38 protein-coding genes and 3 tRNA genes (2 of these 41 cut by a window edge) are annotated in these 57,671 nt (G+C 66.3%); 27 read left to right on the top strand and 14 right to left on the bottom strand.

Features of this window, described 5'->3' with window-relative positions:
• Positions 1 to 765: the 3' portion of an NAD-dependent succinate-semialdehyde dehydrogenase gene (locus tag HHL15_RS01515; protein WP_235943164.1), read on the top strand. It extends 675 nt beyond the left edge of the window; 765 of the gene's 1,440 nt are visible here — the last part of the coding sequence; its start codon lies beyond the left edge, outside the window; its stop codon occupies positions 763 to 765.
• Positions 766 to 790: 25 nt separating this feature from the next.
• Here HHL15_RS01515 and HHL15_RS01510 read toward each other — a convergent pair whose 3' ends face one another.
• The 6 genes from HHL15_RS01510 to HHL15_RS01485 all read right to left on the bottom strand — a co-directional run bounded on the left by HHL15_RS01510 (position 791) and on the right by HHL15_RS01485 (position 7,766).
• Entirely contained in the window at positions 791 to 1,012 is a 222-nt protein-coding gene (locus tag HHL15_RS01510; protein WP_169144041.1) for a formate dehydrogenase subunit delta, read from the bottom strand.
• A 10-nt stretch (positions 1,013 to 1,022) separates the two neighbouring features.
• Entirely contained in the window at positions 1,023 to 3,887 is a 2,865-nt protein-coding gene (gene fdhF, locus HHL15_RS01505; RefSeq protein WP_169144040.1) for a formate dehydrogenase subunit alpha, read from the bottom strand.
• 10 nt (positions 3,888 to 3,897) lie between these two features.
• Entirely contained in the window at positions 3,898 to 5,466 is a 1,569-nt protein-coding gene (locus tag HHL15_RS01500) for a formate dehydrogenase beta subunit (RefSeq protein ID WP_169144039.1), read from the bottom strand.
• Positions 5,463 to 5,963, bottom strand: coding sequence for a formate dehydrogenase subunit gamma (locus tag HHL15_RS01495; RefSeq protein ID WP_169144038.1), 501 nt, complete (start codon positions 5,961 to 5,963; stop codon positions 5,463 to 5,465). Before HHL15_RS01495 ends, HHL15_RS01500 begins: the two co-directional genes overlap by 4 nt.
• Before the next feature lie 122 nt (positions 5,964 to 6,085).
• Positions 6,086 to 6,970, bottom strand: a complete 885-nt coding sequence (locus HHL15_RS01490; RefSeq protein ID WP_169144037.1) for a LysR family transcriptional regulator — start codon at positions 6,968 to 6,970, stop codon at positions 6,086 to 6,088.
• 7 nt (positions 6,971 to 6,977) lie between these two features.
• A complete protein-coding gene (locus HHL15_RS01485; protein WP_169144036.1) occupies positions 6,978 to 7,766 on the bottom strand; it encodes an alpha/beta fold hydrolase in 789 nt (262 codons plus the stop codon).
• Between the two features lie 130 nt (positions 7,767 to 7,896).
• On the opposite strand from HHL15_RS01485, the gene HHL15_RS01480 reads away from it, so the two are divergent.
• From HHL15_RS01480 to HHL15_RS01425, 12 genes are all read left to right on the top strand, one after another.
• Positions 7,897 to 7,973 (top strand) — tRNA-Arg (locus HHL15_RS01480).
• A 114-nt stretch (positions 7,974 to 8,087) separates the two neighbouring features.
• Positions 8,088 to 8,164, top strand: a tRNA-Arg gene (locus HHL15_RS01475).
• A gap of 110 nt (positions 8,165 to 8,274) precedes the next feature.
• Positions 8,275 to 8,351: transfer RNA gene (locus tag HHL15_RS01470), tRNA-Arg, on the top strand.
• 411 nt (positions 8,352 to 8,762) lie between these two features.
• Complete coding sequence (locus HHL15_RS01465; RefSeq protein ID WP_169144035.1) at positions 8,763 to 10,115, top strand: efflux RND transporter periplasmic adaptor subunit; 1,353 nt, start codon at positions 8,763 to 8,765, stop codon at positions 10,113 to 10,115.
• Position 10,116: 1 nt separating this feature from the next.
• Positions 10,117 to 12,267, top strand: a complete 2,151-nt coding sequence (locus HHL15_RS01460; RefSeq protein ID WP_169144034.1) for a PqqD family peptide modification chaperone — start codon at positions 10,117 to 10,119, stop codon at positions 12,265 to 12,267.
• A gap of 8 nt (positions 12,268 to 12,275) precedes the next feature.
• Positions 12,276 to 14,225, top strand: a complete 1,950-nt coding sequence (locus tag HHL15_RS01455; protein ID WP_169144033.1) for a preprotein translocase subunit SecA — start codon at positions 12,276 to 12,278, stop codon at positions 14,223 to 14,225.
• Between the two features lie 4 nt (positions 14,226 to 14,229).
• A complete protein-coding gene (locus tag HHL15_RS01450; RefSeq protein WP_169144032.1) occupies positions 14,230 to 15,171 on the top strand; it encodes an efflux RND transporter periplasmic adaptor subunit in 942 nt (313 codons plus the stop codon).
• 9 nt (positions 15,172 to 15,180) lie between these two features.
• Positions 15,181 to 24,414, top strand: a complete 9,234-nt coding sequence (locus HHL15_RS01445) for a cadherin domain-containing protein (RefSeq protein ID WP_169144031.1) — start codon at positions 15,181 to 15,183, stop codon at positions 24,412 to 24,414.
• A complete protein-coding gene (locus HHL15_RS01440) occupies positions 24,411 to 25,952 on the top strand; it encodes a sensor domain-containing diguanylate cyclase (RefSeq protein WP_169144030.1) in 1,542 nt (513 codons plus the stop codon). Before HHL15_RS01445 ends, HHL15_RS01440 begins: the two co-directional genes overlap by 4 nt.
• 141 nt (positions 25,953 to 26,093) lie before the next feature.
• A complete protein-coding gene (locus tag HHL15_RS01435) occupies positions 26,094 to 27,638 on the top strand; it encodes a DUF3369 domain-containing protein (protein WP_169144029.1) in 1,545 nt (514 codons plus the stop codon).
• 35 nt (positions 27,639 to 27,673) lie between these two features.
• On the top strand, positions 27,674 to 29,302 hold the full coding sequence (locus HHL15_RS26850; protein WP_169144028.1) for an ATP-binding protein: 1,629 nt from the start codon (positions 27,674 to 27,676) through the stop codon (positions 29,300 to 29,302).
• Entirely contained in the window at positions 29,299 to 30,066 is a 768-nt protein-coding gene (locus HHL15_RS01425; protein ID WP_169144027.1) for a substrate-binding periplasmic protein, read from the top strand. The genes HHL15_RS26850 and HHL15_RS01425 overlap by 4 nt, the downstream gene beginning before the upstream one ends.
• Positions 30,067 to 30,167: 101 nt before the next feature.
• Here the strand turns inward: HHL15_RS01425 and HHL15_RS01420 are convergent, their stop codons facing one another.
• From HHL15_RS01420 to HHL15_RS01410, 3 genes are read right to left on the bottom strand one after another with little or no spacing between them, the layout of a single operon-like run.
• On the bottom strand, positions 30,168 to 30,590 hold the full coding sequence (locus HHL15_RS01420) for an ExbD/TolR family protein (RefSeq protein WP_169144026.1): 423 nt from the start codon (positions 30,588 to 30,590) through the stop codon (positions 30,168 to 30,170).
• On the bottom strand, positions 30,587 to 31,315 hold the full coding sequence (locus tag HHL15_RS01415) for a MotA/TolQ/ExbB proton channel family protein (protein WP_169144025.1): 729 nt from the start codon (positions 31,313 to 31,315) through the stop codon (positions 30,587 to 30,589). Before HHL15_RS01415 ends, HHL15_RS01420 begins: the two co-directional genes overlap by 4 nt.
• Positions 31,316 to 31,351: 36 nt before the next feature.
• Complete coding sequence (locus HHL15_RS01410; RefSeq protein ID WP_235943163.1) at positions 31,352 to 32,107, bottom strand: energy transducer TonB; 756 nt, start codon at positions 32,105 to 32,107, stop codon at positions 31,352 to 31,354.
• A gap of 305 nt (positions 32,108 to 32,412) precedes the next feature.
• Between HHL15_RS01410 and HHL15_RS01405 the strand changes: the two genes are divergently transcribed.
• The 3 genes from HHL15_RS01405 to HHL15_RS01395 are packed head-to-tail and all read left to right on the top strand — an operon-like array spanning position 32,413 to position 36,935.
• Positions 32,413 to 34,917, top strand: a complete 2,505-nt coding sequence (locus HHL15_RS01405) for a TonB-dependent receptor (RefSeq protein WP_169144024.1) — start codon at positions 32,413 to 32,415, stop codon at positions 34,915 to 34,917.
• A 54-nt stretch (positions 34,918 to 34,971) separates the two neighbouring features.
• Positions 34,972 to 36,303 carry a sensor histidine kinase gene (locus HHL15_RS01400; RefSeq protein WP_169144023.1) on the top strand — a complete coding sequence of 444 codons (1,332 nt, stop codon included), beginning with the start codon at positions 34,972 to 34,974 and terminating at the stop codon, positions 36,301 to 36,303.
• A complete protein-coding gene (locus HHL15_RS01395; protein ID WP_169144022.1) occupies positions 36,300 to 36,935 on the top strand; it encodes a response regulator transcription factor in 636 nt (211 codons plus the stop codon). Before HHL15_RS01400 ends, HHL15_RS01395 begins: the two co-directional genes overlap by 4 nt.
• 28 nt (positions 36,936 to 36,963) lie before the next feature.
• Here the strand turns inward: HHL15_RS01395 and lplT are convergent, their stop codons facing one another.
• The gene (gene lplT, locus HHL15_RS01390) at positions 36,964 to 38,226 is read right to left on the bottom strand and encodes a lysophospholipid transporter LplT (RefSeq protein WP_169144021.1); all 1,263 of its coding nucleotides are present in this window, start codon (positions 38,224 to 38,226) and stop codon (positions 36,964 to 36,966) included.
• A 126-nt stretch (positions 38,227 to 38,352) separates the two neighbouring features.
• Between lplT and HHL15_RS01385 the strand changes: the two genes are divergently transcribed.
• From HHL15_RS01385 to HHL15_RS01365, 5 genes are all read left to right on the top strand, one after another.
• Positions 38,353 to 39,267 (top strand): LysR family transcriptional regulator, encoded by a 915-nt coding sequence (locus HHL15_RS01385; RefSeq protein WP_169144020.1) that lies wholly within the window; start codon positions 38,353 to 38,355, stop codon positions 39,265 to 39,267.
• Positions 39,268 to 39,271: 4 nt separating this feature from the next.
• Positions 39,272 to 40,351: an alanine racemase gene (alr, locus tag HHL15_RS01380; RefSeq protein WP_169144019.1), complete on the top strand. Its 1,080-nt coding sequence runs from the start codon at positions 39,272 to 39,274 to the stop codon at positions 40,349 to 40,351.
• Between the two features lie 4 nt (positions 40,352 to 40,355).
• Positions 40,356 to 41,732 carry a DNA repair protein RadA gene (radA, locus tag HHL15_RS01375; RefSeq protein ID WP_169144018.1) on the top strand — a complete coding sequence of 459 codons (1,377 nt, stop codon included), beginning with the start codon at positions 40,356 to 40,358 and terminating at the stop codon, positions 41,730 to 41,732.
• A gap of 182 nt (positions 41,733 to 41,914) precedes the next feature.
• Complete coding sequence (locus tag HHL15_RS01370; RefSeq protein ID WP_169144017.1) at positions 41,915 to 42,190, top strand: HU family DNA-binding protein; 276 nt, start codon at positions 41,915 to 41,917, stop codon at positions 42,188 to 42,190.
• Between the two features lie 260 nt (positions 42,191 to 42,450).
• Positions 42,451 to 42,873 (top strand): ribonuclease HepT family protein, encoded by a 423-nt coding sequence (locus HHL15_RS01365; protein WP_169144016.1) that lies wholly within the window; start codon positions 42,451 to 42,453, stop codon positions 42,871 to 42,873.
• Here HHL15_RS01365 and HHL15_RS01360 read toward each other — a convergent pair.
• Complete coding sequence (locus tag HHL15_RS01360) at positions 42,870 to 45,020, bottom strand: carboxy terminal-processing peptidase (RefSeq protein WP_328824972.1); 2,151 nt, start codon at positions 45,018 to 45,020, stop codon at positions 42,870 to 42,872. The genes HHL15_RS01365 and HHL15_RS01360 overlap by 4 nt on opposite strands.
• A 323-nt stretch (positions 45,021 to 45,343) precedes the next feature.
• Here HHL15_RS01360 and HHL15_RS01355 point away from each other — a divergent pair, with 323 nt between their 5' ends.
• From HHL15_RS01355 to HHL15_RS01330, 6 genes are all read left to right on the top strand, one after another.
• Entirely contained in the window at positions 45,344 to 45,967 is a 624-nt protein-coding gene (locus tag HHL15_RS01355) for a c-type cytochrome (protein ID WP_169144014.1), read from the top strand.
• A gap of 95 nt (positions 45,968 to 46,062) precedes the next feature.
• Complete coding sequence (locus tag HHL15_RS01350) at positions 46,063 to 46,494, top strand: DUF411 domain-containing protein (protein ID WP_169144013.1); 432 nt, start codon at positions 46,063 to 46,065, stop codon at positions 46,492 to 46,494.
• Positions 46,495 to 46,526: 32 nt separating this feature from the next.
• On the top strand, positions 46,527 to 46,862 hold the full coding sequence (locus tag HHL15_RS01345) for a copper-binding protein (RefSeq protein WP_169144012.1): 336 nt from the start codon (positions 46,527 to 46,529) through the stop codon (positions 46,860 to 46,862).
• A 40-nt stretch (positions 46,863 to 46,902) separates the two neighbouring features.
• Complete coding sequence (locus HHL15_RS01340; RefSeq protein WP_169144011.1) at positions 46,903 to 48,180, top strand: TolC family protein; 1,278 nt, start codon at positions 46,903 to 46,905, stop codon at positions 48,178 to 48,180.
• Complete coding sequence (locus tag HHL15_RS01335) at positions 48,177 to 49,727, top strand: efflux RND transporter periplasmic adaptor subunit (RefSeq protein ID WP_169144010.1); 1,551 nt, start codon at positions 48,177 to 48,179, stop codon at positions 49,725 to 49,727. The genes HHL15_RS01340 and HHL15_RS01335 overlap by 4 nt, the downstream gene beginning before the upstream one ends.
• Before the next feature lie 12 nt (positions 49,728 to 49,739).
• The gene (locus tag HHL15_RS01330) at positions 49,740 to 52,886 is read left to right on the top strand and encodes an efflux RND transporter permease subunit (RefSeq protein WP_169144009.1); all 3,147 of its coding nucleotides are present in this window, start codon (positions 49,740 to 49,742) and stop codon (positions 52,884 to 52,886) included.
• Positions 52,887 to 52,908: 22 nt separating this feature from the next.
• On the opposite strand, the gene HHL15_RS01325 is transcribed toward HHL15_RS01330, so the two are convergent.
• The 3 genes in view from HHL15_RS01325 to HHL15_RS01315 are tightly spaced (at most 47 nt apart) and all read right to left on the bottom strand, a layout consistent with a single transcriptional unit that may run on beyond the window.
• Positions 52,909 to 53,610, bottom strand: a complete 702-nt coding sequence (locus tag HHL15_RS01325; RefSeq protein WP_169144008.1) for a VIT1/CCC1 transporter family protein — start codon at positions 53,608 to 53,610, stop codon at positions 52,909 to 52,911.
• A gap of 47 nt (positions 53,611 to 53,657) precedes the next feature.
• On the bottom strand, positions 53,658 to 54,845 hold the full coding sequence (locus HHL15_RS01320) for a response regulator (protein WP_169144007.1): 1,188 nt from the start codon (positions 54,843 to 54,845) through the stop codon (positions 53,658 to 53,660).
• Position 54,846: 1 nt separating this feature from the next.
• On the bottom strand, positions 54,847 to 57,671 hold the 3' portion of the coding sequence (locus HHL15_RS01315) for a response regulator (protein WP_169144006.1). 523 nt of this gene lie beyond the right edge of the window; the window shows 2,825 of its 3,348 coding nt (coding positions 524-3,348); the start codon falls outside the window, past its right edge; it ends in the stop codon at positions 54,847 to 54,849.

Below are 57,671 nucleotides of genomic sequence, written 5' to 3'. Positions count from 1 at the left end.
ACCTTCACCGGCTCCACGCCGGTGGGCAAGCAGTTGGCCGCCCTGGCCGGCCAGCACATGAAGCGGGTCACCATGGAGCTCGGCGGCCACGCTCCGGTGATCGTCGCCGAGGACGCCGACGTGGAGCTGGCGGTACGCGCCGCCGGCGCTGCCAAGTTCCGCAATGCCGGGCAGGTGTGCATCTCGCCGACCCGCTTCCTGGTGCATGAGAGCCTGCAGCAGGAGTTCGCCGGCGCGCTGGCCCGCCACGCCCAGTCCCTGAAGGTCGGGGATGGCCTGGCCGAGGGGACCCAGATGGGGCCGCTGGCCAACCCGCGGCGGGTCGTGGCGATGGACGCCATGATGGCGGACGCGGTGGAGCAGGGCGCGAGCGTGCTGACCGGTGGCACCCGCCTGGGCGAAGCCGGCAACTTCTTTGCGCCGACCGTGCTGACCGACGTGCCGCTGACGGCCCGCATCTTCAACGACGAGCCTTTCGGCCCGGTGGCGGCGATCCGTTCCTTCCAGACCATCGAGGAGGCGATCACCGAGGCCAACCGGCTCTCCTATGGCCTGGCCGGCTATGCCTTCACCCGCTCCCTGAAGACCGCCCATCTGCTGTCCCAGCGGGTCGAGGTGGGAATGCTGTGGGTCAATCAGCCGGCCCTGCCGTCGGCCGAGCTGCCCTTCGGCGGGATCAAGGATTCGGGCTATGGCACCGAGGGCGGCCCCGAAGCCCTCGAGGCTTACCTCAACACCCGGGCGGTGGCGATCGCCAACGTCTGAGTGTCACGGATGCGCCGGCCACCGTTCAGGTCGGCCGGCGCATCCGGGCGGTGGCATCCAGCACGAGGGGCGATAGCTGGCGCCCCGCGCTGCCGTCCAGGGCCTCAAACAAGGCCTTGCGCATGCGGGGCTCCCAGAAGCGGGTGAGGTGGTCGGCCAGGTCGTGGACCGCCTGCTCCCGGTCCGGGTTGATGCCCAGGGCGTCGCCGATCTGGTTGGCCATGCGGACGATGTAGTCGTGGTTCATGGCGTCCTCCTCAGTTGGCAGGCGTTTTGGCCGGCGTGGTGGCGGGCCTCAGGAAGGCCTGCTGCTCCTCCCGTCGCCGGGCGAAGCGCTGCTGCCATTCCGACGGTTGGGCGCACAGGGTGACCTGTACTGCGGTGACCTTGTACTCCGGGCAATTGGTGGCCCAGTCCGAGTTGTCGGTGGTGATCACGTTGGCGCCGGATTCCGGGAAGTGGAAAGTGGTGTAGACCACCCCCGGCTGGACTCGCTCCGTCACCGTCGCCCGCAGCACCGTTTCGCCGGCCCGGCTGGCGATGCCGACCCAGTCGCCCTCGCGGATGCCGCGGTCTTCGGCGTCCACCGGGTGGATCTCCAGGCGGTCCTCGTCGTGCCAGGCCACGTTGGCGGTGCGCCGCGTCTGGGCCCCCACGTTGTACTGGCTGAGGATGCGGCCGGTGGTCAGGATCAGCGGGAAGCGGCGGGTCACCTTCTCGGTGGTCGGCACGTAGGGGGTCAGCATGAAACGGCCCTTGCCGCGGATGAAGGCGCCCACGTGCATGGTCGGCGTGCCTTCCGGCGCGGCCTCATTGCACGGCCACTGGATGCTGCCCTTCCTTTCCAGCAAGTCGTAATTCACCCCGTGGAAGCTCGGCGTGAGGCGGGCGATCTCGTCCATGATCTCGGACGGATGGCTGTAGTGCATCGGGTAACCGAGAGCCTCGGCCAGGGCCAGGGTGGTCTCCCAGTCGGCCTTCCCGGCCAGCGGCGGCATCACTTTGCGGACCCGCGAGATGCGGCGCTCGGCATTGGTGAAGGTGCCGTCTTTTTCGAGGAAGCTGGAGCCGGGCAGGAAGACGTGGGCCCACTTGGCGGTTTCGTTGAGGAACAGGTCCTGCACCACCACGCATTCCATCTGCGCCATGGCGGCTTCGACGTGCTGGGTGTTGGGGTCGGACTGGACGATGTCCTCGCCCTGGATGTAGATGCCCTTGAAGCTGCCGTCCAGCGCCGCCTCGAACATGTTGGGGATGCGCAGGCCGGGTTCCGGGTCGATGCGCACCTTCCAGGCGTCCTCGAAGAGCGCCCGGGTGGTGGCGTCGGACACGTGGCGGTAGCCGGGCAGCTCGTGCGGGAAGGAGCCCATGTCGCAGCTGCCCTGCACGTTGTTCTGGCCGCGCAGGGGATTGACGCCCACGCCGGGGCGGCCGACGTTGCCGGTCGCCATGGCGAGGTTGGCGATGCCCATCACGGTGGTGGAACCCTGGCTGTGCTCGGTCACCCCCAGACCGTAGTAGATGGCACCGTTGCCGGCCGTGGCGTACAGGCGGGCGGCGGCGCGGATGTCGGCAGCGGCCACGCCGGTGATGGCCTCGGCGGCCTCAGGCGAGTTCTCCGGGCGGGACACGAACTCACGCCAGGCCTCGAAGGCCGGGCCCTCGCAGCGTTCCGCCACGTAGGGCTCATCCACCAGCCCCTCGGTGACGATCACGTGGGCGAGGGCATTCACCATCGCCACGTTGGTGCCTGGCAGCAGCTTGAGATGGTGGGCGGCGGCCACGTGGGGCGAACGCACCAGGTCGATGGAGCGCGGGTCGACAACGATCAGCCGGGCGCCCTCGCGGATGCGCCGCTTGAGCAGGGAGCCGAACACCGGGTGGCCGTCGGTGGGGTTGGCGCCGATCACCATCACCACGTCGGCCTTCAGCACCGAGGCGAAGTCCTGGGTGCCGGCCGACTCACCGAGGGTCTGCTTGAGGCCGTAGCCGGTGGGCGAGTGGCAGACCCGCGCGCAGGTGTCCACGTTGTTGTTGCCGAAGGCAGTGCGGATCAGCTTCTGCACCAGGTAGGTTTCTTCATTGGTGCAGCGGCTGGAGGTGATGCCGCCCACCGCGCTGCGGCCGTACTTGGCCTGGATGCGCCTGAATTCGCCGGCCGCGTAGGCCAGGGCCTCTTCCCAGCTCACCTTCTGCCACGGCGCGTCCACGCTGGGGCGGATCATCGGGGTGGTGATGCGGTCGGCGTGGGTGGCATAGCCCCAGGCGAAACGGCCCTTGACGCAGGCGTGGCCGGCATTCGCCCCACCGTCCCTGGCGGGGACCATGCGCACCACCTGGTTGCCCTTGACCTCGGCCTTGAAGGAGCAGCCGACGCCGCAGTAGGCGCAGGTGGTGGTGACGCTGCGCTCGGCCTGGCCGAGCTGGATCACCGACTTCTCGGTCAGGGTGGCGGTGGGGCAGGCATTCACGCAGGCGCCGCAGGACACGCACTCGGAGTCCATGAAGGGCTGGTCCTGGCCCGGCGAGACGCGGGATTCGAAGCCCCGGCCCGAGATGGTCAGGGCGAAGGTGCCCTGGGTTTCCTCGCAGGCCCGCACGCAGCGGTTGCAGACGATGCACTTGGCCGGGTCGTAGCTGAAGTAGGGGTTGGACTCGTCCTTCTGGCTGCATTCGAAGTGGTTCTCGCCCTTGAAGCCGTAGCGCACCTCGCGCAGGCCCACCACACCGGCCATGTCCTGCAGCTCGCAGTTGCCGTTGGTCGGGCAGGTGAGGCAGTCCAGCGGGTGATCGGAGATGTACAGCTCCATCACGTTGCGGCGCAGTTCGGCGAGCTTCGGCGTCTGGGTGCGGACCACCATGCCGGCCTCGACCGGGGTGGTGCAGGAGGCGGGATAGCCTTTGCGGCCCTCCACCTCGACCAGGCACAGGCGGCAGGAGCCGAAGGGCTCCAGGCTGTCGGTGGCGCACAGTTTGGGGATGGCGCAGCCGCTCTGGCCGGCGGCGCGCATGATGCTGGTGCCGGCGGGCACACAGACGGATTCTCCGTCGATGAGCAGGCTGACGACCTGCTCGGACTCCCGGGCCGGGGTGCCGTAGTCTGTTTCGCGGGGCAGGGACATGGGCGTTTCCTTATTCGGCGGTGGCCGCGGCGGCGATGCCGAAGTCTTGAGGGAAGTGGGCGAGGGCCGACTTGACGGGGTAGGGGGCCATGCCACCGAGGGCGCACAGGGAGCCGTTGAGCATGGTGTCGCAGAGGGAATCGAGCAGGGCCAGGTTGGCCTCACGGTCCTCGTCGGCGATGATCCGGTCGATCACCTCCACGCCGCGGGTCGAGCCGATCCGGCACGGGGTGCACTTGCCGCAGGACTCGATCGCGCAGAACTCCATCGCGTAGCGGGCCAGCCGGGCCATGTCGGCGCTGTCGTCGAAGACCACCAGGCCGCCGTGGCCGATCATGGCGCCCATGGCCGCGTAGGCTTCGTAATCGAGGGGTACGTCGAACTGACTCTCCGGCACGAAGGCGCCCAGCGGGCCGCCCACCTGTACGGCGCGGATCGGCTGGCCGCTGGCCGTGCCGCCGCCGTAGTCGAGGAGCAGCTCGCGCAGGGTGATGCCGAAGGCCTTTTCCACCAGCCCGGGATGGCGCAGGTTGCCGGCCAGCTGGAAGGGCAGGGTGCCGTGGGAGCGGCCCATGCCGTAATCCCGGTAGAAGGCGGCGCCCCGGGCCAGGATCAGCGGCACGGCGGCCAGGCTCATCACGTTGTTGATCACCGTGGGCTTGCCGAAGAGGCCCTGGACGGCCGGCAGCGGCGGCTTGAAGCGCACGATGCCGCGCTTGCCCTCCAGGCTCTCGAGCATTGCCGTTTCCTCGCCACACACGTAGGCACCGGCCCCCAGGCGCACCTCGAGCTCGAAGGCGCGGCCCGAGCCGGCCACGTCGCTGCCCAGCCAACCCGCATCCCGGGCGCGGCGGATGGCTTCCTGCAGGGTCTGGAAGGCGTGGGGATATTCGGAGCGCAGGTAGATGTAGCCCTGGGTGGCCCCCACCGCCAGGCCGGCGATGGTCATGCCCTCGATCAGGCAGTAGGGATCACCCTCCATCAGCATGCGGTCGGAGAAGGTGCCGGAGTCGCCCTCGTCGGCGTTGCACACCACGTACTTGGTGGGGCCGGCGGCGTGCAGCACGGTGTTCCACTTGATACCGGTGGGGAAGGCCGCGCCACCCCGGCCGCGCAGGCCCGAGTCGGTGACGGCCTTGACGATGGCTGCGCTCTCCATTCCGACCGCCTGGCGCAGGCCGGCGAAGCCGTCGTGGGCGATGTAGTCGTCCAGGGACAGCGGATCGGTGATGCCGATCCGGCGGAAGGTGAGCCGCTCCTGGCCGGCCAGGAAGGGAATGTGCTCGGTCAGGCCATGGCCGAGGCGGTGCATGCCGCCGCTGAGGAAGCCCGCCTCGAACAGGGAGGGGAGATCCTCGGGTGTCACCGGGCCGTAGGCCATGCGGCCGGCGGGCGTGTCGACTTCGACCAGCGGCTCCAGCCAGTACAGGCCGCGGGAGCCATTGCGCACCAGCTGGATGTCGATGCCACGCGCGGCGGCTTCGGCGGTGATGTGGAGGGCCACGTCACCGGCGCCGACGGACAAGGCACCGGAGTCGATGGGAACGTAGATGCGGATGGGCGCGGTGGCAGCGTTCATGCCGTCTCCTCCTGGCGAAGGCCGGCGATGATGCCGTCGAAGCGGGCAGGGCTGATCCGGCCGAGGATCTCGTTGCCGACCCGGATGGCCGGGGAGCAGGCACAGTTGCCGAGGCAATACACCGGCTCCAGGGTGACCGCTCCGTCGGCGGTGGTTTCGTGCCAATCAACGCCCAGGCTGCGCCTGGCGTGCAGCTCGAGGGCGACCCCGCCGCGGGCCTGGCAGGACTCGGCCCGGCACACCTGCACCACCACGCTGCCCGGCGGCACCGTGCGGAAGTGGTGATAGAAGCTGATCACTCCATGGATCTCCGCGCGGCTCTGGTTGAGGGCTTCGGCGATGAGGGCCACCGCCTCGGCGGGTACCCAGCCAAGACAGTCCTGGATGGCGTGGAGGATGGGCAGCAGCGCGCCGGGCAGGCTGCGGCGTTCTTCGATGGCGAGCCGTACGGCGGACAGCTCGCTGTCGGTCAGCGGGGGTGGGGAGGCCTTGGGCATGGTTTTCCTCGATCAGCGGCGCGGGGCGCGACGCTTGGGCGTGACCCGGATCTTAGACCCCACATCGGGAAGGGGAAATCTGGAAATTCCGAAGAGCCGTTCGGCGCAGCCGAAGAGCGCCTTCAGGTTTCCGTCAGCAGGGCCGCTTCGGCCAGCAGGGCGCCGACCATCGGGGGCCGGGTCGGCCGGTTCAGCACCAGCAGGCCGGTGGCCCATTCGACCAGCGGCTCGCGCAGCTCCAGCAGCCGGACCCCGGGAGGGATGCCGATCCGTTCCAGCACGGCGCGGGGCACGATGCTGGACCAGTGGCCGGCTTCCACGTGGGCCAGGATGCTGATCACCGAGTCGGTCTCGAGGCTTGGGCGGGGGCGCTGGCCGATGCTGGCGAAGACGCTGTCGATGGTCTGCCGGTTGTGCATGTTGGCGGTGAGCAGGCACAGGGGAATGTGCGCTGCCTCCTGCCAGGTCACCCAGTCACGCCCTTCAAGCGGGCCATCAACGGGGGTGATGAGCACGTGGTTCTCCCGCCACAGGGGGAGGGCGCTGTGGTTGGGGGTGGCGGATTCAAGATAGGCGACGCCGCCGTCGAGCTCAAAGCTGTCGAGCCCGGCCAGGATCTGCTGGGTGCTCATGGAGCGCACCTCGATGTCCACCAGCGGATGGCGGCGGGCGAAGGCAGCGGTGAGCGTGGCCACCGCGGTCAGCCCGGTGGGGATCACCCCCAGGCGGAGGCGGCCGCACAGGCTGTCCTGCAGCTGGGCCAGTTCCTGGCGCAGCCCTTCGGCCTGGGCTGCGATGTGGCGGGCGCAGGCGAGGATCCGCTCGCCCTCGGGGGTGAGCCCCGAGAACTGCTGGCCCCGTTCCACAATGGTGACGCCCAGCTCCGCCTCGATGTCGCGGATCGCGGCCGACAGGGTTGAGGCCGACACATGGCAGGCTTCGGCGGCGCGGCCGAAGTGCTTCTCGCGGGCCAGGGCGATCAGGTAGAGGTATTTGCGGGCGATCACGGCGGAGTCAGTCGCGGGCGTCGAGGATGCGGGCGACGAAGCTGGCGGTCGCTTCGATCACCGCGCCGGGCTGGTCTTTGTGGGGGGAGTGGCGGCAGTCGGCGAGCTTGACCAGGTCCACGTCCGGCGCGCCGGCGGCGATGCGCTCGAGCTGCTCCATGGTGGCGTACTCGTCGTCCTCGCCCTGGATCGCCAGCACGGGGCCCTGGATGGTGGGCAGGTAGTTCTCGATGTTCCAGCTGCGGAAGGCCGGGCTCAGCCAGGTGCGATGCCAGCCCTGGAACGCGCCATCCACGTCCTTGTGGTGGCGGCCAAGGCGCTCGCGCAGGCGGGTTTCAGGGTTCTCGAAGGCGGCACCGGCGATCGCGATGTTCTCGAGGGCCACGTCCTCAACGAATACATGCGGCGCCAGCACGATGGTGCCGGCCACCGGGCGTCCGGCACCGCCGGCGTGGATCAGGCTGATCGAGCCGCCGTCGCTGTGGCCGAACAGGAAGGGCTCGCTCACCTGCAGCGCATCGAGGATCAGGGGCAGGTCGCGCAGGGCTTCATCATGCATGTAGCGCACGTCACGCGGGACGCTGCGCAGGGCGGTGGAGCGGCCGTAGCCGTAGCGGGAGTAAACAATGGCTTCACAGCCGGTGGCATCGGCGACCTGCTGGGGGAAGTCACGCCACATCGAGATGGAGCCGAGGCCTTCGTGCAGGAAGACCATGGGTGGTGCGTCCGGGCGCGGATGGGCTGAAACCAGGCGAACGTATTCGAGGGTGTTGCCGGAGATGTCGAGCTGCTTCAAGTGAGCCCCCGGGAGCGATGTGAGAAGGACGGATTATTGCCTAGCGTGGGGCGGGCACGCTTCAGCATAGAAAAAAACGATCGGGGGCTTCCAATTTCTTCGGCGCTATGTATAATCTCGACCTCTCAGCGCGCCCGTAGCTCAGTTGGATAGAGTACTTGGCTACGAACCAAGGGGTCGTGGGTTCGAATCCTGCCGGGCGCGCCAACAATTTGGGAAGTATGTGCAGTAGTAATAAGCAGCAATGCAGCTTAGTGCCGCGCATCCTTCCAGACCTGAAAAATGGCTGTTTTACATTGATCAGGTCGCGTGTGGTCATGCGCGCCCGTAGCTCAGTTGGATAGAGTACTTGGCTACGAACCAAGGGGTCGTGGGTTCGAATCCTGCCGGGCGCGCCACAAGATGACAGTAGTTGCAGCAAGCAATATGTAATGCGTAGTAATAAGCGCTGCCTTCCTCAGGGAATACAGCCATCAGTCCGGTCAAGGCTGGCACTGATACAAATTTAGCGCCCGTAGCTCAGTTGGATAGAGTACTTGGCTACGAACCAAGGGGTCGTGGGTTCGAATCCTGCCGGGCGCGCCAAATCAGTAAAAAGGGGGTTGCAGAAATGCAACCCCCTTTTTGCGTCTTGCTGCATCCCCCTTCGCGTCCTCCCCGCATCTCCCTCTCGCCGACGGCACGGCTGAATCCGCCCTGCTGATTGCGCTCGAAGAAACAAAAAGCACGAATTCCGGAGTGGAAATACCTAGGCGCAAGGCCTGCCTCCCGGATTGTCACCGATACCCCGGGGCGCAGAATAGCGGCCGTCCGCCAGCCGATCACGCCAGACCTGTACAGGCCCACCGGCTGTCTGCGGATCCGGAGGTTCCATTTTTTGTTTCTCGTCAAGTTTCTCGATCCGTCGTCGTCAATGGTTAATCACGCCACTCTCCAAGGGGCACGATCCTGAACGCTGTTCTCCAGCCCCCTCCATCTGAATTCAGCGCCGCGGATGTGCTCGCGTTGCTGGCGGCGATCCTGACCCATCGCCGGGTCGAGCCGGCGGCGGCGGCCTTCGCCTCCGAGCTGGCCACCCGGGTAGGCTGCGAGCGGGTGGCGGTCGGCTTTGTCGAGGACCGGTTCACCCAGGTCATCGCGGTATCCCACGGCGCACTGGGCGAGGGGCGGACCGAACTGCTGCGTGCCATCGGTGCCGCCATGGACGAAGCCATCGATCAGGGGGCGAGCGTCAGCCTGCCGCTTCAACCCGATGATCTTCCCCGCATCATCCTGGCCCACGACGAATTGCTGCGCCACCAGGGCGGTTCGGTATGCACGATCCCCATCGTGGCCGGGCAGCAGCTGGTCGGAGCGGTCTCGCTGATGTTCCGGCAGCCGGGCGGGGGCTTCGGGCAGGAGCGGATCCAGGCCTGGGAGCACGCGGTGGCACTGGTCGGCCCTGTGCTGGAGCTGATGCGCCACGGTGAGCGTCCATGGCGCAAGCGGGTGGCGGGGCGGGTGGCGCGGGGCTGGCAGCATGTGTGGTCTCCGGCCGGCCTGCGTCTGCGTGCCGGTATGGCGGCAGCGCTGGCCGGGCTTGCCGTGTTGCTGTTGGTGCCTTTCGATTACCGCATCGGTGGCAACGCACACCTGGAGGGAGCCGTGCAGCGCGTGCTGGTGGCGCCGACGGACGGCTTTCTGAAGCGTGCCCTGGTGCGCCCCGGCGATGAGGTCAAGGCCGGTCAGGTCGTGGCGGAGCTCGCCGAGCAGGAATTGCAGCTTGAGCGCAACAAGTGGGCCAGCGAGGTGGCGGTGCACGACAACGCCTCGTCGGCGGCCATGGCGCGGGCCGACCGGGCCCAGTTGGTGATCAGCCAGGCCAGGGGGGATGAGGCGCGGGCCCGTCTGGCGCTGGTGGACGAGCAACTCGGCCGTATTCATATAGAGGCACCGTTCGACGGTGTGGTCATCTCGGGTGACCTGAGCCAGTCCCTCGGGGCACCGGTGCAACGGGGCGATACCCTGATGACCGTGGCCCCCACCGCCCGCTACCGGGTCATCGTCGAGGTGGATGAGCGGGACATCGGCCGCGTCCGGGTCGGGCAGCAGGGGCGTCTGGCGCTGTCGGCGCTGCCCTGGGACAGCCTGCCGCTCGAGATCACCCGCATCACGCCGATGGCCAGGGCCGTCGAGGGCCTCAATGTGTTCGAGGTCGAGGCCACGCTGGGCGCTCAACCCGACAGCCTGAGGCCCGGGCAGCGCGGTGTGGCCAGGATCCTTGTCGGCCGGGAGCCGCTCGCCTGGGCATGGACGCACCGCCTGACGGAGTGGGCGCGCATCGGCGTATGGGCCTGGCTGGGGCGCTGAGATGACGGCAACGGGCGTCTTCAGTCCTCACTGGTACCGCGTGGCGGGCCTTCATCCTCGCCTGCGGGCGCATGTGGGCATTTCCAGGCAGATCCACCGGGACGAGATCTGGCATGTGATCGCCGATCCGGTCAGCGGCCGCTATCACCGTCTCAATGCGGCGGCCTACGCCTTCGTGGGGCGGTGTGACGGCAACCGGACCATCCAGGCGGTGGCCGACGCCCTGCTGGCCGAGGCGCCCGAGACTGCGCTCACCCAGGACGAGATCGTCCGGCTGCTGGTGCAGCTCAACCAGCGCGGCCTGATCCAGTGCGAGGTGACGCCCGATGTGGCGGCGATCTTCCAGCGCAGCGATGAAGAACGTCGGCAACGGCGGCGCCAGGGGATCAATCCGCTGGCATTCCGGGTCCGCCTGGGCAACCCCGGGCCCCTCCTCAAGCGCTTCGATCGCTGGCGTTACGTCCTGTTCTCCTGGCAGAGCCTGCTGCTCTGGCTGCTGTTGCTGCTGGCCGGCGGGCTGGTGGCCGCCACGCATCGCGACGAACTGCTGGCGGCGGGGCATACCTGGCTGGGCACGCCACGCTTCCTGCTGCTGGCCTGGCTGCTCTATCCGCCGATGAAGGCCTTGCACGAGCTGGCGCACGGCCTCGCGGTACGGCGCTTTGGCGGCGAGGTGCATCACGTGGGCGTCAGCCTGCTGCTGCTCACCCCGGCGCCCTATGTGGACGCGTCCGCGGCGTCGGCCATGCCGCGCGCCGGGCAGCGCGTGGTGGTCAGTGCCGCCGGGATTGCCGCCGAGCTGGCCATGACGGCGCTGGCCCTGATGGTCTGGGCGACCGTGCAGCCGGGGCTGGTCCGCGATGTGGCTCTGGTCGTGGCCATCGTCGGTGGCACCTCGACCCTGCTGTTCAACGGCAATCCGCTACTGCGCTTCGATGGCTACCACGTCATGTGCGATGCCTTCGACCTGCCCAATCTGGCGCCGCGCAGCCAGGCCTGGTGGCGCCACCTTGTATTGAACCGGCTGCTGGGGATGGCCCACGTTCCTTCGCCGGAGCCCGGCCGGGGCGAGGGGCCGTGGCTGTTCCTCTATGCGCCGCTGTCGTGGCTGTACCGCATCGTGCTGTCCGTGGCCATTGTCGGGTGGGCGGGCAGCCTGTCCATACTGCTTGGCTTGCTGGTGGGCGGCGGCCTGGCCTTCGCCCTGGTCGGCAAGCCACTCATCGGCTTGTGGCGGGATCTCCTGCGCATGCCGCTGTCCGACACCGACCGGCGGCGGGCGCAGGGGACCGCAGTGGCGCTGGCCCTGGCGGTGCTTGTCGTGCTGGCCGGCGTGCCCCTGCCTTTTGCCACCGTGGCCAGGGGCATTGTCTGGATTCCGGAGCAGGCCCGGATCCGCGCCGGGGCAGATGGCTTCATCACGGCTTTCGGGGCGCCCCACGGTGCGGCGGTGGTGGCCGGGCAGACCCTGCTGACCCTGCATGACCCGCGCCTCGATGCCGACGCGGCCGCCCTGGCCAGCCAGCTCGAGGGTCTGCAGTCGGATCTGCATGGCGCCATGCAGCGGGATCCGGTGAAGGTCCGGGATATCGAGGCCGGCATCCGGCAGGCGTCGATCCAGCTGGAGCGGGTCCGCGAGCTGCAGGGCCTGCTGTCGGTGGAGGCCGGGGTGGGCGGATATCTCGCCATGCCCCGGCAGGCTGACCTGGAGGGCGGCTTCGCCCCCCGCGGCGCCTTGCTGGGCCACATCCTGACTGGCCAGCCGGCAATCGTGCGGGTGGCGGTGGAGCAGGACAGCGCGGCCCTGGTCCGCAGTACAACCCGCTCGGCGAGCGTGCGCTTTGCCGATGCGCCCGGCGAGGCCTGGCCGGCCCGGCTGCTGCGCGCCGTGCCCGCGGCCACCGAAACCTTGCCGGACGCGGCCCTGGCCGATTTCGCCGGTGGCCCTTTCGCAACCGATCCGGCCGACCGGGATCACCTCCGGACGCCGCGGCCGGTCTTTGTGTTCGACCTGCAGGTGGATGGGCAGCTCCGCGAGACGGCGGGCGGACGCGTGTGGGTGCGCTTCGATCATGGCTGGACACCGTTGGCCATCCAGTGGGGGCGTCAGCTCAAGCAGGTGTTCCTGCGCCACTTCAACCCTTCCACATGAGGCCGAACATGGACCTGGACCTGTCGATGCCCGGCCTGTTGTGGGGCACCAGCCCCGAACGCCTTGAGCCGCCCAGCTCGCCGCATGCCTGGCGGCGTGCGGCGTATCGACGCCAGCTGGCGGCGACCCGGGTGGCGCTGGGCGCTTGGCGGGAGCGTGACGATGACGGCTTCCGTGCGGCGCTCCTGGCGGTGCGTGGCCCGCTGGCGCGGGAGGGGCTGCGGGGGGCGCCGCTGATCGAGGTGCTGGCGGCCAGTGCAGAGGCGGCGAGGCGCAGCCTGGGGCTGGAGGTCTACGACACCCAGTTGCTCGCGGCGCTGATCATGCTCGACCGGCGCCTGGCCGAGATGGCCACCGGCGAGGGCAAGACCCTGGCGGCCGCGCTGGCGGCCTCCGTCGGTGCGCTGGCCGGCTTGCCGGTGCATGTCCTGACGGCCAACGATTACCTGGTGGCACGCGATGCGCAGGCGCTGGAGCCGTTCTACGCCGCGCTCGGGCTGAAGGTGGCCTGCGTGACCGGCGGGATGGGCGAGGCGGAGCGCCGGCAGGCTTATTCGGCGCCGGTGTGCTACGTCACCGCCCGCGAGCTGGTCTTCGACTACCTGCGTGACGGGCAGCGGCGGGGCTTCGCGAAGAACGACCTGCAGCGTCGGGTGGCCGCCCTGGAAGGTGAGGGCCGGCAGGCCCGGCCCACGCTGCTGCGCGGCCTCGGCATGGCCGTGCTGGACGAGGCGGACAGCCTGCTGGTGGATGAGGCCATGATGCCGCTGATCCTGTCCCGCGCGGTGTCGGACAGCGGTGCCCGTGCCTTCCTGTGGCAGGCCTGGACGCTCGCCTCCAGCCTCCGGGCCGGGGTGGATTTCCATGTGGATGCGCCGGCACGGCGTGTTGAACTGAGCCCGGCCGGGCGCCGGCAGCTGGGCGACCGGGCCTCCGGGCTCGGCGGTCGCTGGCGCTCGCCGCGGCTGCGCGAAGAAACGGTGACCCTGGCCCTGCTCGCCGCGCAGGTCTATCGCCGGGATGAGCACTACGTGGTCCGCGACGGCCGGGTCGACATCGTCGATGAACACACCGGCCGCCGGGCCCCGGGCCGGATCTGGTCGCGGGGTCTGCATGGCCTCATCGAACTGAAGGAAGGCTGCCGTCCCTCGCCGGACACCGAGACCCTGGCGCGCATCACCTACCAGCGTTTCTTCCCGCGCTACCTGCGCCTGTGCGGCATGAGCGGCACGCTGGCCGAGGCGCGCGGTGAGTTGCGCCGGGTGTATGGCCTCGACATGGTCCGGGTACCTACCCGGCTGCCGCTGCGGCGGGGCAGGGGGCCGGTCCGCCTGTATGTCAGCCGGCACGCCCTGTGGCAGGCCGTTGGTAGACGTGTGGCGGCCCTGCGCGCGGCCGGGCGGCCGGTGCTGGTGGGCACCGGATCGGTGAGCGAATCCGCCGCGCTGTCCTGTCACCTGGCTGCGGCGGGGATCCCCCATGCCGTGCTGAATGCCAGCCTGGATGCCGACGAAGCGGAGCGGGTGGCCCGGGCGGGCGAGGCCGGCCAGATCACGGTGGCCACCAACATGGCCGGGCGCGGTACCGACATTCCGCTCGGCCCGGGCGTCGCGGCGGCCGGCGGCCTGCATGTGCTGTGCTGCCAGTTCAACCGCTCGCGCCGCATCGACAGGCAGCTGGAGGGCCGCGGTGCCCGCCAGGGAGACCCGGGCAGCACCGAGACCTGGCTGTCCGCCGACATGCCGGCGCTGGCCGGCAAGACATGGGTGCGGGCGCTTGTCGGCGGAGGCTGCCAGGATGCCGATGGCCGTCTCCAGCTGCCGGGGGCCGCCTTGAAGCTGATGCTGGAATTGAATCAATGGGCGTCCGGACGGGCGGATCGACGCATCCGCCAGGCCTTGCTGCAGACCGAGACGGAGTGGGAGCGGGGGCTGTCCTTTGGCGGGCCGGGAGAATGATGTGATGAACAGGAAAATACTCAACTGCATGGGCTGGGGCGTTGCGGCATTGTCTGCCGTCTTTGCGCCAGCAGCGGGGCAGGCGGCGGGTCCGGCTGCGCTGGCCGCGCCCAACGGCCAGGCCACTCTCGGTTGCCTGATCGAGCCCGACAAGGTGGCCGACCTGGGGAGCCAGGTCATCGGCGTGCTCGACGGTCTGCGTGCCGAGCGGGGTGACTTCGTGCGCAAGGGGCAGGTGCTGGCCCAGCTGCGCAGCGACCTGGAGCGGGCCACCGCCGACGTGGCGCGGACCCGCGCATCCACCGAGGCCGACCTGCGCAGTTCGGAGGCCAGCCGTGAGCTGGCCCAGCAGAAGATGCGGCGGGCAGAGGACCTGGTGGCCCGCAATTTCATCGCCCAGCAGGCCCTCGACCAGGCCCGGGCCGACCTCAGGGTGGCCGAGCAGAAGGTGCTCCAGACCCGGGAGCAGCTCCGCGTCTGGGGCCGGGAAGTAAGCGTCGCCGAGGCCCAGGTCGGGCTGCGCAGCATCCGCAGCCCCTTCGACGGGGTGGTGGTCGAGCGTTACCTGTCGCTGGGCGAGCGGGTCGAGGAGAAGCCGGTGTTCCGGGTCGCCCGTATCGATCCGCTGCGGGTGGAGGTCATCGTGCCGGCCGCCCGCTACGGCATGATCCGGGCCGGCGACGTGGCCAGCGTCCGCCCGGACCTGCCGGGGGCGGCGCCGCTGGACGCCACGGTGTCGGTGGTGGACCGGGTCGTCGATGCAGCCAGCAACACCTTCCGGGTGCGCCTCAGCCTGCCCAACCCGGAGCACCGCCTGCCCGCCGGCTTGCGCTGCCGGATCAGCTTTGCCGAATCCGCGCTGCCGCCTGCCGTAGGTGGTTCCGGGCGCACGATCGAAGGCTTGCGGATGGACCCGGGCCTGTCCTCGCTCAACAAGGGGCGCTAGGCCGCTGCCATGAAGCCCATCCCCCGTCCGCTGCTGGAGACCCTCGATGAGCGCATCCTGTACTCCGCCGACCCCGGACCCGCCGGGCTGGTGGCCGCGGTGGCCGGTGTCGACCACCAAGTCCAGGATGCGGCGCCGGCGGATATCCGGGGCACGGAGCTGGTCTTCGTGGACAGCCGCAGCCCGGACCGCCAGCAGCTCCTCGACGACTTCGCCGCCCAGCAGCAGGCCGGGCGGCAGCTCGAGGTCGTGGTGGTGGATGCCACGGACGATGGAATCGGAGCGATCAGCCGCAGCCTGGAAGGGCGCGGTGATGTGTCGGCGATCCATATCGTCGGCCACGGCGAGGCCGGCAGCGCCCAGCTCGGCGCATCCCGCCTCGACGGAGACACGCTATTGCTGCGTGCCGGTGACATCGCCGCCTGGGGCGATGTCCTTGCCCCGGACGCCGACCTGCTGCTGTATGGCTGCGATGTGGGCGCCACCCAGGCCGGACGGGATCTGATCAATGGCCTGGCCCAGCTCACCGGCGCCGATGTGGCGGCGAGCGATGACTCTACGGGGAGCAGCCTGCTGGGGGGCGACTGGCAGCTTGAAGTGCAGCACGGCCGGGTCGACACCGCCAGCATCACGTCGGCCGCCGGACAGGCCCGCTGGCAGGGGCTCCTGAACACCTACACGGTGAGCAATACGGCGGATTCGGGCGCGGGCTCCCTGCGCCAGGCGATCATTGATGCCAACGCCAACAGCGGCGCGGACTCGATCGACTTTGCGATCAGCGGCACCGGGGTGCATACGATCAGCTTGTCGACGATCCTGCCCACGATCACCGGTACTGTGTCGATCGACGCGACCACCGATGACAGCTTTGCGGCCAATGACGGGCGGCCTGCCGTGGTGATCAACGTGAACGGGCTCACCGGCAACGGCCTGACCCTGGCGGCAACGGCGGATGGTTCGAGCATTCGCGGGCTGGTCATCAACAATTACACGTCAGCTGCGATCTATATCAATTCCGGCTCGGACGGCAACACGATTGCCGGTAATTACCTGGGCGGGCTGGATGCCAGCGGCAATCAGATCGCCGTGACCAGCAGCTCCTACACGGTGTTCGTGGCGGGCGCCAACAACCACATCGGGGGGAACACTACCGCGGATCGGAACGTGATCTCATCAGGGACGAGCGGGAACTACGGCATTCTCATTTTCGGAGCGGCGGCCAACGGTAACATCGTGTCGGGCAACTACCTTTCCACCGATGCCAGCGGAAACACCGCATTCTCGACGTCAACGACCCCGGTCTCCATTCAGGGCAACGCCAGCGACAACGTGGTCGGCGGCGCAGGCGCAGGTGCGGGGAACGTGATTGCCTCCGCAAACAACTTGCCCGTCTATATCTCACAGGGCAGTGGCAACGTGGTCCAGGGGAACCGTATCGGAGTGTCCGCATCGGGCACCCACTGGTCCGGCTCCGATGCAGGTGTCCGTGTCGACTCGGGAACCGTCAGCATTCTCGACAACTGGATCGCCGGCGGAACCCGCGGAATCTGGCTCAATTCTTCGTCGGGCAGCGTCATCCAGGGCAACCGCATCGGCACCGACCTGGCCGGCACTGCCAACTGGGGGCCGTCCCAGTACGGGATCCTGATCCAGGGCAGCAACAACCTGGTGGGTGGTACCGGGGCAGGGCAGGGCAACATCGTGGCCAACAGTAATCAGAGCGGTGGTGCCAACGACGGTATCGGCGTGCTCAGCGGCACCGGCAATGCCCTGCTGGGCAATTCCATCTTCGGCACGAAAAGCGCGAGCGGTGCCCTGGGCATCGATCTGGCCGGCGATGGCGTAACGGCCAACGACAGCCTTGATGCGGACAGTGGCGCCAACAATCTGCAGAACTACCCGGTGCTTACCCTGGCCAAGACTGACGGCAGCGGCCAGGTCTCGGTTTCCGGCAGCCTCAACAGCACTGCCAGCAGCTACTTTCGCGTTGAACTGTTTGCCAACCCAGGCGCCAGCAGCACGGGGTACGGTGAGGGCCAGATTTACCTGGGCTTCGTCAACGTTGCTACTGACGCCTCGGGAAATGCGGCCTTTTCAAGCACATTGAGCGCTGCAATTCCCATCGGTTATACGCTTTCCGCCACGGCAACCAAGTCCAGTTCGACTTACGACACCTTCACCGATACATCGGAATTCGCCCGCGATGCCGTGGCCCTTTCCGAGACCCAGGGTACGATCACTGTAGACACCGCGGCCGATACCGCAGACGGGGACACCACCAGCCTGTCGACGCTGCTCGCCAACAAGGGTGCCGACGGAAAGGTGTCGCTGCGCGAAGCCATCACCGCGGCCAACAATACCGCCAATGGCAGTCTCGCAGACCTGATCACCTTCTCAATTTCGGCCTCCGGCGTACAGACGATCTCGCTCTCGTCGGCATTACCCGGCATTACCGATGCGGTGATCATCAATGGCGCAACAGAACCGGGCTATGCCGGCTCGCCCCTGATCGCGATCGATGGCGGCAATTCGATCGGCAACATGCTGACGCTCGGCACCGGGTCAAGCGGCAGCACATTGCGCGGCCTCAATCTACAGAACTTCACCGGCTACGGCATCTATATAAACGGCAGTTCAAACAACACGATCGCCGGCAACTACCTCGGCACCAATGCCGCGGGTGACGCGCCAGCCGGCACCAGCACCAACCCGATCGTGATAAACAACGGTAACAACAATCTCATCGGGGGCAGCACGGCCGCCGAGCGCAATGTGATCGCCGGAAATTACTATTCCGGCCTCTTGTCTACGGGCACGTCCACCGGCAACCTGGTCCGCGGCAATTATTTCGGCATCAACGCCGCAGGCACGACGATTGTCGGGTCGGCCATCATCCAGATCGAGATGGCCTCGCCGGGTAACACGATCGGCGGCAGCGGGGTCGGCCAGGGCAATGTGATCAGCGGAAAGCTCACCGACGTCTGGGATTTCATCGATCTCTGGGAGGTCGCCAGCAATACGGTGATCCAGGGGAACATCATCGGGCTCAATGCCGCCGGAACGGCAGCCCTGACCAGCACTGGAAATGACGGGATCTACATCCGTTCGAACAATAACCTGATCGGCGGCACAAACCCGGGCGAGGGTAACGTGATTGGCGGTGTCGTCAAATACGGGATCCATATCGCCAACTCAGGCAGTGGCGGCAGCGGCAATATCATTCAGGGCAACTACATCGGTACCGACATCTCCGGCACCGTCACCATCGCCAACGGACTGGGTGGCGTTGCCATTGATACCAACGCCAACAGCAACTTGATCGGGGGTGTTGTTGCGGGGGCTGGCAACCTGATTGCAGGCAATACAGGCAACGGCGTTCTCCTCCGAAGCAGTGCCGGCAGCGGGAACAGCATACTGGGCAACAGCATCAGCAACAGCAGCGCCCTGGGTATCAATCTGCAGGGAGGAACGGAGAACGGTAGCGGCGTTACTGCCAACGATGTCGGTGACGCCGACAGCGGCCCCAACAACCTGCAGAACCACCCGGTGCTCACGAGCGCCTTCTTCTCCGGCGGCGACACCACCGTCACCGGTACGCTCAACAGTACGGCCAGCACCAGCTACCGTATCGAGTTCTTCTCGTCACCCACGGCCGATGCCAGTGGCCATGGTGAGGCCAGCACCTACCTGGGCTTCGTCAAAGTCACCACCGATGCGTCAGGTGACGCCAGCTTCACCGCTATGCTGAGCGGCGTGCTGGTGCCCGCAGGCCATGCCGTCACCGCCACCGCCACGGTCGATGTGGGCGGGGGCAACTACGGCAGCACTTCCGAGTTCTCGGCGAATGTCCTGCTGGTGGCCAACACGGCTCCCACCATCACCCAGGGTGCCACCACCGGGATGGGCGCCGCTTACCCCGAAGACTCCGCCTCCGCAGGCTTCCCCGTGTTCGGCGTCATTGGCGCGGTCAACTGGAGCGATCCAGATGCCGGCGCCGTACGCGGCATGGCCCTGACCGGCACCACCGGCAATGGCACCTGGCAGTACTCCACCGACCTGGCGACCTGGCACGACGTGGGCGCGGTGTCGGGCAGCAATGCACTGCTGCTGAGCGACACTTCGTGGCTGCGCTATGTGGGGGACGGCGCCAACGCGGAGAGTCCGACGATCCAGTTCCGGGCCTGGGACATGAGTTCCGGGACCACCTCCACCAATGCCGCACCCTCCTACGTCAGCCCGGATGCCGGTGGCGGCACATCCGCCTTCAGCAGCCAGACCGCCAACGGCTTCACCGTGATCACGGGCGTCAACGACGCGCCGGTGTTGACGCCCGCCAGCCCGGTACTCGCCGGCATCAGCGAGGACCAGACGTCCAATGGCGGGCAGACGGTGGCCAGTATCCTGGGCGCGAGCGTGACCGATGTGGATGACGGAGCCCAGCAGGGCATTGCAGTGGTGGCCACAACGGACGGTAATGGCAGTTGGCAATTTTCGACCAACGACGGTGCCTCGTGGAGTGCGGTAGGCGTCGTGAGTGATGGCAACGCCTTGCTGCTGCGGGCTGAAGACAAGATCCGCTTTGTTCCGGACGGCCTGAACAGCACGTCTGCCAGCATCAGCTATCGCGCCTGGGACCAGAGCAGCGGGGCGGCTGGCAGCAAGGCGGACAGCAGCAGCAATGGCGGCACGACGGCCTTCAGCGTGGCCACGGACACCGCATCGCTGACTGCAAGTGCAGTGAATGACCCCCCGGTGATCACCAGCAGTGCCACCGCCAGCCTTGCCGAGAACACGACCGCCGTGCTCACGGTCACCGCCACTGACGTTGACCTTCCTGCCCAGCCCCTGAGCTACTCCATCACCGGCGGTACCGACGCCGCGCTGTTCCAGATTGATGCCAACACGGGTGCCCTGAGTTTCATCAGCGCGCCGGACTTCGAAGCCCCGACAGATACGGGTGGCAACAATGTCTACGACGTGACGGTGCAAGTCAGTGATGGGGCCGGCGGCAGCGCCAGCCAGTCAATCGCGGTCACCGTCACGCCGGTGAATGACAACGCCCCGGTGATCACCGGCAGCGCCACTACCAGCGTGGCCGAGAACTCGATCGCGGTCCTGACCGTCACAGCGACGGATGCGGACCAACCGGCCCAGCCCCTGAGCTACGCCATCAGCGGAGGTGCCGACGCCGCACTGTTCCAGATCGATGCCAACACGGGGGCCCTGAGCTTCGTCAGCGCCCCGGACTTCGAAACGCCGACGGATGCCGGTGGTGACAACGTCTACAACGTGACGGTGCGGGTCAGTGATGGGGCCGGCGGCAGCACCAGCCAGGCAATCGCTGTCACTGTGACACCCACCAATGACAACGCCCCGGTGATTACCAGCAGCGCCACGGCGAACGTGGCCGAGAACAGCACAGCCGTCCTCACCGTCACAGCGACGGATGCGGACCAACCGGCCCAGCCCCTGAGCTACGCCATCAGCGGAGGTGCCGACGCCGCGCTGTTCCAGATCGACGCCAACACGGGCGCCCTGAGTTTCATCAGCGCCCCGGACTTCGAAACGCCGACGGATGCGGGTGGCAACAACGTCTACGACGTGACGGTGCAAGTGACTGATGGTGCCGGCAGCACCAGCAGCCAAGCCATCGCAGTCACCGTGACCGACCTGAATGACAACGCCCCGGTGATCACCAGCGGTAACACCGCCAGCGTTGCCGAGAACACGACCGCCGTGCTCACGGTCACCGCCACGGACGTCGACCTTCCTGCCCAGACTCTGAGCTACAGCATCAGCGGTGGCGCTGACGCCGCGTTGTTCCAGATCGACGCCAACACCGGCGTGCTGAGCTTCCTCAGCGCCCCGGACTTCGAAGTGCCGACCGATGCCGGTGGTAACAACGTCTACAACGTGACCATGCAGGTCAGCGACGGCGCGGGTGGCAGCACCAGCCAGGTGATCACTGTCACCGTCACGCAGGTGAATGACAACGCGCCAGTCATTACCAGCAGTGCCACGGCCAGCGTTACCGAGAACAACACCTCCGTCCTCACCGTAACGGCGACCGACGCCGACCAACCGGCCCAAACCCTGAGCTACACCATCAGCGGCGGCGCTGACGCCGCGTTGTTCCAGATCGATGCCAACACGGGGGCCCTGAGCTTCGTCAGCGAACCGGACTTTGAAACACCGACGGATGCGGGCGGCGACAACGTCTACAACGTGACGGTGCAGGTCAGCGACGGCGCAGGCGGTACCACGGACCAAGCCATCGCCGTGACGGTGACTGACTCGAACGACAACGCTCCGGTGATCACCAGCAGCGCCACGGCGAATGTGGTGGAGAACTCGACAGCAGTCCTTACCGTCACAGCGACGGATGCCGACCAACCGGCCCAGACCCTGAGCTACGCCATCACCGGTGGCGCCGACGCCGCGTTGTTCCAGATCGATGCCAACATCGGCGTGCTGAGCTTCATCACGGCACCTGACTTCGAAGCGCCGGCGGATGCCGGTGGCAACAACGTCTACGACGTGACGGTGCAAGTCAGCGACGGGGCCGGCGGTAGCGCCAGTCAGGCAATCGCTGTCACTGTGACACCCACCAATGACAACGCCCCGATGATCACCAGTAGCAGCACGGCCAGCGTGCAGGAAGGCGGAGCTGTCGTCCTAACCGTAACGGCGACGGATGCCGACCAACCAGCCCAGCCCCTGAGCTACGCCATCAGCGGCGGCGCCGATGCCGCACTGTTCCAGATCGACGCCAACACCGGCACCTTGAGTTTCGTCAGCGCGCCGGACTTTGAAACGCCGACGGATGCCGGTGGTGACAACGTCTACAACGTGACGATACAGGTCAGCGACGGAGTCGGCGGTACCACGGACCAGGCCATTACCGTGACGGTGACTGGCGCGAATGACAACGCGCCAGTGATCACCAGCAGCGCCACGGCCAGCGTTACCGAGAACAACACAGCCGTCCTCACCGTAACGGCGACGGATGCCGACCAACCAGCCCAGCCCCTGAGCTACGCCATCAGCGGCGGCGCCGATGCCGCACTGTTCCAGATCGACGCCAACACGGGCGCCCTGAGTTTCATCACCGCCCCGGACTTCGAAGTGCCGACGGATACCGGCGGCAACAACGTCTACAACGTGACCGTGCAGGTCAGCGATGGGGCTGGCGGTACCACGGACCAGGCCATTGCCGTGACGGTGACTGACTCGAACGACAATGCGCCAGTAATCACCAGCAGCGCCACGGCGAATGCGGTGGAGAACTCGACCGCAGTCCTTACCGTAACGGCGACAGATGCGGACCAACCGGGCCAGACCCTGAGCTACGCCATCAGCGGGGGGGGCGATGCCGCGCTATTCCAGATCAATGCCAATACCGGCGCCCTGAGCTTCATCAGCGCCCCGGACTTCGAAACCCCGGCGGATGCAGGTGCCAACAACGTCTACAACGTGATGGTGCAGGTCAATGACGGAGCCGGCGGCAGCACCAGCCAGGCAATCGCTGTCACCGTCACGCCGACCAATGACAACGCCCCGGTGATCACCAGCAGCCGCTCTGCCAACGTGGCCGAGAACTCGACCGCCGTCCTCACCGTGACCGCCACAGACGCCGACCAACCGGCCCAGCCCCTGAGCTACGCCATCAGCGGCGGTGCCGACGCCGCGCTGTTCCAGATCGACGCCAACACCGGCGCCCTGAGCTTCATCAGCGCGCCGGACTTCGAGGTACCGGCCGACGCGGATGGGGATCGCCACTACGAGGTCGTACTCACCGTATCCGACGGCAACCTGGACAGTTCCGTCCTGCTCACAGTCTCGGTGACTGATCTGGGCGAGACACCGGGTGACAACGATGGGCGCGTGTCGGTCCGGGAAGACGAGATCTATATTTTTACTGCATCGGATCTGGGCCTGGATGCTGCGGCGAAGCAGCCTCTCTCCGTACAGATCACTGTCTTGCCATCGCAGGGCGCGCTTGTCCTGGGCGGTGAAGCCGTGGCACAAGGCCAATGGATCAGCCAGGCCGATATCGTGGGTGGCCGACTTGGTTATCTATCGCCCCAGGATCAAAACGGCAGCGACTACACCAGCTTCGGCTTCCGGCTCCGCGATGAGACGAGCGGGCTGGCAGGGCAGGGGCACTCGATGGTGATCGATGTGGTCCCGCTCAATGATCTGCCGGTGCTGACGACCGCTGTACTGGAGATCAATCAGGGTGGGCAGACTTCCGTGCCGGCCAATGTGTTGCGTATCCATGACGTGGATACCTCGCCAGCCGCGCTCCGTCTTGTCGTCGACCAGGCGGAGCACGGCCATTTCGCGTACAGCACGGCACCCGGCACGCCTGTCAGCCAGTTCAGCCTTGCCGACCTGGAGAGCGGCAGGGTCATCTTTGTCCATGACGATTCCGCTGCCCTGCCCATCGTCCGCATTCACGCCGACGATGGGCAGGATTCGAGTCCCTCCTTGCTCATGGGGATGTCCTACCTGCCGGTCACAGGCTCCACGCCCACTCCGCCATCGGTGCAAACTCCGCCGGGCGCGCCGGCTCAAGAGCCGCAACAGCCGGCCCAGCTGCCACAACAGGGTGTCACGCCGCCACTGGCGCCCCCTGCGTACCCTGCGCGTCCTGCCGCACCGGAGCTCGCCGCACAGGGTGCCGAAATGCCGGGCCATGCGGGTGATGGCACTGCGGCGACCATACCTATGGCATCTTCGCTTGCGCCGGATCTGCCCAACGGCCGCCACATCATCACCATGACCACCCTACGCCTGGAGCGGGCGCAGATCATGTTGACCCTGGGCCACGACATTGGCGGAGCATTGATGGAGTTCCTGCTCTCCGGCGACGTGCCCGGGCGCAGCGTCGGCGGTGGCGGAGAGGGAATCGATCGGGCAGCGTTCGTCTCAGGCACTGCGCCGTCACCCCGCGACGACAATGCTTACGCGGATGCCCAGCTCGCCCTGCAGGCGGTCAGGATGAGCGGCTTCGTGCTCTCCATCGGCACCATCTGGTGGGCAATCCGGGCCAGTGGCCTGGTTGCCAGCATGCTGATGGCGGCGCCGGCCTGGATCACCTTCGACCCTTTGCCGGTACTGGGTCCGAAGGACAAGGACGAGTCGCACTGGGGTGAGGCGGACGATGCCGGCTCTGCACCCGACGAGGGTAATGTGGAAGAAATGTTCGAGCTCGTGGACGATCGCGGGGCCTGGTCATGAAGCTTCCGCGCCTTTTCCTGAGCCCGGTCGCCCGCATCGCCCTCGGCTTGGTGGCGCTGCTGCTGTCCTTGTTGATTGCCCTGGATCTCCTGTTCGGGCTGCTGCCCGACCGCGTTGAACAAGTGCGTCAAGTCCGGCAGCAGGTCAGCGAAAGCCTGGCCATCCAGAGCACCAGCCTGCTTCAGTCCGGAGACCTTGCAGCGCTTCACCGCACCCTGCGCGAGATGCTCGAGCGCCACCGGGATCTGCGCTCCATCGCGGTACGCCCGGCGCGGGGGGAGGTGCTGGCCCAGGCTGGCGAACACGGCATTCACTGGCACCCCCCGGAAGACGGCTCCTCCACCCTCGACCAGATCCGGGTTCCGGTGTTGTCCGACGGGATGACCTGGGGCGAGGTCGAGCTGGCTTTCCGGCCCGCCCTTCCGGAAACGGCCGCTGAGTGGTTGTCCTACCCGAGCGTGGTGGCCCTGGGGCTCATCGCCCTGGCTAGCTTCGGTGCCTTCTACCTGTACCTGAGGCGGGTGCTCGAGTACCTCGATCCAACCAAGGCCATCCCGGACCGGGTCCGTACCGCTTTCGACACGCTGGGCGAAGGCGTGCTCATCCTCGACAAGCAGGGCAGGGTGATCCTGGTCAACAGGGTTTTCCGGCAGTTTCATCCCGCCGCGAGCGACGAGGTGATCGGGCGCAAGGTGGCCGACCTGGACTGGCTGGTGGCCGGCTTCCGGGAGCGTGCCGCAACCCGGCCCTACCCGTGGCTGAGCGCGATGGAGCAGCGCACCCAGATCCAGGACGAGCCGCTCGAGATCGCCGTCGCCGGAGACGACGAGCCGATGCGCGTGCTGGTCGGCTGCGCCCCCATCCTGGACGGGCAGGGCCGCCTGCGGGGCTGCCTGGTGACTTTTTCCGACGTCACCGCGCTGCACCGGATCAACGCACAATTGCTGGTGACCCTGAGTGACCTGGAAGCCTCCAGGGAGGAGATCCGGCGCCAGAACGAAGATCTGTACCGCCTCGCCACCCGCGATCCGATGACCGGCTGCCTCAACCGGCGGGCCTTCTTCGAAGGGGCTGATCCCCTCTTTGCGAGGATCAGCGGCGAGCATGGCGAGTTGTGCTGCGTCATGAGCGACATCGACCACTTCAAGTCCTTCAACGACCGCTACGGCCATACCGTGGGCGACATGGTCATCAAGTCGGTGGCCAAGTGCCTTGGTTCCGAACTGCGCGAGGTGGACCTGCTGTGCCGCTACGGTGGCGAGGAGTTCTGCATCCTGCTGCCCGGTTCGACCACAGAGCAGGCCCGGGACGTGGCCGAAAGGCTGAGGGCATCGATCGAAAGCCACGCCGGAGCGGCGGTCCGCGACATCCCCGGCATCCAGATCCGGTCCAGTTTCGGGGTGGCATCGATCAAGCTGGGCGCCAAGGACACGGCGGAATTGATCGACCAGGCCGACAACGCCCTGTACCAGTCCAAGCAGAATGGTCGCAACAGGGTCTCCGTCTGGGCTGGAGAGCGTTCGGTGGGCGGGTCATGATGGCTGCGTTTGAGCCCCGGCTGGCATCCGTCCGTTGAGGAGGCGGCATCCGGCAACGTGAAATCGTCGAAACCCATTTTGAGCACTTCGCTATAAGATCGTGTTTCGCAGGTAACCCGTTTAATCTCTTGAGAGACCTCCATGGATTTCCTCGCCCCAAGCCCTTCACAGCCCGCCTCGAACGAGGAGGGCGACCGTGCCCCGGGGTGGTGCATCCTGATCGTCGATGACGAGCCGGAAGTTCACGCGGTCACCCGCCTCGCACTGCGGGGATTCGAGTTTCAGCAGCAGCGGATCGAACTCCTGTCGGCGCTGTCGGCAGCGGAGGCCCGGCTGATCTTCGAGCAGCGGAACGACATCGCCCTCGCCTTGATCGACGTGGTGATGGAAACCGAGCATGCGGGCCTGGACCTGATCCATGACATCCGCGAGGTGCGCAACAACCGCAAGACACGCCTGGTGCTGCGTACGGGCCAGGCCGGGCAGGCTCCCGAAGACCGGGTGATTCGTGATTACGAGATCGACGACTACAAGGAAAAGACCGAGCTCACCACGCAGAAGCTGCGCACCCTGTTGTATTCGAGCCTGCGCGCCTACCGGGACATATGCGTCATCGAGGCGCAGCGGGACGGCTTGAGCCGCGTGCTGGAGTCCTGCTCGGCGGTGCAGAACAGCACCACCTTCAAGCAGTTTGCATCAGCGGTTCTCGGGCAGCTCACGTCCCTCCTCAACCTGGGCCATTCGGCGCTCTACTGCATGGAGTTGCCCGATGCGGACAACACCGAGCGAGAGCCCCGGATCCTCGCAGCCACCGGCGATTTTGTGCGCTACATCACCGGGGCCCTGTACGAAGAGTTGCCGCCCGAGGTGGCGGCACGCTTCAAGCAAGCCATCGCCCTCAAGCGCTCCTGTAATTACGACGATGCCTATGTGCTCTACATGCAGGGCAAACGGGGGTGCCGCAACCTGCTCTACGTGTCCCATTACGAGCCTCTGAATGACCTCGACCGGCAGCTCCTCGAGCTCTACATCCGCAATGTGGCCATCACCTTCGAGAACATCAACCTGTTCGATGACTTCCAGGAAACAGCAAAAGAGCTGGTCTACACCCTGGCGGATGCGGTGGAGGCCCGCAGCCGGGAAACCGGAGCCCACGTGTTGAGGGTCGCCCTGGTCAGCGAGCGGCTGGCTGAGCTATACGGTCTGCCGGAACGGGAGGTGTCGCTCATCAAGCTCGCATCGCCGCTTCACGACATCGGCAAGGTGGCGATTCCGGATGCCATCCTGCACAAGCCGGGAAAGCTGTCCCCGGAGGAGTGGGCCATCATGCAGAAGCATGTGGACTACGGCGTGGATATTCTCAAGGGGTCCCGCCGGGAAGTCATGCAGACCGGTGCGCTGATCGCCGGCCATCACCACGAAAAATGGGATGGAAGCGGTTATCCGGCTGCAATCACGGGAGAGCAGATACCGATCTGCGGGCGCATCACGGCGCTTGCAGATGTATTCGATGCACTGGGGGCCAGACGCAGCTACAAGGAGCCCTGGCCAGACCCGGACATCCTCGCCTACATCAGGGCCGAGCGTGGCAGGCACTTCGATCCGGCCCTGGTCGACCTTTTCATCGAGCATTTCGATGAGTTCGTTGCCATCCGGCAGCGCTATCCCGACGAGGAGTCTCACTGACAAGCAGGCATCCCGGAAAAAAAAGGGAGGTACTCGTGAAAATCGCAGTTCCGCGCAGCCTGTCCTTCAAGCTCATCCGTTCTGCGCTGATCAGTGCCCTGGCGCTCGGGTTACTGATCAGCGCCATCCAGATCTCATCGGATTACTTCAAGACCCGCCAGCTGCCTGACTCGGAAATGGCGACCCTGATCAGCCTGCTGAAAGAGCCCGCAACGGCCATTGTCTTCAGCCTGGATCCAGGGACAGCCCACGAGCTGCTCAATGGTGCCCTGCGTCATCCGGCCGTGTCGAAGATCCGCATCGTCCTTGCCGATGGCAGCGTGTTTGCCCAGCGCGAGCGCCCCATGGTCAGCCCGGAGGGCCGATCGGTGAGTGATCTGCTGTTCGGCTCCAGGCGCGACTACAGCTGGGATCTGAGCACCCGCTTTCCGGAGGGGGCCGAGCTTCTCGGCAGGCTGGAGGTGAGCGTCGACACCTACCACTATGGCAGCGTCTTCCTGGAGCGCATGCAGATCACGCTGGGCGGCACCCTGATATACGCGCTGCTGTTGAGCGCCATCACCCTCGTGTTGTTCTACCTGCTGGTTGCCCGCCCCCTGGTCAGCGTCATCGATTCGATCGTGCAGGTGGATGTGGACTCACCCGAGAAGGCCCGACTCAGCGAGCCGGTCGGACACATGGATGACGAAATCGGTCTCCTGGTCCAGGTGACCAACGCCCACCTGCAGACCATCGACAGCAGCCTGCGCCATGTCCGGGAGGCGGAAGACCAGCTCAAGCGCTACTCCGACTCCCTCGAATTTACTGTGGCGGAACGCACCCGCGCGCTGTCTGAAAGCGTTTCCCAGTTGCAGGCCACCCAGAATCACCTCATCGAATCCGAAAAGCTGGCCGCACTGGGCGGCCTGGTGGCGGGGGTTGCCCACGAAGTGAATACCCCACTGGGGATCGCGGTGACCGCATCATCCGTGCTGGGAGACGCCGTGGCTGATCTGAAGGCCGGATTCGAGGCGCGCACGCTGACCAGCGAACACTTTGCCGAACTGCTCCAGGTCATCGAGGACGGCAATGCCATGCTCGGCAAGAACCTGGAGCGGGCCGCCCACCTGATCCGCGATTTCAAGCGGACAGCGGTGGATCAGGTTTCGGAGGCGTGCTGCGAATTCGATATCCGCCAGGTCATGGACGCATTGATCGCGAGCCTCCATCCCGAAACCTCCAAACGGGGCGTGAGCCCCTGCTTCGAGTGTCCCGAAGGTCTTGTCATGCGGAGCCTGCCCGGTGTCTTGACCCAGGTGATGGCCAACTTGGTCATCAACAGTCTGCACCATGGCTTCAGCGGAGTCCGCCATCCCGAGATCCACATTGCCGTCCGGGAGGAAGGCGAGCGGATCGTCGTCGAATACCGGGACAACGGGGTGGGCGTCTCGAAAGCGCTGCACGAGCGCATATTCGAGCCCTTCTTCACCACCAGGCGGGGGCAGGGTGGTTCCGGCCTGGGGCTCAACATCGTCTATAACCTGGTGACCCGCAAACTGCTCGGCCGTCTCGACTTCCAGTCCGCCCCGGGTGCCGGGGTCAGCTTTGTGCTTGATCTGCCGCGGCGCCTGCCGCTTGAACCAGGCAGCCCGGGCGCCTCGCCCATTCCCGGAGCCCCCTCATGAAACGCATTCTCAGGCGGCTGGCCGTGCTCGCCCTGTCTCTGCTCCCCGTCCTGCCCGCCTTGGCCGGAGAGACTATTGTCATCGCGGCGGAGGACGACTGGCCGCCGTATTCGTCGGTCAAGGCGGACAAGTCCGGTCCGGAGGGAGTCACCCCGGAACTGGTCCGGGCCGCCTTCAAGCTCAAGGGCGTGGAGGTCCGCTTTCTTACCGTGCCCTTCGCCCGCTGTCTCCATTACGCTGAAACCGGTCGTGCCGTGGGGTGCTTCAATGCGACCATCGTGGAGGGCAACCGGAACACCTTTCATTGGCATGCCACCCCGATGTTCTCAGAAGAGCTTGCGATTTTCGCACGCAGCGATCTGGGCGAGGACCAGCTGACCCTGAAGGATCTGGAGGGCCAGACGGTGAGCATCACCATCGGCTACACCTATCCGACCGAGCTGATGCACAACCAGCGGATTGTGAAGTTCTCCGCCACCTCGGATGCACAGCAATTGCGCATGCTGGCTACGGGGCGTGTCCGCTATGCCCTGGTCAATACCTTGCCGGGCTATCTGCGCATCAATGCCGATCCAGCCCTGCGCGGCCGCGTCCAGAGGGTCGGGCAAATCAGCGTGGATGGCTTCTGGATCGCCTTTTCAAAGACACATCCCGACGGCAAGCGGATGGCCGGAGTTTTCGAGGAGGGTCTGCAGCAACTGAAAGCCAGCGGCCGCTACGACATCATGCTGCGCAATTTCCGCAAGCGCGTTGGCGCTGATTGAATAGGACCGCCAGCCCGTGCCAGTTCCAGGGCAAACGCCGGGCCGTCCCAGGCTCTCCTGTCCCCCACGGCTGGGCACAGCCCGGCCTTGGGGGGCTCGTATCACTTCGCTGCGCCGGGCTCCGTCACGAAGGCCACCTTGCCGAGCCCGTGGCGGCTGGCCGCCGACAGCAGCTGGGCCACGTGGTCGTATTCCGCGCGCTTGTCCACCTGCAGGTGCAGCTCGGGCTGGGGCTGCTGGGCTGCGCTGGCTTCCAGGCGGGCATCCAGGCTCTCCACTGCCAGCGCTTCGCCATTCCAGCTCACGGCGCCGTCGGCGCTGATGGACAGGTTGATCTTCTGCGGCTTGATCTCCTCCTTCTGGCTGGACGCCTTGGGCAGGTCGAGCTTCACCGCGTGGTTGATCACCGGAACGGTGATGATGAAGATGATCAGGAGCACCAGCATGACGTCCACCAGGGGCGTCATGTTGATTTCCGACATCACATCGCCGTCATCGTCGAAGTCGCTGGTGTTGAAGCTCATTGGGCTTCCTTCCGGGTGGGCAGGGGGTGGATCCGGGCGGGGTGGCGACGCACCTTTCCACCGGTCACGAGATAGGCGTGCAGGTCATGGGCGAAGTGCTTCAGGCGGGCCAGGATCTCCTTGTTGCCACGCACCAGGGCGTTGTAGCCGAGCACCGCGGGGATCGCCACGGCCAGGCCGCCGGCGGTCATCACCAGCGCCTCGCCGACCGGGCCGGCCACCTTGTCGAGGGTGGCCTGACCGGCTGCGCCGATACCCACCAGGGCGTGATAAATGCCCCACACCGTGCCGAAGAGGCCGACAAAGGGCGCGGTCGCCCCCACCGAGGCGAGGATCGACAGGCCAGCCTGCATGCGGCCGGTGGTGTCATCGATGGACTGCCGCATGGTGCTGGTGACCCAGTCGTTCAGGTTGAGCACCCCGTGCAGTTCGTCCTGGTGATTGACGTGGTGGCTCACCGCCTCGGTACTGCGGGCGGCCAGGTCGCGGAAGGGGTTGTCGGCGGAAGCCGGGGTGAGCGCTGCCATGCCGTCGTCAAAGCTGGTTGTGTGCCAGAACTGCTTGGCGCCGGCGCTCATGCGGCGCAGCTGGACCAGGCCCCAGGCCTTGACCAGGATGACCGACCAGGAGGCCAGCGACATGATGACCAGGATGATGGCCACCGCGTGGGAGACGCTGTCCCCCTGGGACCAGATCTGGCCGAGACTGAAGGTATGTTCGTTCATGGAAGTTCCTTTTGGGGGATTTGGAAGGCGGATTGATCAGGAGTCGAGGGTGAAGTCGATGGGGACGCGCACCGTGCCGGCCACGGCCTGGTCGCCCTGGCGGGCGGGCACAAAGCGCCAGCTGCGCAACACCGTATCGCGGGCCACGTCGTCGAGGCGGGGGTAGCCGCTGCTCTTGGCGATGGTGACCTCCAGGGGCTTGCCGTCGGCCCCCACATGGACGCGCAGCATCACCCGGCCTTCCTCGCCCATACGGCGGGACAGCCTGGGATATTCAGGGATGGGATTGGCCAGGTAGGCCGCATCGAAGCGCGGCGCCACGACCGCGACGGGGGCCTCCCTGGCGGGCGTCGGAGCCGGTGGCGTGGGGGCTGCGGCCGCGGCAGGGGCGGTGATTTCGACCGGATTGGTCGCCGTTGCCGCCGAGGTGAGAACCGGCTGGCTGGTGCTCTGTACCCGGGGTGTCGGCTGGTTTTTCGGTTGGGTGGTCTTGCTCACCGTCTTTTCCGGGGGCTTGACCGGCTCCGGCTTGGGCTTGGGTGCCGGCTTTTCTTCGGCCTGGGTGACCAGCGAGATCGCCATCAAGGGCTGCGGAGGCACGACCGGCGGAGTGCTTTCCCCGATGCTGCGAACGATCGCCACAAGCATCCCCACATGGAGGAGGGTCGCCACGCCAACGCCGGTAGCGTTGCGCCTCAGGCTGTTCGAGACGAGCCCGGCACGGGGCAACACCGCGGAGCGGGCGGGCTGATCGGTTGCAGCAGGGGCCTGCGCACTGAGGGCAAGCGTCATGTCGGTCTCCAGTTAGGGCATGTCCTGGCTGGCTTGCGACATTGCCCTGGGGGCAAGTGCTGGCTGGCTGAGAGGGGCACCGATTGCGGAAGGGCTGGATAAACTCCGCGAATACAAATGCGAACGATTCGCATTTTATTGTCTTGTTACAGGCCGGTCAAGGCTAAAGACCGTCGCAGTGCAACAAATTTCTGGCGCGCCGCAGCAGCCTGTCACGTCGGGAACTTCTCCCATGGCGCGGGAGGGGCGCCCCTCGTAATCTCCGCACCGTCCACACAAAAATACCGATCTGGAGACTTTCCGCGATGCGTCTGTCCAAGCCCGAACCTCGTAGCCGGGTCCGCCCCCTCGCCGTGGCGCTTGCCGCCCTGTTTGCCGGCCACGCCCAGGCCGCCGATGATCCGATGACGGTCACGCCGACCGTGACGGTCATCGGCCAGACGCCGCTGCCCGGCCTCGAGCTGCCGGTGGAGCAGATTGCCGCGCCGGTGCAGAGCGCCACCGCCAAGGACATCGATGACAGCCAGGCGCTCGACATCTCATCTTTCATCAACCGCCGCCTCAACGGCGTGCATGTCAATGAAACCCAGGGCAATCCCTACCAGGCGGATGTGAATTACCGGGGCTATACCGCTTCGCCCTTGCTGGGTACCGCCCAGGGCCTGTCGGTGTATTTCGATGGCGTGCGGGTCAACCAGCCCTTCGGCGACGTGGTCAGCTGGGACCTCATTCCCAAGTCGGCGATCGCCTCGATCAATCTCATGCCGGGCTCCAACCCCCTGTTCGGCCTCAACACCCTGGGTGGCGCCCTGGCCATCCAGACCAAGGAGGGGCGCACCCACGCCGGGACGTCCGTGCAGGCCACGGCCGGCTCCTATGGGCGTCGCTCCGTCGAATTCGAGCACGGCGGCTTCAACGAGCAGGGGCTCGAGTGGTTCGTCACGGCCAACCATTTTGAAGAGAACGGCTGGCGTACCAACTCGCCGTCATCGATCCGCCAGGTGTTCGGCAAGCTCGGCTGGCAGGACGCCCGCAGCGATCTGGACCTGACGCTCGCTTACGCCGACAACCGCATGAACGGCAACGGCCTGCAGGAAGGCCGGATGCTCGCCAATGACTACAGCAGCATCTACACCCAGCCGGACATCACCCGCAACCGCTCCCTGTTCATGAACCTCACCGGCAAGCACAGCCTGAGCGACAACGCCCTGGTGTCGGGGAACGTCTATTACCGCAAGATCACCGGCTCGACCTACAACGGCGACATCAACGAGGAGGCGCTGTCGCAGTCGCTCCATCAGCCCAGCGCGGGCGAGCGCGCAGCGCTGGCCGCCGCGGGCTATACCGGCTTCCCGACCAGCGGTGCCAATGCGTCGAACACGCCTTTCCCGTACTGGCGCTGCCTGGCCAATGCCTTGCTGGCCGACGAGCCGAACGAAAAGTGCACAGGTCTGATCAACCGGACCCGGACCGACCAGGAAAACTTCGGCATGTCGGGGCAGGTCTCCATCAGCGGGCAGCTCGGCGACCGCAAGAACCTGTTCATCGCCGGCGCCGGCTACGATCAGAGCAACCTGCATTTCCAGCAGTCCGGCCAGTACGGCTACATCAATCCGGATCGCAGCGTGACGCCGGTGGATGCATGGGCGGATGGCAGTCAGAATGCTGGCGCAGGCGAGGAGGCGCTCGACAGCCGGGTGAATCTCAACGGTCGCACCCGCACTTACAGTGTCTTCGCCACCGACACCCTGTCCCTCAACAACCACTGGCACGCCACCGTGTCCGGCCGCTACAACCGTACGGCGCTGAAGAACCGGGACAATCTGAACCCCGGTGGCGGCGATGACTCGCTCGATGGCAATCACAGCTTCAGCCGCTTCAACCCCGCGGTGGGGCTGACCTTCACTCCGTCGCGCAGCTGGAACGCCTATGCCGGCTACAGCGAAGGCAGCCGCACCCCGACCTCCATCGAGCTGGGCTGTGCCAACCCGGAGAACCCGTGCAAGCTGCCCAACGCGATGGCCGGTGATCCGCCGCTCAAGCAGGTCGTGACCAAGACCTGGGATGTGGGCCTGCGTGGTCAGCTGAACACCGTGACTCACTGGAACCTCGGGGTCTTCCGCGCCACCAACCATGACGACATCCTGTTCGTCGCCGACGAACAGCTGGGCTACGGCTACTTCAAGAACTTCGGCAAGACCCGTCGGCAGGGTGTGGAGGCCGGTGCCAGCACCGCCCTTGGTCCCGTCAGCCTGGCCCTGTCCTACACCTTCCTGGATGCCACCTACCGCTCCGCCGAGGAAGTGGGCGGGACCGGCAACAGCACCAACGAAGAGGGCCCCGGCATGGAAGGGACCATCGACGTGCGGAAGGGGGATCGTATTCCGCTGACCCCACGGCACATCGTGAAGGCCTCGGCGGCTTACCGGATCACCAGCGCCTTCTCGGTGGGTACCGACCTGGTCGGCGTATCCGGCTCCTATGCCCGTGGCAACGAGAACAACCAGCATCAGCCTGACGGCACTTATTACGTGGGCTCCGGCCGCTCCGGCGGCTACGCGGTGTTCAACCTCAACGCCCGCTACCAGGTGGACCGCCGCCTGCAGGTGTTCGGCCAGATCAACAACCTCTTCGATCGCCAATACACCACAGGTGCCCAGCTGGGCTCGACCGGCTTCAACGCAGACGGCAGTGCTCTTGTGGCGCGTCCCTTTGGCGCGGTGAATGGGGAGTATCCCCAGGTGGGCTCGACCTTCTATGCACCGGGGGCACCGCGCACCGTGTGGGTCGGCGTGCGCTACAGCCTCTGACCTGATCCAATCCCGCCTGCCGTGCGGCAGGCGGCTTGACCGGGAGCGCTCCCCATGGACCTGACCCGCCTGCTGGTACGGCGCGCGGCCTGGATATTTCTGGCCAGCCTCAGCGTCGCCGTGCTGCTCGCCAGCTGGCGGGCCAGTGCGGACATCCGCCAGGAAAACCACGGCGCCCGTGAGGTCGCACGATTGCTCGAGGCTTTGTCGGGCCTTCAACGCGGCAGTACCGACGCCCTCCCACAAAATCTCGAGGCGCTGCAAGCCATCAGCCGCAGCGAGGCCTTGCGCCACCTGACCTTCCAGATCGAGGACGGGCAGGGGCAGGTCCTGGTCCCGGCGGCCAGCCCCATCCCGGCGGGGGAGGGCGGCGCCCGGCTGGTGCTGCGCAGGGAGGATGGGCAGACCTTCAATGCCGTCCTGATCCCCGATCCGCTCAGTGAACAGCGGGAAGCCCTGGCCGACATCCTCGGGATGACCGGGCTTTTCCTCGTTTACGGGCTGGCGATGCTGCTTGGCTCCTACTGGGTGGTGCGCCGCGCCTTCGGCCCGCTGCGCGCCATCCTCGGCGCCATCGCCGCATTCCGTCGCCAGGACTTCAGCGCCCGCCTGCCGCGCCTTCCGGTCCGCGAGCTCGACCACGTGGCCGGCGCGCTGAACCATCTGGCCGAGGCCCTGGGCGCCGCAGAGGCACGCCAGAAACAGCTCTCCGTGCGCCTGATGACCTTGCAGGAGGACGAGCGGGCCCGGCTGGCGCTATCCCTCCAGGAGCACTTCGGGCAGGCGCTCACCGCATTGCGCGCCAACGTGGCCTACCTGTTACGACGCACCGCCAAGGACGTTTCCCTGCAGGCCGCGGTGCGCGACATGGAAGCCCAGGCCCTGACTCTCCATCAATCCCTGCGGGGGCTTCTGCACCAGTTGCAGCCCGTTGCGGACGCGTTGGGCGAAGCCGACAGGCTGGCCATTGGCGGCCTGCTCGAAGAACTGGTAAAAAGCTGGCAGGATGCACGCCTGCCGGGCCGGGAGTTCCACCTCGACATCCATCCCGGCCACCTTGAACTGCCCCGTGAAACCAGCCTCTTTGTCTATCGGATGACCCAGGAAGCCCTCGCCAACATCGCCCGCCATGCCGACGCACGGAAGGTCGCCATCGAACTGCGGGTGGAGGCCGGCGATCCGGCGGTGCTGAGCTGGAGCGTATGTGATGACGGAGTGGGGATTGTCGCCCCCGAGGCGGCCATCCGCCATGGCAACGGCCTGGCCGGGCTGCGGGAACGCATCTGGGCGCTGGGCGGCCAGCTCGAAGTCAGCCCCCTGTCTCCCGGGCAGGCTCGGCCCGGCCTCCGGCTGTCGGCCAGGCTGCCCCTCGGGAGCGCCGGATGAGCCAGCCCCTGAGGGTGGTGCTGGCCGACGACCACGCAGTGGTGCGCACCGGCTACCGGCGCCTGCTCGAACTCGAGGACGACATGCAGGTGGTGGCTGACTTCAGCGACAGCGACGCCACCTGCCACTGGCTGGCCGAGCATCCGGCCGACGTGCTGGTGCTCGATCTGTCGATGCCTGGACGGGGAGGGCTGGAGACCCTGTCAAGGGTCAAGCTGCGCCAGCCCGGCCTCAAGGTGCTGATCTTCTCGATGCACGACAATCCGGCCATGGTGGCCCAGGCCTTGAAGGCGGGCGCCGATGGCTACCTGACCAAGAGCAGCGAGCCGGATGCCCTGATCGACGCGGTTCGCCAGGTAGCGCGCGGCGAGCGCCCGCTGTCGCCGGACGTGGCCCTGGCCATCGAGCCGGCGGGGGAGGGGATCCACGCCAGCCTGTCGCCCCGTGAATTCGAGATATTCCGCCTGCTGGCGGCCGGCCGCAGCGTCGAGGAGATCGCCCAGCGGCTCTTCCTCAGCATCAAGACGGTTGCCAACTACCAGACCGGGATCCGGCAGAAGACCGGCCTGGCGACGGTCCTTGACATGTACCGCCACGCGGAGGCCCATGGCCTCCTGGATGGCAGCGAATAAGCGGCCCTGAGCGTCGGCCCAGCGGCCCTCAGTGCCGGATGTCCTCGAGCTCGCTGACCGAGTCGAATTCCCGCTGATTGGCGTCGTGGCGCCGCTTGACCATGTACATGGTCCCTGCCACGAACACGCCGAAGAGCATCACCACCGTATTGATCGAAACCCCGGAGCTGATCAGCAGCGCATACAGCCCGGTCATGATCAGGATCGACAGGTTTTCATTGAAGTTCTGAACGGCGATGGAGTGCCCCGCACCCATCAGGATGTGGCCCCGGTACTGGAGCAAGGCGTTCATCGGCACCACGAAGAAGCCGGACAGGCCGCCGATCAGCACCATCAACGCCATGGCCAGATTCATGTCGGTGACGAAGATCATCACATTGACGATCACCCCCATGGCGATACCCAGGGGAATCACCTTCACCGACGAGCGCATGCTCACAAGGCGGGCCGCCAGCACGGCGCCCAACGCAACCCCCACGGCAACCACGCCCTGCAGCATGGAGGCCTTCGAGAGGTCCAGGTGCAGGGCCTGCTCGGCCCACTTGATCACGATGAACTGGAGAGTGGCTCCCGCGCCCCAGAAGAGAGTCGTGGTGGCCAGCGACACCTGGCCCAGCTTGTCACGCCACAGCAGCTTGAGGCAGTGGTTGAAGTCGTGGATCAGATAAATGGGGTTCGACTTGAGCGCCTTGTGGTCCACTCCGGTGTCCGGCACCTTGAGGTTGAACAGGGCAGCTATCAGATAGAGCAGGCCGACCACGCACAAGGCCATCTCCGGCACCGTGTCGATGCCGGTTTCCAAGAAAGGCAGGTCCAGCCCCAGCAGGGTCTGAGAGATGGACGGCTTGATCAGCATGCCCCCCACCAGGGTCCCCAGGATGATGGCGCCGACCGTCAGGCCCTCGATCCAGCCATTGGCGACCACCAGCAGGCGGTGCGGCAGATATTCGGTGAGGATGCCGTACTTGGCCGGCGAGTAGGCCGCCGCACCCAGCCCGACCATGGCGTAGGCCGCCAGCGGATGCACCCCGAAAAACATCATCGAACAGCCCAGGATCTTGATCGTGTTGCTGATCAGCATCACCCGCCACTTGGGCATCGAGTCGGCGAAGGCCCCCACGAAGGCGGCCAGCAATACATAGGACAAGGTGAAGAACAGCTTCAGGAGCGGTTCGTACTCCTGGGGAGATTGCATCTCCCTCAGCATGTAGATGGAAGCGATCAACAGCGCATTGTCGGCCAGCGCGGAGAAGAACTGCGCGGCCATGATCATGTAGAAACCGAAGGGCATCGCTGGGAATCGGAAGCTCGGTGAATTTTGGGGACCGCGCTTTATACCACGAAGGCGTTGCCACTTCTGGCGGTCCCGTCAATGTTGTGATTCAATGGCGGCACGCATAAACCGGATTTATGAACCATGGCGGATCGACGTCTCCAGGTTTTCCACGCGGTAGCCCGCAACGGCTCCTTCACGCGGGCTGCCGAAGCCTTGTTCATGACCCAGCCGGCGGTCACCTTCCAGATCAAGCAGCTGGAGGAACAGTTCAATACCCGCCTGTTTGATCGTGGACACGGGCGGGTCACGCTGACCGCCGCCGGCGAGCTGGTGATGGCCTACGCCGAACGCATCCTCGGGCTGACCGAGGAACTCGAGTCCCGGGTCTCCGAACTCACCGACGAGCTGTCCGGCATCCTGCACCTTGGCACCAGCACCACCATTGCCGGCTACTGGCTGCCCTACCTGCTGGAAGGCTTCAAGCGCAAGTATCCCCGTGTGATACCCCGGGTGTCGGTGGGCAACTCCCAGCTGATCGAAAGCCGTGTGATGGACCGCAACCTGGATGTCGGCCTCATCGAGATCGTGACCGAGCAGCCGACCCTCGATCGCAGGAGCGCGGGCCAGGATGAGCTGCAACTGATCGTCGCCCCCGGACATCCGCTGGCCGGCGAAACCTCAGTGCAGGCCGAGCAGCTTGCCGAGTACCCCTTGCTGCATCGGGAGCCCGGCAATGCCATCCGCGACCTGCTGGACCAGTACTTCGCCGCGGCCGGGATTGCCTTCGAGGACCTCAATGTGGCCGCCGAGCTGGGCAGCCTGTCCACCGTGAAGCACCTGGTGGCCCAGGGCTTCGGCATTGCCGTCGCCTCGGCGGCGGCGATCCGCAGCGGTGTCAAGGCCGGGCGCCTGGTCGGCATCTCGCTGGAGCCCAAGCTCTACACGCCGCTGGAAGTCATCCTGCTCAAGGACAAGTTCCGCTCCCGCCTCGTCAACACCTTTGCCGATTTCGTCACCGAGGAAATCGGCCGCCTGAGCGCCACCCGCAAAGCCTGAAACCATGCCCCGCCCGATTCGTGCCTCCATCGACCTGGAGGCCCTGCGTCACAATTATCTTCTCGCAAGAAGCAAGGCCGGCAGCGCCAAGGCCTTTGCAGTCATCAAGGCCAACGCCTATGGCCATGGCCTGCAGCGTGCCATCCAGGCCCTGGGCCCGGTGGCCGACGGGTTCGCGCTGCTCGACATCGCCGAGGCCGCCCAGCTCCGTGCGGCCGGGCTGACCCAGCCGATCGCCCTGCTCGAAGGCTTCTTCGAGCCCGCCGACCTGCCCGAGATTGAGCGCCTGTGCCTGATCCCGACCATCCATGGCGATGCCCAGCTGGCCATGCTGGAGAGAACGAGGCTCGCGGGCCCGCTGGATGTCCTGCTCAAGATCAACACCGGGATGAACCGCCTCGGCTTCACGGCCGACAGCTTTCCTGCCGCGCTGGCCCGCCTGCGGGCGCTGCCCGCCGTTCGCAGCATCACCCTTATGAGTCATTTCGCGCGGGCCGACGACGAGGCGGGGATCGCCCCCCAGCTGGCCCGCTTCAAGGCCATTGCGGGGGGGCTCGACCTGCCGGTCAGCCTCGCCAACTCGGCGGCCCTGCTGCGCTTCCCGGAGGCGACGGCGCAGATCGTGCGGCCGGGCATCATGCTCTACGGCGGCTCACCGATGCCGGATATCGCCAGCGCGGAGCAGCTGGGATTGCGCGCGGTGATGACCCTGAACAGCGAGATCATCGGCGTACAGGACATCACCCCGGGTGAGCGGGTCGGCTACGGCGGCAGCTTTGAGGCGGCTACCCCGATGCGGGTCGGGGTGGTGGCCTGCGGCTATGCCGACGGCTATCCGCGCCATGCGCCCACGGGCACCCCCATCCTGGTCGGAGGGAGACGGACCCGTACCCTGGGCCGGGTGTCCATGGACATGCTGGCCTGTGACCTGACCCATCTGCCGGAGGCCGGTGTGGGTTCGCCCGTCACCCTGTGGGGAGACGGCCTGGCCGCCGACGAGGTGGCGGCGGCGGCCGGCACCATCAGCTACGAGCTCTTCTGCGCCCTGGCGCCGCGGGTGCCGGTCCAGGTCCGGGGAGGGTAGGGGCATGGCCAAGGCGAAGACCGAGCACGTCTGCTCCGAGTGCGGCGGCAAGTCGCCCCGCTGGCAGGGCCAATGCCCGCATTGCAAGGCCTGGAACACCCTGGTCGAATCGGTGGTGGAACCGGAAGCGCCAGTGGCCAAGCGCTTCAGCGCCTTGGCTGGCGAAACCGGGCGCCTGCAGACCCTGGCGGACATCAGCCCCCGGGAGTCACCACGGATCCCCACCGGTATCGACGAGTTCGACCGGGTCCTGGGCGGCGGGCTGGTTCCAGGCGGCGTGGTGCTGATCGGCGGCGACCCGGGCATCGGCAAATCCACCTTGTTGCTGCAGGCCTTGTCGCTGCTGTCCGTGCAGCTCAGGGCCCTCTATGTGAGCGGTGAGGAGTCGGCGGAACAGGTCGCCCTGCGCGCCTCCCGCCTGCAGCTGGATGCGCAGGGCCTGCAGTTGCTCCCCGAGATCAACCTCGAACGCATCCTGGGGACCCTGCGCGAGCTCAAGCCGGACGTGGCGGTGATCGACTCGATCCAGACCGTCTATTCCGAAACCCTGGGCTCGGCCCCAGGTTCGGTCGCCCAGGTCCGGGAATGTGCGGCCCAGCTGACCCGCTTCGCCAAGCAGGGCAGCAGCAGCCTGATCATGGTCGGGCATGTGACCAAGGACGGCGCGCTGGCCGGCCCGCGGGTGCTCGAGCACATCGTGGACACGGTGCTGTATTTCGAGGGTGACACGCACTCCAGCTTCCGCTTGGTGCGGGCCTTCAAGAACCGCTTTGGTGCCGTCAATGAGCTGGGCGTGTTCGCGATGACCGAGAAGGGACTCAAGGGTGTCTCCAATCCGTCGGCCATTTTCCTGTCGCAGCATGGGCAGCAGGTGGCGGGCTCCTGCGTGCTGGTCACCCAGGAGGGCACCCGACCCTTGCTCGTCGAGATCCAGGCGCTGGTGGACAGCGCCCACAGCCCGAGTCCGCGGCGCCTGTCGGTGGGGCTGGAGCAGAACCGCCTCGCCATGCTGCTGGCGGTGATCCACCGCCACGCCGGGGTGGTGTGCTTCGACCAGGATGTGTTCGTCAATGCGGTGGGCGGCGTCAAGATCGCCGAGCCGGCGGCCGACCTGGCGGTGCTGCTGGCGATCGTCTCGTCGCTGACCAACCGGCCCCTGCCGCGGGAGCTGGTCGTGTTCGGCGAGGTCGGGCTAGCCGGCGAGATCAGGCCGGCGCCACGCGGGCAGGAGCGCCTCAAGGAGTCGGCGAAACTCGGCTTCACCCTCGCCCTGGTGCCCCGCGCCAACGCCCCCAAGCAGGAAATCCCCGGCATGAGGGTGATCGCCGTGGAGCGGATCGAAGAGGCGTTGGAGCAGATCCGCGAGCTGGCGACAGCCTGATTTCCATGCATTTCAGCCCTGAAGCGCCCGGAAAACCGCGGAATACCTCGAGATTGGCGCCACAGGGGGAAAAGAGCAGGGTAAGCTAGCGTCCGCGGGTGTTGTAGTGCGCTTGAGGCGCAAAGCGTCACCTGCCTCAGCTCCTGTATCCACCCATTTTTTTTACCTACCAAATACGAGCTATGAACAAGACTGAACTGATCGATGCGCTGGCGGGCAAGAGTGGTCTGACCAAGGCCGACGCTGGCCGCGCCGTGGATGGCGTCATGGAAATCATCACCGAAGCCCTGGCCAAGGGCGAGAGCGTGACCCTCGTCGGTTTCGGCACCTTCGCTGTCGGCGAACGTGCTGCCCGCGTCGGTCGCAATCCCCAGACCGGTGCCGAGATCCAGATCGCTGCCTCCAAGCAGCCCAAGTTCTCCGCCGGCTCCAAGCTGAAGGATGCGGTGAACAAGTAAGTCCGGGCATCCGGGCCGTGTCCGGGGCTTGCCCCTGAACACGATCAGAAGTGGCGATCCTCCGGGGTCGCCATTTTTTTGCCCGATTTGCCCAGTGTTCCCGCGCCTCTACCACCACTCAGCCGTGCTTCTCGTCACATTCTGTTTCAGGAGCGACTTCTTCCTGTCATTACCTGCAGGCTAGAATGCGCGCCCCGCGTGGCATATGAATGAAGATGCTGCGCCCGGAGCTTTTCCGGACTCAAGACAGGAACACAGCCATGTCCGAGACTTTACGGACTCATCCACAGCAAGCCCTCCCATCGCCTGCGCCCCTCTGCAACCGGGTGCTGCGTGAGGTATTGCTGGGCAATCTGCAGGATGCCGCCGAAGCGATCGAGCGCTGCACCGACGGACGCGACATGCGTAGCGTCTTCGCCTTTCCGGCGTTGCGCAACGAACTGCTGGAGGGACTCACCCTGATGGGTGAGAGTGCGCGTGCGCTTGCAGCGGAGGACAAGGCCTGCATGCCGGCGGTCGACTGGCCGGCCTGGGACGCACTCAGCCTGCTGCCAGCCGGCCCGATCCGGGAATGGCGGGAGCGGCTCTGGGACACCATTCAGGTGCTGGTGCCCCAGACCCGTCGCGAGGTTTCACGTTACCTCGGGCGGCTGACCGACACCGGGACCGCCGCGAGGCACTAGCGGATCGCGGTGCCTGCGGGCGCAGGCGGCATCGTCTTGAGCTTGTCCCGCAGGGCGAGCTGGGGTCGACTCAGGCGCAGTTCCGCGTCATCCGCGACGATCCGGGCGGTTTCATCGAGCAGGATGTCCTTGGCGTCCTTCCGGGCCTTCTCGGCGGCCAGATCGGCAGCCAGGCTGCGCTCACCACTCTGCAGTCCATCGTCCTTGAGGAGCGCCGCGAGCTTGTCCCGGCCGTCGGTCTTTTCGCGGGCCTTGAGGCGGGCCTCGCGGCTCTCCTTCTCCCGCCGCCTCTCGGACTCGTTCAGCGAAATGCTGCGGGTTTCGCGCAGGCGCCGGGCTTCGGCCACGTCCTCGAGCAGGGCCTGGAAGCTCTTGTCCTTGCTGATCCGCGCCTGGTGGCGAGTCTGCAGCGTGGTGATGGTGTCCTTGAGATTGCCCGTCGGCCGGAAGCTGGCGGAGTCAATCTGGGTCCAGGGCAAAGCGTTGTCGTAGCTCGACTCACCATAGGCGTCGGGATCCGCCACCGAGGGGAAGCGAATGTCGGGCATCACCCCCTTGAGCTGGGTCGTCCCGCCATTGACCCGGAAGAACTGGGCTACGGTCATCTTCAGGTCGCCGAACTTGGGCTTGTCGTTCTTGGCGATCTCGTCCAGGTTGATCATGGTCTGGACGGTGCCTTTGCCGAAGCTCTGCTCACCGATGATGGTCGCCCGCCCGTAGTCCTGCAGGGCGGCGGCAAAGATCTCGGAGGCCGAAGCGGAACCCCGGTTTATCAGCACCGCCATCGGGCCATCCCAGGCAACCCCGGCGTTTTCGTCGCTCTCGACCCCGATGCGGCCGTCCGGGCGCCGCTGCTGCACCACCGGGCCCTTGTCGATGAACAGGCCGGTCAGCTCCACCGCCTCGCGCAGGGATCCGCCGCCGTTGTTGCGCAGATCCACCACCAGGCCATCAACCTTTTCCTTGCGCAATTCGTCCACCAGGCGCACCACGTCGCGGCTGGCGCTGCGGTATTCCTTGTCGCCCCGGCGACGCCCCTCGAAGTCTTCGTAGAAGGCCGGCAGGGTGATCACGCCGATCCGACGCAGGGCAGGGCCGTCACCGACCTTGATGATGCTCTTGCGGGCGGCCTGCTCCTCGAGCTTGATCTTGTCGCGGACGAGCACCACCTGGCGATGCTTGCCGTCGGGCCCTGCATCGGCGGGCAGGATGTCGAGCACCACGCGGGTGTCCTTGCCACCGCGGATCAGCTTGACCACCTCGTCGACCCGGGTGCCGACCACGTCCTGCAGCGGCCCTTCAGCCTGACCGACACCGACGATCCGGTCGCCGACGGCGAGCTTGCCCGAACGGATGGCCGGGCCGCCCGCCACCAACTCGCGGATGGTGATGTACTCGTCCCGCTCCTGCAGCACCGCGCCGATGCCCACCAGCGAGAGGCTCATCGAGATGTCGAAGTCGTCCGATGCGCTGCGCCCGAGGTAGCTCGTATGCGGCTCGATCGACATGGCGAAGGCGTTCATGAAGATCTGGAAAACGTCCTCGCTCTTGTTGCGGGTGGCCCGCACCAGGAAGTTGTCGTAGCGCTTCTCGAGGGTCTCGCGGATGGTCTTGTCATCCTTCCCGGCAAGGCGCAGACGCAGCCAGTCGTTCTTGACCCGCTTGCGCCACAGGTCGCGCACCTCGGCATCGTCCTTGGGCCACGGAGCCTTGTCCCGCATATAGGTGTAGCTCTCCCGGGCCTCGAACTCGAAGCCCTGGCGGAGCTGCTCCCGGGCATAGGTGAGGCGCTCGACGGTGCGCTGCTCGAACTTCTGGAAAATCGTGAAGGGTATCGCCAGGTTGCCGCGCTGAATGGCGTCATCGAGGCGTGTCCGGTAATCGGCAAAGCCGTCGATGTCCGCCTGAGTGAAGATCAGCCGCTCGGGGTCGAGAGACTTGAGGTAGCGATCGAAGATCTTCTCGGACAGCGCATCATCGAGGGGCTGGGTCTTGTAATGGTAGCGTCCCAGCAGCTGGGCGCTCAGATAGGCCGTCTGCGCCTGTTCGACGGTAGGCTGCAGACGCTGCGCCGCCGAGGACTCGCCAGACAAGGCCGGTACCGCGAAAACAGCTGCAACAAGGGCCCAGATCAACCTCTTTTTCACTCGAAACTCCGCAAAGTACATGGGATCACACCGCAGCATTCGAAGCTACATGCTTCTTGAAGAGCAGTCGACAGCATTTTCCCTGATGGGTTCGTCTGTGAGCTTGTGCCGGGGCCGGAATTTCGTAACCGGGCGCTTCGCGAAGCCCGGGGCCCGATCAAGATTACAAGGATGTAATGCGCTGGTCAGTCTGCTGTTGGGCTTTGCGCCCCACACTGTCGACGACAGGAGGACCCGATGAATGCTGCTGCATTGGCCTGCCTTTCAAACACAGAGAGAGCCAAGCCCCACGATCACAATACGCAGAACCGGGGAGACCCACCATGAAGAGAACCCTGATCGCCCTGGCCTTCCTGACGGTCGTGGGCGGAGCGTCGGGCGCCGCCGCCCTGTACCTTGGCGTCATCAACGTCGCGGCGGACGAGCCGCATCATCCGCTGATCCATCATCTGCTCGAATTCGCCCGTGAACGATCGATAGCGGCAAGGGCGGCGGATCTTAAACCACCTGTCGATCTCCACGATCCGGAAAGGGTGCGCCGCGGCTCGGGCAACTACGATGCGATGTGCGCAGGGTGCCACCTGTCGCCCTCAGCGCCCGACTCGGAGATCCGGAAGGGGCTCTACCCCAAGCCCCCCAGGCTGGCAGACAAGCCCGGGGGCATGCGTGACGATACCCGGATCATCCAGGCTCGCCAGTTCTGGGTCATCAAGCACGGAATCAAGGCTTCGGGCATGCCGGCCTGGTCCGTGGGCGGCATGGAGGATGACGCGATCTGGGATCTGGTCGCCTTCCTTCAGCAACTGCCCGGGTTGACGGCCGACAGCTATGCTGCGCTCGTAGCTTCCAGTGACGGGCATAGCCATGTCCGGCACGGCCAGTCGGCGGAGCCCCCGGTGGAGAAAAAGGGCCACCCCCATCCGCCCGGCTTCAAGCATGGGCACTGAGTCTGCCCGAGATTACGGAGATGTAATGTCTGCGACAGCTTCCCGTCGGGGAGCTGCCGTCACAATGAAGCCTTCCGATCACTGAAGGATCTGCCATGAATCTGCAGACACTGGTGGTGTCGTCCATCCTGGGCCTGATTGCGGGTGCCGCCCTGGCCGGAACTCAGGTCGACGTCTACAAGAGCCCCTATTGCGGATGCTGCACCAAATGGATCGAGCACATGCGCGCCCAGGGCTTCGAGGTGAGCGCCCATGACGTGCCCGATGTTCCGGGGCAGCGCAGGCAACTCGGCATGCCCGAAGCCTACGGGTCATGCCACACGGCCAAGGTGGGGGGCTACCTCATCGAGGGGCATGTGCCTGCCGCGGATGTCCGGCGCCTGCTGAAGGAGAGGCCCAGGGCCATCGGCCTGGCTGTGCCCTCCATGCCACCCGGCTCACCAGGGATGGAAAGCGCCAGGCCGGTTCCCTATGAAACGCTGCTCGTCAGGACAGATGGTTCAAGCAGCGTGTTTGCCCGTCACTGAATTTCAACACCTTGTTCCTGCAGGAAACTCCCATGAAAGCTCCTTTCCTCGTTCTTGCCATCTGCCTGGGTGGCGCGTTCTCCAGCCCCGCGATGGCGGCCGATGAGCATGCCCATCACCCGTCCATGCACGGCAAGGCAGCCGCCGCCCAGCCGCTGACCGATGGCCTGGTCAAGAAGGTGGACAAGGCCGCCGGCAAGCTGACCCTGTCGCACGGCGCGCTGCCCAATGGCATGCCGGCGATGACCATGGCCTTCGGCGTCAAGGACGCGGCCTGGCTGGATCTGGTCAAGCCAGGTGACAAGATCCGTTTTGCCGCGGACCAGATCAACGGCGCGATGGTCATCACCCGCCTGGAACGCAACTGACCAGCGGGCGGGCCCTTGCGGCGCCGCCGGAGAGTCCGCCATGAGCACCTCGATGAAATCCCGCACGCATTGGCTGAGGGCCCTCCTGCTGGGAGCGCTCAGTCTGGGCGCCCACGCCCAGGACGCCGGCCTGGGCAGCAGCCTGGAGTCCTTGCTCGAGCACGCGCGTGCCCGCAACCCGGAGTACGCCGCCATGCGCCACGAGGCCGAGGCGGCGGCCGAGCGGGTGGAGCCGGCCGGCGCCTTGCCGGACCCCCGGCTGCGTACCGAGCTGCGCGACATCACCCGCATGGGCGAGCAAAGCCCCACGCTGGCGCCGGGACGGGTGGGCAGCACCCGCTACCTGGTGATGCAGGATGTGCCCTGGCTGGGCAAGCGCGAGCTCAAGCGGGAGATCGCCGAGCTCGAGGCGCGCGACGCCGAGGGGCGCGCCAGCGGTTCTTGGGTCGATCTGGCCACGCGCATCAAGGCGGCCTACGCCCAGCTCCATTACGTGTATCGCAACGAGCAGCTGACCCGCGAGACCCTCGACCTGATGACGCGGCTGGAGAAGACGGCCCAGGTCCGCTACGCCGGCGGCGTGGCGGCACAGCAGGACGTGATCCGCGCCCAGGTGGAGCAGACCGGCATGCGCGGCGAGCTCCTGGGGCTGGAGAACGAGCGGCGCCAGCTGCAGGCCAGGCTCAACACGCTGCTCGCCCGGCCCGGCATCGCGCCGCTGGCCATGCCCGAGCGACTGCGCGTCATGCCGCCGCCGGCCCGGCTCGAACCGGCGGTGCTCGAGGAGCGGGTCCGTGCCCGCAATCCGCTGCTCTTTGCCGAGGAGGCCAGGGTGAATGCTGCCGAGAAGAGCAGGGCGCTGACCTACAAGAACCGCTATCCCGATTTCACGGTGGGCGTCTCGCCGATCCAGTACCAGAGCGCGCTGCGCGAATGGGAGCTGATGGTGGAGCTGAACCTGCCGCTGCAGCAGGGCAGCCGCCGGGCCCAGGAGAGGGAGAGCGAGGCGATGCTGTCCGCGGCCCGCGCAAGACGCGATGCCACCACCCACCAGGTCCTGGGCGAGCTGGCCGAGAACCTGTCGGCCCTCGATGCCGCGCTGCGTAGCGAAACCCTGGCCAGCACCAGCCTGCAGCCCCAGGCCGAGCTGACCTTCAAGGCGGCGCTGGCCGGCTACGAGAATGGGAGGCTCGACTTCGCCACCGTGCTCGACGCCCAGCGGCAGATCCGCCAGGCCCGCCAGACCCGCCTCAAGGCACAGGCCGAAGCCCAGCTTCGCCTCGCCGACATCGAACGCATCCTCGGAGAAGACCTATGAAGACCGGCGCAGGCATTGCCGCTGCCACCCTGGCGCTGACGCTGGCCGCGGGAGGTGGTTACTGGTTTGGCCAGCGGCCCCAGGCCGGCCACGCTGAGGGCGAAGCGGCACAGGGCACCCCGGCAGCAGACAAGCCGCTGTACTACCGCAATCCGATGGGGCTGCCGGATACTTCGCCTGTCCCCAAGAAGGACCCGATGGGGATGGACTACATCCCGGTCTATGCCGGCGAGGCTGAAGAGCCGTCGACTGCCGCCGGTGCAATAAGGATCAGCACCGAGAAGATCCAGAAGCTGGGCGTGCGCACCGAGTCCGCCGAACTGCGCAGCCTCGACCGCAGCCTGCGCGTGGCGGGCCGCGTGGAGATCGACGAGCGACGCAGCTTCACCATCTCGCCCAAGTTCGAGGGCTATGTCGAGCGCCTGCATGTGAATGTGACCGGACAGCCGGTGGCCAAGGGCCAGCCGCTGTTCGAGGCGTATAGCCCGGAGCTGGTGTCGGCGCAGCGGGAGTACATCATCGCGGCGCAGGGCGTCGAAGCACTCAAGGATGCAGGGAGCGAAGCCCAGGCCGGCATGCGGCAGCTGGCCGAATCGAGCCTGTCGCGCCTGCGCAACTGGGACATCCCCGAGGACGAGATCCGCGCCCTGGCCAAGTCGGGCGCAAGCAGGCGGACACTGGGTTTCCGTTCGCCGGTGACCGGCATCGTCATCGAGAAAAAGGCCGTGCAGGGCATGCGCTTCATGCCCGGCGAGGCGCTGTACCAGGTGGCCGACCTGTCCTCGGTGTGGGTACTGGCCGATGTGTTCGAGCAGGACATCGGCCAGATCCGCGTCGGCGCCCCGGCCAGAGTGCGCATCGACGCCTATCCGGACAAGGTCTTCGAGGGACGCGTCAGCTATGTGTATCCCACCCTCAACGCCGAGAACCGCACGGTACCGGTGCGGGTGGATCTGCCCAATCCCGGCCAGTTGCTGAAGCCGTCGATGTTCGCCCAGCTGGAGCTGCCCGTCGGCAGCGGCCGGCAGGTGCTCACGGTGTCCGACTCCGCGCTGATCGACAGCGGCACCCGCCAGATCGTACTGATCGCCCGGGGCGAGGGACGCTTCGAGCCCCGTGAAGTGAGGCCCGGCGCCCGCGGTGCCCGCCACGTGGAGATACTCGACGGCCTGAAGGCAGGCGAGCAGGTCGTGGTGTCGGCCAACTTCCTGCTCGATGCCGAGAGCAACCTCAAGGCGGTGCTCAGCGGGTTTGGAGCCGGGCAGGGCAGCCCGGGCCAGAATCCGGCCACGTCGAAGGTGGCGGGCCACAAGGCGGAGGGAACGGTGGACGGGGTGGATGCCGGAGAAGGCACGGTGACCCTCAGCCACGGCCCGGTGGCGTCGCTCAACTGGCCCGCCATGACCATGGACTTCAAGGTGGCCAACCCTTCATTGCTCAAGACCCTCAAGCCGGGGAGCAAGGTGGGGGTCGAGTTCGTCGAGCGCCAGCCGGGTGAGTGGGTCATCACCGCCGTGACACCGGCCGGCTCCCATACGGGACACTGACAGGACGCCGCCATGCTTGCCAAGCTCATCGACTGGTCGGGCAGGAACCGTTTCCTGGTCCTGCTGGCCACCCTGTTCGTCATCGTGGCGGGCATCTTCGCGGTGTTGCGCACGCCCATCGATGCCTTGCCCGACCTGTCGGACGTGCAGGTCATCGTCTATACCGAGTACCCCGGCCAGGCGCCGCAGGTGGTGGAGGACCAGGTGACCTACCCACTCACCACGGCCATGCTGTCGGTACCCAAATCAAAGGTGGTGCGCGGCTTTTCCTTCTTCGGGGCGTCCTTCGTCTACGTCATCTTCGAGGACGGCACCGACATCTACTGGGCCCGCTCGCGGGTGCTGGAATATCTCAACTTCGCCGCCGGGCGGATGCCCAAGGGTGTCACACCACAGCTTGGGCCGGATGCCACCGGGGTCGGCTGGGTCTACCAGTACGCCCTGATCGCCCGCGACAAGACCCTCGCCGAACTGCGCAGCATCCAGGACTGGTACGTGCGTTACCAGCTGGCCAAGGCCCACGGCGTGGCCGAGGTGGCCTCGGTCGGCGGCTTCGTGCAGACCTACCAGGTCACGGTGGACCCGGTGAAGCTGCGCGCCTACGGCATTCCGCTGATGAAAGTGGCCCAGGTGATCCGCGACTCGAACCGGGATGTGGGCGGCCGTGTGGTGGAGATGGCGGAAACCGAATACATGGTGCGCGGCAAGGGCTATCTGCGCGGCCGCGAGGACATTGAGGCGCTGGTGGTCAAGGCCGGCGGCGGCACGCCAGTGCAGATCCGCGACATTGCGCGGGTCGAGTTGGCACCCGACGAACGGCGCGGCCTGACCGAGCTGAATGGGGAAGGGGAGGTGGTGGCCGGCATCGCCATGGCCCGCTACGGCCAGAACGCGCTGGAGGTGATCCACAACCTGAAGGACAAGATCGCCGAAATCGGCCCCGGCCTGCCAGAGGGCGTGACGGTGCAGACGGTGTATGACCGTTCGGAACTGATCCACCGGGCCATCGAGACCCTCAAGCGCACACTCATCGAGGAGTCGCTGATCGTCGCCCTGGTCTGCGTGGTCTTCCTGCTGCATTTGCGCAGCGCTCTGGTGGCGATCCTGATGCTGCCGGTGGGCGTGCTGATGGCCTTCATCGCCATGCGCCTGCTGGGCATGAACTCCAACCTGATGAGCCTGGGCGGCATCGCCATTGCGATCGGGGCGATGATCGATGCCGCCATCGTGATGATCGAGAACGCCCACAAGCACCTGGAGCGCCTGCCGGAAGGGCATTCCGGCCGGGAGCGCTTCGAGGCCATGCTGAGTGCCTGCAAGGAAGTGGGGCCGGCCCTGTTCTTCTCGCTGCTGATCATCACCGTGTCCTTCCTCCCTGTGTTCACGCTGGAAGGGCAGGAGGGTCGCCTGTTCTCGCCTCTGGCCTATACCAAGACCTTTTCGATGGCCGCTGCGGCCCTGCTGTCGATCAGCCTGGTGCCGGTGCTGATGCTGCTGTTCATCCGGGGCCGCATCCTGCCCGAGGCGAAGAACCCGGTGAATCGCCTCCTCATCTGGGCGTACCGGCCGATCATCGCCTGGGTCATGCGCTGGAAGAAGCTCACCATCGTGCTGGCGGCACTGGCAATGGCGCTGTCGGTGTATCCGGCGTCGCGCCTGGGCTCCGAATTCATGCCGACCCTCAACGAGGGCTCTCTGCTCTACATGCCGGCCTCGCTGCCGGGCATGTCGATGACCAAGGCCGCCGAGCTGATGCAGACCCAGGACAAGATCATCAAGAGCTTTCCCGAGGTGGCCTCGGTGTTCGGCAAGGCCGGCCGCGCCAATACGGCCACCGATCCGGCGCCGCCCGAGATGTTCGAGACGGTGATCAACCTCAAGCCCCAGTCCGAATGGCGGCCGGGCATGACGACCGACGGGCTGATCGCCGAACTGGACAAGGCCCTGCAGTTCCCCGGCGTCGCCAACTCCTGGACGATGCCCATCAAGGCCCGTACCGACATGCTGTCCACCGGCATCCGCACCCCCATCGGAATCAAGGTCTTCGGCAAGGACCTGGACGAGATGGAGAAGCTGGCCAAGCAGATCGAAGCGGTCGTCAAGACCGTGCCGGGCACCACCAGCGCCTTCGCCGAACGCATCACCGGAGGCTTCTACCTCGACATCGAGCCCGACCGGGAGCAACTGGCCCGCTATGGCCTGGCGGTTGGAGAGGTCCAGGACGTGATCGCCAGCGCCCTCGGTGGCGAGATGGTGACCACTACCGTGGAAGGCCGCGAGCGTTATGGGGTGACGGTGCGTTATCCGCGTGAGCTGCGCTCCAATCCGCAGCAGATTGCCCGCGAGGTACTGGTGCCCGTGATGGGTGGGGCGATGGTGCCTCTGGGGCAGCTGGCGAAGGTGAGTGTGACCAAGGGGGCACCCGGCATCCGCACCGAGAACGCCCTGCTGTCGGCCTATATCTACGTGGACATCCGCGACCGGGACATCGGCAGCTACGTGGCCGATGCGAAGAAGGCCGTGGCCGCGCAGATCAAGTTCCCGGCCGGCTACTACATCACCTGGAGCGGCCAGTTCGAGTACATGGAACGGGCCGTCGAAAAGATGAAGGTCGTCATCCCGGTCACCCTGCTCAGCATCTTCGTGTTGCTCTACCTCAACTTCAGGCGTCTCACCGAGACCCTGATCGTGATGCTGTCGGTCCCCTTTGCGCTGGTCGGCGGAGTCTGGCTGATGTGGCTGCTCGGCTACAACCTGTCGGTGGCGGTGGCGGTGGGTTTCATCGCCCTGGCTGGAGTGGCGGCGGAAACCGGGGTGGTGATGCTCATATACCTCGACCATGCTTGGGAAGCGCTCAAGACCCGGTGCCAGGCTGAGGGGCGTGCTCCCCGCGTTGACGACCTTTACGCCGCGGTGATGGAAGGCGCAGTGGAGCGGGTCCGTCCCAAGATGATGACGGTGGTCGCCATCATGGCCGGCCTGCTGCCCATCATGTGGGGCAGCGGAACCGGGTCGGAGGTGATGAGCCGCATCGCGGCGCCGATGGTCGGCGGCATGCTTTCATCGACGGTGCTGACTCTGGCGGTCATCCCGGCGATCTATGCACTGGTCAAGCAGTGGCAGCTCGAAAGGGGCAGGAGGGAGCAGGGCGCCGGGTAGGGGGCGCTGCGCGCCGGCTGGTTCAGCCGGTGGCCCCGAACAGGGCACCGACCCCGGCGGTGGCTGCCATCGCCAGCGCGCCCCAGAAGCCGACCCGCAAGGCGCCAACCAGCGGGCTTGCGCCGCCGGCGCGGGCCGCGATGGCCCCGAGCAGAACCAGGAATACGAGCGAGGCGCCCGATACCCACGGAATCAGGCCCGCAGCCGGCAACACGGCCGTAACGGCCAGGGGCAATGCGGCGCCCACGGAGAAGCTCGCGGCAGATGAAAGGGCGGCCTGTACCGGCCGGGCGCTCAGGGTGTCGGTGATACCCAGTTCGTCGCGGGCATGTGCGCCAAGGGCGTCGTGGGCCATGAGCTGGGTGGCCACCTGCACGGCCAGCGGGTATTCCAGGCCGCGCCCCACGTAGATGGCGGTCAGCTCGCGCAACTCGGCTTCCGGGGATGTCTTGATTTCGATAGTTTCCTGGGCCAGGTCGGCCTGCTCGGTATCGGCCTGGGAATGGACCGAGACATACTCGCCGGCGGCCATCGACATCGCCCCTGCCACCAGTCCGGCTACACCCGTGACAAGGATCTCCCGGGGGCTGACTCCGGCGGCGGCCACGCCGATCACCAGGCTGGCTGTCGAGACAATGCCATCGTTGGCCCCCAGGACGGCGGCCCGCAACCAGCCGATGCGATCAGTGCGGTGGTGTTCCCGGTGGCGATGGCGTGTTGGCATGGAGGTCGTTACCGTAGTAGCCGGCGCCCGGTCTGGCCTTGTGAGGCTTACCGGGAGCCTGAAGGATCTGGCGAGATGCAGATGTGGCGATTGGCCTCCAGCTTGTCGAGCTCGTCAGGGAGATCGATGAAGCGCTCCTGGATTTCCAGGAAACGGCCGCGCAGATCCAGGAAGGCATCCAGGATGTCCGGATCGAAATGGCTGTCGCGACCGCGGATCATGATCTCGATGGTCTCCGGGACCGGAATGGGGTCTTTATAGACGCGCCGTGAAATCAGAGCGTCATATACATCCGCCACCGCCATGAGGCGACCCGAAAGAGGAATCGCGTCGCCCGCAAGCCCGAGGGGATAGCCGCTGCCATCCCATTTTTCCTGGTGAGACAAGGCGATTTCCTTGGCCACCTCCAGCACCGGCACCCGCTCGCCGACCCGCATCATGGTTCTTTCGATGGCGTCGTGACCGATGGTGGTATGGGTCTTCATGATCGTCATCTCCTCGTCGGTGAGGCGGCCGGGCTTCATGAGGATGCGGTCGGGTATGCCGACCTTGCCGATGTCGTGAAGGGGGGCCGCCTTGAAGAGGAGGTCGATCATCTCGTCGTTGAGTTGTGCCGCAAAACGTGGATGCGTCCTGAGCTGTTCGGCGAGGGCGCGCACATAGTGCTGGGTTCGCAGGATGTGGTTGCCGGTTTCGTTGTCGCGGGCCTCGGCGATGGACGCCAGCGAAATCATGATGGTTTCCTGGGCAACCCGGGCTTCCTCTGCACGCCTGCGGCTTTCCTCGGTGCGGCGCTGGACTTCGGCCTCCAGGAAGGCGTTGCGATCACGCAGAAAGTTCGCCACCTCCTTCAGGCGCAGGTGGTTGCGCACGCGCGCCGACAGGATGGGGGGACTGACGGGTTTGGTGATGTAGTCCACGGCACCGAGGACCAAGCCCTGGGCTTCGTCGGCGGGGTCGTTGAGGGCCGTCAGGAAAATGATCGGGATGTCGCCGGTCGCGTGATCGGCCTTGAGTTGCCGGCACACTTCAAATCCGTCCGGGTCGGGCATCCGGACATCGAGCAGGATGAGATCCGGAGCAGGCGTCTGTCGCGCGATGGTCAGCCCGCGATTACCGTTGGCGGCGACCTTGACCCGATATTCGCCGGACAGCAACTCGTCGATCAACAGCAGGTTTTGAGGCGAGTCGTCGATGACCAGTACCACAGGACGGGATTCTTCATTCTCATGCATCTCAAACCTGTCTTTCCTGGTGTCTGCGCAGGGTTTCCAGTGCCTGATCAAAATCGAACTGCTGAAGATGCCCGGCCAGGGCCTGGTAGCCGACGGATCCCAGCATCTCCTCGAGGAGAGTCCGATGCGCGTCGAAGACAGCCAGAGCCTTGGCGTCGTCGTTTTCGATCAGCGACAACAATTCTGCAATCACGCTACCGGCATTCTCCACCGGGCGGGAGGTTTCCGTTTGGGTTGGAAAGGCTGAATAGATCCCGTTGACGGCCAAAATGAGCACTTCTGTAATCCTTGACACCATCTCGGTCTGAGTCGCGGTGGAAGCACCGTCGGCAACGGCCTTTTCGAGCTCTGCGGCGGCGGCGCGCACCTGCTCGGCACCGACCTGGCCAGCACTGCCTTTCAGCGTATGCGCAAGGCGCTGCACACCAGGCAGGTCACGGGCGTCGAGTGCGGCCTGCAGCTGTAGCGGCACTTCCGCGCTGTGCTCGGCAAACAGGCGCAGATAGCGCGCATAGCGGCTGTCCGACCCCATCAGCCGGCTGCGTCCGGCCTTCAGGTCGATGCCTTCGATGTAGGGCGGAAACACCGTGCTCTCGTCCTCTTCCGGTGCCGGGGGGGCTGCGGCCAACTCCCGGGCGGCCACAACGGCCTGCGGCGACAGGTTCGCCGCGAGGGTGCGGAACAGCATCGCGGGTTCGATGGGTTTGGCAATGAAGTCGGTCATGCCGGCCTTCAGATAGCGGTACCTGTCCTCCTGCATCACGTTGGCCGTCATGGCAATGATCGGCAGCTCCCGTGTCCTGGGGGCCGCGCGCAGCAGGCGGGTGGCGGTGATCCCGTCCATCACCGGCATCTGGATATCCATCAGCACCATGTCGTAGTCGCGCTGGGCGGCCATCTCGACCGCTTGGGCGCCGTTCTCGGCCAGGTCGACGATCAGGCCCGCATCCGCCAGCATCTCGGTGGCGACCTGCTGGTTGAGGCGGTTGTCCTCGACCAGCAGGATCCGGCGTCCCGGATAGCGCGGCAGCTGCGCCGGCGCAGCCCCCGGGAGCCGGCCGCCATCTACGGGGGCTTCGCTTCCCAGCACGCGGTTGAGCACCTGGAGCAGCGCGGTTTCCAGGATGGGCTTGAACAACGTAGCGTCGAGATGCATCTCTTCGGCAGCATGCAACACCTCATCCTGGCCATGAGCCGTGAGCAGGACCAGCGCCGGCGCGGGATTGAGCCCCATCAGCCGGATCTTGCGGGCGGTGGTGAGGCCATCCATCCCTGGCATGGCCCAATCGATGAGAACCGCCGAAAAGGTATCGGTGTGGCCCATGGAGGCCTCGAGGAGCTGCAAGGCCTCATCGGCTGATGCCGCGACCTCGGGGCGCATTTCGAGCTGGCTCAGTGCCTCGAGTATCGAGTTGCGGGCCGCCGCGTTGTCATCCACCACCAGGACGCGGGATTGCCGCAGGGCCGGGTCGAGGCCCGGGCCGGGGCTGGCGGTTACGGCCAGCGACAGCCTGGCGGTGAACCAGAAGCTCGAGCCTTGGCCCGGTGTGCTTTCGACGCCGACACGCCCCCCCATCATTTCGGCCAGCCGCTTGCTGATCACCAGGCCAAGGCCCGATCCACCGTATTTGCGGGTGGTGAAGGTGCTGGCCTGCTCGAAGCTGCCGAATAGACGGGTGATCTGCTCAGGCTCCAGGCCGATGCCGCTGTCGGTAACCGTGAAGCGCAGGACGAGCTGTTCCGCATCCTGATGATCAAGAGCCACCCGTACCCGGACTTCGCCGTGCTCAGTGAACTTGACGGCGTTGTTGCCATAATTGACCAGGATCTGGCTGAGCCTCAGGGGGTCGCCGCAAAGCTGGCGGGGCACCTCCGGAGCGATCTCGAAAATGAGCTCAAGGCCTTTCTGGGCGGCTTTGTCTCCCACCAGGTTGGCCATGTGGTCTAGCACGCCATCCAGCTCGAAGTCGGTGGATTCGAGTGTCTGCTTGCCGGATTCGATCTTGGACAGGTCGAGAATGTTGTTGATGATCCCCAGCAGGTGATCCCCAGCCTGGCGGATCTTCAGGGCGTAGTCCTCCTGGCGCGCCGTCAGGGTGGTGCGCAACATCAGGTGACACATGCCGCATACGGCATTGATGGGGGTGCGGATCTCGTGGCTCATGTCGGCCAGGAATTCCGACTTGGTCCTCATCGCGGCTTCGGCCTGTTCCTTGGCGTCCTCCAGAGCCGCTTCGGTGGCCTTCTGCTGCGTCACATCCTGCAGCGAGCCGGTGATGCGGGGCTGTCCGTTGGCGTCGGTGGCCAGAACGGCCAGGGCGTCCAGCCAGATCCGGCCGTTGTCGACCGGCCGCCGGAAGGGGAAGGTCATGTGCGACTCCTGCCGCTTGCCGGTGTAGAGCTCACGGATCAGGGATTCAAAACGCCGTGCATCGGTGGGGCTGAGCGCGGCGATGCCGTCGATGAGCTGGTCGAGGCGATGCTGCGCGGCCGGGGCCAGCCCGAGGAGCTTCTCCAGGCGGGGGCTCGAGGCGATGTGCGGCCCTTCATCGCCCCAGTCGAGCATCCAGTGGGCGCTGCCGGTGAGGTCCAGCACCTGCTCTGCGGCCGCGCGGGCCTGTTGCAACTGGTGGGTGCGCTCTTCCACGTGATGCTCGAGATCCGTGTTGAGGCGGCGCACCTCGGCCTCTGCGGCTTGACGCTTCCGGATGTCGTCTTCAAGACTGGCGATCGAATGGCAGAGGCTGTCCTGCATCTTGTTGAGGCCGGTCACCAGCAGATCCAGTTCGTCGTCGGGCCCCCTCCGTGACCCGCGGTCGAGCTGCA

Origin of the sequence: Zoogloea dura (assembly GCF_012927165.1) — a bacterium.
Taxonomy (GTDB): domain Bacteria; phylum Pseudomonadota; class Gammaproteobacteria; order Burkholderiales; family Rhodocyclaceae; genus Zoogloea; species Zoogloea dura.
This window is presented reverse-complemented; position numbering and strand designations above follow the sequence as displayed.

Bases quoted from the DNA above. Each gene is read 5' to 3' on its own strand.
- HHL15_RS01510 (WP_169144041.1), bottom strand. From the start codon at position 1,012: ATGAACCACGACTACATCGTCCGCATGGCCAACCAGATCGGCGACGCC.
- fdhF (WP_169144040.1), bottom strand. From the start codon at position 3,887: ATGTCCCTGCCCCGCGAAACAGACTACGGCACCCCGGCCCGGGAGTCC.
- HHL15_RS01500 (WP_169144039.1), bottom strand. From the start codon at position 5,466: ATGAACGCTGCCACCGCGCCCATCCGCATCTACGTTCCCATCGACTCC.
- HHL15_RS01495 (WP_169144038.1), bottom strand. From the start codon at position 5,963: ATGCCCAAGGCCTCCCCACCCCCGCTGACCGACAGCGAGCTGTCCGCC.
- HHL15_RS01460 (WP_169144034.1), top strand. From the start codon at position 10,117: ATGACGGCAACGGGCGTCTTCAGTCCTCACTGGTACCGCGTGGCGGGC.
- HHL15_RS01455 (WP_169144033.1), top strand. From the start codon at position 12,276: ATGGACCTGGACCTGTCGATGCCCGGCCTGTTGTGGGGCACCAGCCCC.
- HHL15_RS01450 (WP_169144032.1), top strand. From the start codon at position 14,230: ATGAACAGGAAAATACTCAACTGCATGGGCTGGGGCGTTGCGGCATTG.
- HHL15_RS01445 (WP_169144031.1), top strand. From the start codon at position 15,181: ATGAAGCCCATCCCCCGTCCGCTGCTGGAGACCCTCGATGAGCGCATC.
- HHL15_RS01440 (WP_169144030.1), top strand. From the start codon at position 24,411: ATGAAGCTTCCGCGCCTTTTCCTGAGCCCGGTCGCCCGCATCGCCCTC.
- HHL15_RS01435 (WP_169144029.1), top strand. From the start codon at position 26,094: ATGGATTTCCTCGCCCCAAGCCCTTCACAGCCCGCCTCGAACGAGGAG.
- HHL15_RS01425 (WP_169144027.1), top strand. From the start codon at position 29,299: ATGAAACGCATTCTCAGGCGGCTGGCCGTGCTCGCCCTGTCTCTGCTC.
- HHL15_RS01420 (WP_169144026.1), bottom strand. From the start codon at position 30,590: ATGAGCTTCAACACCAGCGACTTCGACGATGACGGCGATGTGATGTCG.
- HHL15_RS01415 (WP_169144025.1), bottom strand. From the start codon at position 31,315: ATGAACGAACATACCTTCAGTCTCGGCCAGATCTGGTCCCAGGGGGAC.
- HHL15_RS01410 (WP_235943163.1), bottom strand. From the start codon at position 32,107: ATGACGCTTGCCCTCAGTGCGCAGGCCCCTGCTGCAACCGATCAGCCC.
- HHL15_RS01405 (WP_169144024.1), top strand. From the start codon at position 32,413: ATGCGTCTGTCCAAGCCCGAACCTCGTAGCCGGGTCCGCCCCCTCGCC.
- HHL15_RS01400 (WP_169144023.1), top strand. From the start codon at position 34,972: ATGGACCTGACCCGCCTGCTGGTACGGCGCGCGGCCTGGATATTTCTG.
- HHL15_RS01395 (WP_169144022.1), top strand. From the start codon at position 36,300: ATGAGCCAGCCCCTGAGGGTGGTGCTGGCCGACGACCACGCAGTGGTG.
- lplT (WP_169144021.1), bottom strand. From the start codon at position 38,226: ATGCCCTTCGGTTTCTACATGATCATGGCCGCGCAGTTCTTCTCCGCG.
- HHL15_RS01385 (WP_169144020.1), top strand. From the start codon at position 38,353: ATGGCGGATCGACGTCTCCAGGTTTTCCACGCGGTAGCCCGCAACGGC.
- alr (WP_169144019.1), top strand. From the start codon at position 39,272: ATGCCCCGCCCGATTCGTGCCTCCATCGACCTGGAGGCCCTGCGTCAC.
- radA (WP_169144018.1), top strand. From the start codon at position 40,356: ATGGCCAAGGCGAAGACCGAGCACGTCTGCTCCGAGTGCGGCGGCAAG.
- HHL15_RS01370 (WP_169144017.1), top strand. From the start codon at position 41,915: ATGAACAAGACTGAACTGATCGATGCGCTGGCGGGCAAGAGTGGTCTG.
- HHL15_RS01365 (WP_169144016.1), top strand. From the start codon at position 42,451: ATGTCCGAGACTTTACGGACTCATCCACAGCAAGCCCTCCCATCGCCT.
- HHL15_RS01355 (WP_169144014.1), top strand. From the start codon at position 45,344: ATGAAGAGAACCCTGATCGCCCTGGCCTTCCTGACGGTCGTGGGCGGA.
- HHL15_RS01350 (WP_169144013.1), top strand. From the start codon at position 46,063: ATGAATCTGCAGACACTGGTGGTGTCGTCCATCCTGGGCCTGATTGCG.
- HHL15_RS01345 (WP_169144012.1), top strand. From the start codon at position 46,527: ATGAAAGCTCCTTTCCTCGTTCTTGCCATCTGCCTGGGTGGCGCGTTC.
- HHL15_RS01340 (WP_169144011.1), top strand. From the start codon at position 46,903: ATGAGCACCTCGATGAAATCCCGCACGCATTGGCTGAGGGCCCTCCTG.
- HHL15_RS01335 (WP_169144010.1), top strand. From the start codon at position 48,177: ATGAAGACCGGCGCAGGCATTGCCGCTGCCACCCTGGCGCTGACGCTG.
- HHL15_RS01330 (WP_169144009.1), top strand. From the start codon at position 49,740: ATGCTTGCCAAGCTCATCGACTGGTCGGGCAGGAACCGTTTCCTGGTC.
- HHL15_RS01325 (WP_169144008.1), bottom strand. From the start codon at position 53,610: ATGCCAACACGCCATCGCCACCGGGAACACCACCGCACTGATCGCATC.
- HHL15_RS01320 (WP_169144007.1), bottom strand. From the start codon at position 54,845: ATGCATGAGAATGAAGAATCCCGTCCTGTGGTACTGGTCATCGACGAC.